The organism is Enterococcus durans NBRC 100479 = LMG 10746 (genome assembly GCF_001544215.1).
GTDB classification, from domain to species: Bacteria; Bacillota; Bacilli; order Lactobacillales; family Enterococcaceae; genus Enterococcus_B; species Enterococcus_B durans.
The window spans coordinates 1-57,196 of sequence record NZ_BCQB01000016.1 but is presented as its reverse complement, the minus strand read 5'-3'; the positions used below and the strand labels follow the sequence as shown (position 1 = coordinate 57,196).

Here is a 57,196-nt window from a genome sequence, read left to right as displayed (position 1 = left end):
AAAAATTTCTAAGCCATGGTTTACCGCATTTTTTAGGAATATCTTTTCTCAAGAGGAAGTATTAAGCGTGTTGAGAGTAATAGTCCTCTTCCATTTTTTGCATCCGTTCACGTTCTTTTTGGTTATACCAAGGAGAAACAGTGAAAGCAAGTACATCATTCAATAAGTATACAGAACTATTGACGAACATTGCTAGACTTGCAGAACCATGGGTAAAAGAGATATACCATAGAACCATTTGAGCTAATCCAGAAGCCAACCACCAATAGTATTGATTGTTGTAACGTAAGAAGCTAATGACACCAGCGGATAAACTGATTGAAAAAGCAATTGCATCCACCCAAGGGCGTGGATCATCTGTGTATGTGCCAATCAAGAAACCAGAAACGAAATAAACGATGATGGTAGCGATGATTGCGATGAACCAAATTTTTCCTGTAAATTTCCGGATTTTTGATGCCATGTTATGATTCCATTCTTTACTTAGTAATACTGGGATGTCTAAAGTAATCATATAGGCTATCTGTTCGCCGATGCTTAAGTAATTTTTAGCGGAAAACCCGACAATAATAAAGCAAATCGCAGATAATATACCTAAAATACCATTAACAGATTTGGCTGCATTGATCGATAAAATACACAATACACCAAGATTTGTTCCAATAAAGGCAACAATGGATAGCCAAGTGATTGGTCTGTTGACTAGTGTCATGGTTTGACAACCAAGACTAAAAAAGAATAAATAATAATTTTGTTGTGGCCAGCCCTTTAACTGATGTGCTAAAAAACGAAAATATGATTTCATCTATATAAAACTCCTTTAGACACTAAATGTAGTGTTTGTTAATTTTTACAAGACAACCTATTGTATTCTTTTCTAAAAAAAAATCTAGTCTTTCAATTAAAAATAATCTGTGTTATGATTACGATTGCTTGTTTTCTTGAGAATATCAAGAACTTTACATTTAAAGAATGAAAAGACGAGGTCGGGACAGAAGTAGTTGCTTCTGCTTCCGCCGTTTTTTTGTTTTCTGAGAACAAAACGAGTAAAATGAAAGAATAACCAGTGAAAAGGAGAAGTAGTATGGAGCTTTCTGTTATTCATCATGTAGCAATAATTGTATCGGATTATCAAAAATCACGTGATTTTTATGTTAATAAATTAGGTTTTGCTATTATTCGGGAAAATTATCGGCCGGAACGCAACGATCATAAATTGGATTTGAAACTTGGCGAAGCAGAACTGGAAATTTTTGGAATGGCCGATGCGCCAAAACGCCCCAACTATCCAGAAGCATGTGGATTGAGGCATTTAGCCTTTAAAGTAGAGAATATCGAACAGACAATCAAGGAACTCCATGAAAAAGGGATCGAAACCGAACCCATAAGAAAGGATACGTTTACTGGCAAGAAAATGACTTTTTTCTTTGATCCAGATGGCTTGCCATTAGAATTACATGAGTGATGTAACAAAAATGTCACTTTTTTTTTAACTCATTCGATTTTTCTTTCGAAAAAATCCTGTTATCCTGAAAAAAAAGAAACAGGAGATAAGTGATGAAAAAAGTGATTTTTAGCTTAGCTATTATTGTAATTATCGGCATCACAGCGTCTTTAGGATTGTTGGATGCGACATTTAGCTATGATGATATCAGTGAACAGGATTATCGTATCTCATTGAAAAAGGCAACAACGATTTTTAAGGAGGAAGCGCATCAAGAAAAAGTAGATGCTATCCAATTTATTGCCAAAAAAGATGTAAAAAATCAAACAAATAACACCTTTGAATATCTATTCATCTATCAGGATCAAGTTGTAGTGATCGACCCAACAACGGGTAAAACAGAGATAAATCCAGTAGAAAAAACCGAAAAAAGTTCCTACGTTACCTTTGATATAGATGCAGTTTCTAGTGTTAAAACACCGCAAGCCGCGATGAAAGAAGCATTGAAGCAATGTGGGCAAAAAAGAGCGAAGGCAAAAGACTGGCAGCTTTTGATCAAAAATAGCAAGCTCTATTATGAAGTTGATTTGTTGGATAATGAACGGACACAACGGTTGTTGATTCAAGCGTAAAGAGAAGTGTTATCGCTTCTCTTTTTTTTGATATGAGAGTAAGCTATTTATGTGAAGGAATGAAAGGAAGTCGTTCAATTATGGAAAAAATGAAATGCCCAAATTGTGGAAAGAAATTTGCCTATGAAGAAGTCAATAATGTTGTCGAACATCAAGATAAAGAAATGCCTGTTGTTTGCCCGTATTGCCGTACAGAAGCTGCACGAATCGTTACACATGGCTATTTTGTGACACAAAAAATTGAAGATTATTTAAAATAACGACTTTGCTCTTTATTTTTCAGTATGATAAAATGAAAAAAAGGAGAGAAATAAATGATACGTTTTGCAAAAAAAGAAGATGCGCACGAAATCGCACCACTTATTTTAGTTATTTTGAATGATATGGAACTGCCATTTTTACAAAAATATGGGACAACAAAGACCCTCGAAATCCTAGAGGAAGCAATCACTGATCCTACCTATCGTTATAGTTATACAAGAGGGATCGTCGAAGAATTAGATGGGAAAGTAGCTGGAGTTGCTTATGGGTATACAGATGCAGATGAACCATTTATTGACAAGCCGCTAGAAAAAATCCTCAAAAAACATGGGATCGAAGAGACAGAACAACTCTTTATCGATCAAGAAACATTTCCCAATGAATGGTACTTAGACTCAATCTCTGTTTCTGAGAAGTTTAGAGGACATGGCATTGGTTCTAAATTGCTTTCTGCTTTACCAAAATTAGCAGAAAAAGAAAAAAGAAAAGTGATTGGTCTGAGTGTTGATGAACAAAATCCCAAGGCAAAAAAATTATATGAGCGTCACGGGTTTAAAGTAGTCGGTCAACGAATAATTAGCGGACATTTATATGATCACATGCAGAAAACTCTTGATTAAAGCGTTTTTTTATATTTATATAGTTATTTTTTAATCATCTAATTGAGAATGGAACGATTATCATATAATAAGTTTTTGAGCGGAAAAAGACAGTTTCCGCTCTTTTTTTATGTAAATATACTGAAAACAGCTGTTGAATTTTTTATTTTATTTATTATAAATCCCTATTTTATAGCCATTGACACCATATTTTAATAGTTAAAGAATTTATGAAAATTGTTTCTTTTTCATTTCAAAAATTTTGGATAACAGGAAATGTTTGCTTGTAGGAAGCAATCAACATGCAAAATAATAAAAAAAATTCAGATATTAGCAGTTTTTTTATGGCTCATGAAGAAAAGAAGAAACACTTAACTTTTAACTATACGCAAAAAAAAGCGTGGAAGAAATACTTTCCACGCTTTAAATATACAAAAAAACGATAGGATCAACTCCTGTGGAAAACAGGCTGGAATCCATAAAATTTGAAAAGCAATTTCTGTGAATCCTTTTTTCCTCGGGATGAAATACTTCTGTTTTGACCTCATGCGGTTATTAGTTCAATTTCTTAACAGAGCTTCTTTGGATCAAAGTGGGTTTATATAAATAGCTATCCGAGGTTGTTTCTTGGGAGATACCTTGGATCTGCTCCCATAATAAAGAAGCTGCTTTCAATGCGATCTTTTCGATTGGTTGTGCCAACGTCGTGATCTCAGGATCGAATAAACGTGCAAAGGAAACATCATCGATTCCAACAAGAGAAAAGTCATCTGGAATTTTTTTCTTTTCACGTTTGCTCCAAAATAGTGATTCTTCCAGTAACATATCATTACCCATGATCAACGCAGTAGGCTTGGGTGTATATTGGAATAGCTGATCGAGTCTATCTGCTAATTCCTCTAACTCGCAACAAACCACAAATTCATCTGGTCGAGTCAGTTTGTTTTTGACCAAAGTTTCCTCATAGCCTTCAATCCGTTCGATACGAGTAGTGATTCGATCTTTCACAGGAAAAGTAAACAGTGCAATTTTGGCATGCCCTTGATCGATCAACAGCTGAGTAGCCATGGCGCCCGCCAGTTTATTATCTAATAGAACACTGGGGACATCGACCCCAGATAATTGCCGATCGAGAAAAACTAAGGGAATTCTTTGTTCAGCTAATTTTTGATAATACTCTTTATTTTGTGATGTTGGAAAGACTAAGATCCCATCTACTTGCCGAGCTAAGAATGATTCTACTAGGCTTTTTTCTTTTTGGGAATCATCTTCGCTACTTGCAATGATGACAGAATACCCTTCTTTTTGAAAAAACTCTTCAATCGATCCAATCAAATTAAGAGAAAAACGAGAATGTAAAGTTGCACAAATCAATGCAACGATCTTTGTATTTTTTTGTTTCAAACTTTTGGCAATTTGATTTGGACGGTAATTGAGTTCCGCAATAGCTTCTTCGATTTTTTTACGAGTCGTTTCACTCATATATGAAAAACGACCATTTAAAAATTGAGAAACTGTACTTTTGGATACTCCAGCCAAAGTAGCGACATCTTTTATCGTTGCTTTCATAGGTTCCTCCAGAAATAAATAGTTATAGACAGTTTAACACAAGGATTTTGGTGTAACTATAAGGGTAGGTAGCAGGTTATTTCGGTACTAGGTCTATTCTTAACCATTGTCTTCTGTGAAATAGAGAAGAAATCAGAAAAAAGATAGGACCTTTAACTGATCGTTGTCTAATGATTTTTACATAATTTCGTTCAAAAATCGAAACGATAAGAAAGAGGCGTATCTTTTCCATTATTCTTGCGATAGAGCCAGTAATCTAATACAGCAGCGATACAGATACAGATTGGTGCATCTTCTTCGATTGGAATATCAAGAACATAATAATCGCCTGTAAAAAGTGTTGCTTTATCCATTTTCATGATTCGCTGATTAAAATGATGGATTTCATACTGATGGTTGTAAATATCTCCTTGTACAGTCCAATGCAAGCGGCGAATGTAATAAAAATCACCCGGCCAATTAAAAATTTTTTGCATCGTACCAACTTTTTCAAACTCTTTATAGATTTCAAACCGATTCCCAAAAGTAAGACTGATTTGTTTGATATGAGCGACAAGATTTCCGTTCATTGCATAAAGAGACAAAGCATCACCTTTGGTTCCCCAACGTCCGACCATCAAAAAAAGCGATTTTCCTGCTTCATTTTTGACTACAGTACGCATGGCACGGCTAAGCTGCTTTTCTTGAATGAAAAATTCTGACATCCTTATCCCTCTTTTCTCGGAAATTATAGGTTTTCTGATATAGCTCTTAAAATCGCTTTGCCGACTCCTGCTTCAAGGTTCGTGTCTGTGATATATTTGGCATATTCTTTCACTTCGATCTCAGCATTTCCCATTGCAAAACTAACACCAGCAGTTTGCAGCATACTGACATCGTTGAAATTATCGCCGATCGTCATCACGTCTTCTAATGGTATTCCTCTTTCATGTGCGACATGTGCCACCGCGATCCCTTTTTGGGCATTTTTATGATTGACTTCAATATTGTTTTGACCAGAGGAGGTCACCGCAAGATCACCAAGCTGGCTGATTTCTTTACCAACAGGTCCTAAAACTTGTGGGCCTTCTGTATGGAAACAGATGATTTTCAATACTTCTAATTTTTCATCTGCAAGTAAGTCGCGGATACTGTCTACATAATTGATATGCAATAATTCAAGATTAGCCGAAGCCATCGCAATGGCCATTTTATACGTTAAATGGGGGAGATGAGACGCCACCATTGAAGCAAAGCTTTCAATTCTTTTTGCCTGGTTTTCCGAATAAAGTCCTTGGTTGGTCGAGACTTCATAGTAGATACCGTTTGCATCTAAAATATCCAAAACAGTAGTTGCTTGTAGGGTTGGTATTGGAACAGTAAACAATGAGTGTCCGTCCTTATCAAATACTTGTGCGCCATTCAGTGTGATCATGGCACAATCAATACCCGCTTCATCTAAGGCAGCACGAGCTTCTTGGAAGTTGCGACCCGTTGCAACCATAAATTCGATACCTGCTTCGTTTGCAAAGCGGATTGCTTCAGCGTTTTCCTCTGAAATACTCATATGCGCGTCTAATAATGTACCATCCATATCTGATGCAATTAATTTGATCATAAGTCGAATCTTTCCTTTCTGCTTCTTGTACTTAGTTTACCATATTAGGGGGCAACTGAGGGCGAAGATTACCACTTGTTAAGAAAGAATTTGTGGGTTATCCTGAGTGTTGGAGGTGAAGTATTTTGAAAGAAATCATTCATAATAGTTGGCAAGATGTTCTGGCAGATGAATTTGAAAAGCCGTATTATCACTCTTTAAGAGACTTTCTAAAAAAGGAATATAGGACACAAAAAATCCATCCAGATATGTATCATATCTTTGAAGCACTGGAATTGACTCCTTATGAAAAGGTAAAGGTAGTTATTTTAGGACAAGATCCGTATCATGGGGCCAACCAAGCACATGGTTTGTCTTTTTCGGTACAGCCAGGTGTGAAAATCCCACCATCATTAAATAATATCTATAAAGAGCTACAGAGTGATCTAGGTATCAAACCTGTAAATCATGGAAATTTAGTTTCATGGGCCAAACAAGGTGTCTTATTGTTGAATACAGTTTTAACCGTTAGAGAAGGGCGAGCCTATTCTCATAGAGGACAAGGGTGGGAGAGACTAACGGATACGATCATTGAGAAGTTAAATGAACGAGAACAACCAGTCGTATTTATTTTATGGGGTAAACCTGCTCAGGAAAAAATGAAGATGATCGATAAAAGTAAACATATCATTCTTACTTCTTCCCATCCAAGCCCCTTATCCGCACATCGTGGGTTTTTAGGTTCAAAACCTTTCTCAAAAACAAATGATGCTTTGTTGGCACTTGGGGAACAACCGATCGATTGGCAACTACCTGAAACAGTGTAATAAAACAGCGCTTTCCTGTTATAGCCCAGTTTTTATGTTATGTGAAATTCTTCATTTTTATTGTGTTTTTGACTGATACAGATAAAATAAACTGTTCTTTTTTTTCTGAATAGTGTATGATGAATACATAAAAAATATCTGGAGGTCATCTTGTGGAATTGTTTGATAGTTTGAGATTCAAAATCGTACGTCGGAGTATTAAAATCGTTTTCCCTGAAGCAACAGATGCAAGAATTTTAGGAGCAGCTGCTCGTCTGAAAGCAGAAGAATTGGTTGAACCTATTTTGATTGGTAGTGAAGAAGAAATTAAAGATGCAGCCCATGCACGTGGTATCAAGACATCTAGTTTTACGATCATTGATCCGAATAATTACGAAAAGTGGGATGAAATGGTTGCAGCTTTTGTTGAACGTAGAAATGGAAAGGCATCCAAAGAACAAGCAGAGAGCATCTTGAAAGATGTCAACTACTTTGGAACGATGCTGACTTATATGGGCGTTGCTGATGGCATGGTATCCGGTGCGATCCATTCAACAGGTGATACAGTTCGCCCAGCTTTACAGATCATCAAGACAAAACCTGGAGTAAGCCGTACAAGTGGCGCAATGATCATGGTACGTGGGCGCGACCAAGAGAAATATGTTTTCTCTGATTGTGCAATCAATGTAAACCCGAATGCGCAAGAATTAGCAGAAATCGCAGTAGAATCTGCTAAAACAGCAGAATTATTCGATATCGATCCAAAAGTTGCGCTTATGAGTTTTTCAACGAAGGGTTCTGCAAAAGCCCCAGAAGTAGATAAAGTAGTGGAAGCAACAAAAATTGCGAAAAAATTAGCACCACAATATACGATTGATGGTGAGCTTCAATTCGATGCTTCTTATGTGCCTGGTGTAGCTCAACTGAAAGCGCCTAATTCAGAAGTAGCTGGACAAGCAACTGTCTTTGTATTCCCTGAGTTGCAATCTGGGAATATTGGCTACAAAATTGCTCAACGTTTTGGTAATTTTGAAGCAATCGGACCTATTTTACAAGGTCTGAACAAACCAGTTTCTGATTTGTCTCGTGGAGCCAATGAAGAAGATGTATACAAACTAGCAATCATCACTGCAGCTCAAACATTGCTTGACTAAGAGTGATAGTTCGTTTATTCATCTATTAAAATAGGTAAAATGATAAGTGAAACATTTATGAATAGCTAGTTAAGAAAAGGTTTATTGTTAGTTGAGATATTGGTTATTGGATAGTAGAGAGTTGGGACGAATGTTCCAACCTCTTTTTTTACTTTAAAAATTTTGCTGTACACGATATACTGACAAAAAAGCAGACTAAGGGAGTAATTTAGGAAATGATTGAATTGAATGGATTAGAACAGACAGAAAAATTTGCTGGAGTGATCGGGAAAGTTGCGATGGCCGGGGATAATTTAGTATTAACTGGAGATTTAGGCGCAGGTAAAACGACTTTGACAAAAGGAATTGCGCAAGGTCTAGGAATTGACCAAATGATCAAAAGTCCAACGTATACGATCATTCGTGAATACAATCAGGGAAGACTTCCTTTGTACCATATGGATATTTATCGTGTAGCAGCTAGTGGTGCTGATCTTGGCTTAGATGAGTATTTTGAAGGGGAAGGTTTATCCGTAGTCGAGTGGGGCAATCTATTAGAGGAAGCTTTGCCTGAAGATTACTTGGAACTGGTTTTAGAAAAAAGTGATACAGATTTAGAAAAACGCTATGTGAAATTGCACGCATACGGTAAGCAGGGATCAGATTTTAAAGAGCGGATCATGGAGCAGTGGGGGAAAATGAATGACTGAAGAAATCGCATTGATCATCCGAGAAGCAGTTCCAGAAGATGCGCAAAATGTGTTGGCATTGATGCAAAAGGTGGGGCAAGAAACAGATTTTCTAGTCATGGATGAAAAAGGGTCAAGTCTAACACCAGCAGCCTTAGCTATTGAAATCGACTACCTCAGAGACAGTATAAATAATCTACTGCTTGTAGCCATTCTAGATGAAACAATCGTTGGAACGATTTCTGTTAGAGCAGCGGAACAATATCGGATTTCCCATGTCGGTGAAATAGGGATAAGTATTTTGAAGGAGTATTGGGGAATGGGACTAGGAACGATGATGCTTGAGGAAGTTTTATTTTGGGCGAAAGAAAATGGTGTCCTTTTCAGACTAGAATTAGATGTCCAGACACGAAATGAGCGGGCAGTCCATCTTTATAAGAAATTAGGCTTTCAAATCGAAGCTACAATGAAAAGAGGAGCAAGGAAAGATAACGGAGAATTTCTCGATGTTTATCGAATGAGCTTACTGATTTAGTCTGGGATAGATAGGGCTATTGAAAAGCCAAGCGAATTTTAGGCTTGATGCAGCCCAGCCTTTTCACAACCTTACTCTCAGTGTTCAAAGAGCTGACCTTCGGCAATAAGTCAAAAAATCTCAAAACATGGAAAGCTGTTTCGAGATTTTCTTCCTTATTGCTCAGGTCAAAGCGTTCTTTTCACAACCTTATTCACGGTGTTCAAAGAGCTGACCTTCGGCAATAAGTCAAAAAATCTCAAAACATGGAAAGCTGTTTCGAGATTTTCCTTCTTATTGCTCAGGTCAAAGCGCTCTTTTCACAACCTTATTCACGGTGTTCAAGAAGCAACTCCTCAGCAATAAGCGCTAGATTTCCAAAATATGAGAAGCTATTTTAGAAATCTAGTTCTTATTTGCTCGGAGCTGGACGCTTCTTTCACAACCTTATTTCAAAGTAACCAATTTCTTCAATGGGTCTGTTCCAAAGTGTTTTTCTTGGTAGAGTAAGATTTCTGCACAGGCACGGCTGTCTTCTAGCGCATCGTGGTGGTTGTTTAGAGTAATGTTTAAATTCTCACACACTGTATTCAATCGATGATTGGGCATTTCTGGGAATAAGCGACGGCTGGTTTTTACTGTACATAACGATAAATAATTAGGTTGTGCTAATCCATAGTAATCTAAACAACCAGCTAAAATTTTTGTATCAAAAGCGGCATTATGCGCCACGACTAAACGGTTCTGTTGGAAATATTTTTGGATTCCTTGCCAGACATCAGGAAACTTGGGCGCATTTCTGACATCTTCCTGGTGGATACCATGGATCTGGACGTTTCGCCAGAAGAATGGTGTTTCTGGTTGGATCAACGTATAATACTCATCGACGATCTGACTGTTTTGAACCATCACTAAGGCTAAAGAACAAGCACTGTGAGCTTGATGATTCGCTGTTTCAAAGTCCATTGCGACAAAATTCATATTCATAAAACCTCCTTAAAATAGCAAGACTAACATATATAATCAATAAATGAAATGGTTAGTTGAAAGTATGTAGGAATGATCGAAAATAAGATAAAAAACGGTCTTTTCCTAAGTACAAAGATGAAAGATCAGTAGACTAAATTCTCCCAGAAAACAGTTCGCTAGAGAGACTAGCATTTTGCTGTTTTTTGAGAGAACTTATTTTAACAAGGGCTCAAGTTAAATCTAATTCAACTGGGCAATGGTCGCTCCCCATGATCGTTGTGTGGATTTTTGCATCTGCTAAACGTGGTGTGAGATCATCACTTGTCAAAAAGTAATCGATGCGCCACCCGGCATTATTTTTTCTGGCATTGAAGCGATAACTCCACCATGAATAAACGCCTTCCTGATCAGGATAGAAGTGTCGGAAGGTATCAACGAATCCATTCGCTAATAGATGAGAGAATGCTTCACGTTCTTCCATCGTGAATCCAGCATTTTTTTGATTGGTTTTCCAATTTTTCAAATCAATATTCTTATGGGCAACATTCAGATCCCCGCAGATGATTACAGGTTTTTGTTTTTTCAATTCTTCTAAATAAAGATAAAATGCTTTTTCCCATTCTAGACGATAGTCTAAACGTTTCAATTCACTTTGAGAATTAGGCGTGTAGCAAGTAACCAAGAAAAATTCAGGATATTCTAAAGTGATCAACCGGCCTTCTTGATCGTGAACATCGATACCCATACCATATGAAACATTCAAAGCAGGTTCTTTGGCAAAAATTGCAGTACCAGAGTATCCCTTTTTTTCAGCATAGTTCCAGTATTGATGATAACCTGGTAGATCTAATTCAATTTGTCCAGCTTGCAATTTTGTTTCTTGCAAGCAGAAAAAATCTGCATCTAATTCATTAAAGACTTCAAGAAAATTTTTATTGACGATAGCTCGAAGTCCATTAACATTCCATGAGATAAATTTCAAATCAATACGCTCCTTTACTTTTATCTTGTGGCTCTATTGTACCTCATTTTCTTTAAAAATAGTGTAAGATAAGAGTAACTAAATTTTGGCTGGAGGAAAAGAAAATGAATATTGGAGTAGTCGGTGTAGGAAATATCGCAGAGAAAGCATATCTACCAACTTATGCAAAAAATCAGGGTGAAATCGATTTTTATTTTGCTACTAGAAATAAAGAAACCAAAAAAAGAATCCATGATCGATATGGATTTGAACATCTTTATGACACGATCGATGAATTGATTGAGCATAATATTGAAGCTTGCATGATCCATGCAGCGACAAGTGTCCATTATGAACTGGCAAAAAAATGTCTTGAAAACAAAATCCATGTCTACATCGACAAACCTTTGAGTGTCAATTTGGAAGAAGTGCAGGAATTACAAAAGTTAGCAGAAAAAAACAAAGTGATTTTGATGGTGGGCTTCAACCGCCGTTTCGCACCGATGGTAGAAAAACTGAAAGCAATCCCTGATAAAAGGATCATCCAATTACAGAAAAATCGCATAGCCGCTCAAGAGACAACAGAATATGTCATTTATGATTTATTTTTGCACTTAGTTGATACTGCTGTTTATTTGTTGGATGAACCCGTCGTGCAAATGAAGTGCCAGATCAAAGAAACACAAGAATTTTTGGATCATGCGATTTTACAGTTAGAAACAGCAAACCAAACAGCTATTTTGGTCATGGATCTAGTTAGTGGTGCAAATACGGAACGCTACCAAGTGACTAGTCCTAGTGGTACGTATGAAGTCAATGATTTAACAGAGATGGTCATCCAGACAGCGAATGGCGTGGAACTAGAAAAATTTGGTGATTGGGAAAATACGTTGGTCAAACGTGGGTTTGAGCCCATGGTCCAGTCATTTTTTGCACAAATAAAAACAGGTGCAATAAGAAGCGAAGGGTTACGGCAAGAAAACATCTACCAAAGTCATGCTTTTTGTGAAGAAATGTTACGGAAACAAATCAGACACCAGATGTGAGGTAGACTGGTAAGTTTGTTTTAAGCGTGATAAAATGATGAGGACGTTTGAAAAGAAAGGAAAATCCTCAGTGAATAAAGAAGACTTAGTTAAAAACTTACCAGAGATTGATCTGTTGTTTGATGAACCGTTGATGAATTATACCTTTACAAAAACAGGTGGACCAGCGGATGTGCTTGTTTTTCCGAAAACAAAAAATGAAGTAAAAGAAGTTGTTGATTATTGCAGAATCCACGATTTACCTTGGTTGGTGCTAGGTAATGCCAGTAATTTGATCGTTCAAGATGGTGGAATTCGCGGTGTAGTCTTGATGCTGACGGAAATGAAGGCAATACGAGTGGAAGGTTCAATGGTCGTTGCAGAAGCAGGGGCCAAATTGATCGATACGACATATGCAGCGCTTGATGCTTCTTTAACAGGGTTTGAATTTGCTTGTGGGATACCAGGAAGCATTGGCGGAGCCGTTTACATGAATGCAGGTGCTTATGGTGGCGAAATCAAAGATGTCTTTGCAGAAGTAGATGTCTTGTTGGCTGATGGTTCCATGAAAACATTGTCGAGTGAAGAGATGGCCTTTTCTTATCGTCATAGCGCTATCCAAGAGTTGAATGGGATCGTCTTAGAAGCAAGATTTCAATTGACAGCTGGTGATTTTGAAACGATCAAAGGCCGAATGGTGGAGTTGACAGAATTGCGTCAATCAAAACAGCCGTTAGAATATCCATCTTGTGGCAGTGTGTTCAAGCGTCCAGTAGGGCATTATACCGGACAATTGATCCAACAAGCTGGTTTGCAAGGATTAAAATGGGGCGGCGCTCAAATTTCTGAGAAACATGCAGGGTTTATTGTCAATATCGATCATGCCACAGCTACTGATTATACTGAGTTGATTGCGCATATCCAAGAAGTGATCAAGGAAAAATTCGATGTGACTTTGGAAACAGAAGTACGCATCATTGGTGAAAAAAAGAGTATAACAACACGCGGGTAATTATAAGTAAGAGCAGCTAGTAATCAAAGTTGCTCTTTTTTATTACAAAAAAGAAGAAACGAATGACAAATGAAAGGGAGTGAAGGGATGTTAGACAAACAAGTACCTTACGCAGAAATTTGGATGGTCCGTTCTATCGATACAGAAGTACCTTCTGTTCCATTAGCAGACGGATATCATTTTGAGTATTATCAGCCAGGAGATGAAAGCGATTGGGTAAGAATCGAATGTGCAGTCGGAGAGTTTGAGAATGAGAAAGAGGGTCATATTTATTTTCAACGTTCATTTGCGCCATATCCGGAAGAGCTTAAGAAGCGAATGTTGTTCGTTGTGAATGATCTGGGAGAGAAAGTTGGGACTTGTACCGCATGGTTCAAAGAGCGTTTTGACGGAACTTACCCACTTTTCCACTGGTTGGCTGTTATCCCTGAGCATCAGGGGAAAGGGTTGGCAAAAGCTTTGACAGTAGAAATACTTACTCTTTTCCAAAAAGCAGAACTACAACGGCCTATTTACCTACATACGCAAACTTGGAGTCATCCAGCAATCAAGTTGTATCAAAAATTAGGATTTTCACTTCTTTCTGAAAATTTTGATGGTAGTGAGAATCCAGATTATCCATTAGCAATGGAAGTTTTGAGACGTCTAGAAAAGTAAAAAGGAATTATAATGAACGGAAATTATTTTGTGGAAGAAAAAAGGCTGGAAGAAAAATGTAATCTCAAGGAATGAGAAAAAGATGCAAGAAAATTATTTTTCCACTTTTCTCATAATATCGGCTGTTTTTTTCGAATAGTTTATAAATGTTTCTGTGATTTACTTCAACAAAGAGGGCAAGACAATTTCACTTTTATCTTACCCTCTTTGTGTAGTATTCAAAAATATGTGTAATCACTGATGTATCAAAGCACTTTGCGAGTGTATCACTTGGCTTTTCTAGGAATAAAGTTCCTGATAAAGGTGAATTTTCGATAATCATTACGACTGTAAAGATAGCCGAAGATACTAAAGGTCAAAGCGCCAATAAAATTGACAAATAGATCCTTCATCGTATCCATGATACCGATATCTAAATAGCCACCAGAAATGGTATATGTTTCAGATTTTCCATCATCGGTCTTATACTCAACCTCGGTTTTTTCAATATTGGGGATGGTGTGAACAGTATTTCCATCTTTACTGAGTTCTACGCTATTTATTTGTTGAACAAGTGTGTCCTTTTGCATATCTAATTGGAATAAATGATCGGCTGAGAATTCAACAAATTCCCAAGCGACACCAACGGTCATTGAAAAACAAAAAGAAACAATAGCAAGAAGCAAAGGGGTCAAATTCATTGTTTTTGTATTTTTGTTGAGTAAATAGACCAATGAAAAGCCTACTCCACCAGCTAAAAAGCCGCTTAATGCATGAAGAAATGTGTCCCACATAGAAAAATACCCATAAAAATCGCTCAATTCGCCTAAGACTGTCGAACTAAAAATAAAAGAAATTAAAATGATTTCTAACATATTAGGGATCTGGATCTTAAGTATTTTTTCTAAGAGATAAGGTATTTCAAATAAAACTAAAGTGAGTAATAACAGAAATGTATTGCCCATGTTTTGTTGGATCAATTGATCGACTAACATGATTGTGACGATGGCACGTAAGAGGATATAGATCCCGTGAGTGACTCTGCCAGCAGTTTTTGTACCATTCATAAAAAATCGTTTAATATAATTCATCATTTAACTCCTTCACGTATATTAGAGATTATACTAGTTATCAAGAACGAACCACAACTTTTTGAACTGGATACAGCAAATAATTAGTTGAAAGAGAGTCAAGTGACAAATTTTTTCGAAAGGAAAAACGAACGCAAAATGGTCGATAAGAAAGCTTTTTATTCACATTAATTGTTTTTTTAGCCTGATTATCAAGAAAGATTAAAAACATAGTTGATATTGTGAAAAATTTCACTTATTATAAGGGGGAAGAATTACTTTAGGAGGGAAAAAATGAAAAAAGTAGTAAAAAGTTTAGTGGTTTTGACATCCGTGTTGGCAATGGGAGCATGTAGCCCTGATAAAAAGGAAACCGCGACTTCATCAAGTACGAAAGCAACAGAGAAAACAGAAGCTACATCAGGGGCATCGGAACAATCCTATACAGACCCAACAGAAATGAAAAAAGCGTACGATATCGTTATCGTTGGTGCTGGTGGTGCGGGGATGTCGGCAGCAATCGAAGCGAAAGATGCTGGATTAAATCCTGTTATTTTTGAAAAAATGCCAGTTGCTGGTGGAAATACATCTAAATCATCAAGTGGTATGAATGCGTCAGAAACAAAATTCCAAAAAGAAAATGGAATCAATGATTCAAATGATGCTTTTTATGAAGAAACATTAAAGGGAGGCGGGGGAACAAATGACAAAGAACTTCTTCGTTATTTTGTTGATCACTCAGCCGATGCAATCAACTGGTTAGATCAAAATGATATCAAGTTAGATAATTTAACGATCACAGGTGGAATGAGTGAAAAAAGAACGCATCGCCCATCTGATGGCTCAGCAATCGGTGGCTACCTTGTTGAAGGATTACTAAAAAATGTCCATGAAAGAAACATTCCGATTTTTGTAAATACAGATGTCACTGACATCAAAGAAAACGATGGAAAAGTCAATGAAGTGATTGTCCAAGTCCAAGGGGAAAAACCTAAAGATATTACTGGTAAAGCCATTATCGTAACCACAGGCGGATTCGGTGCTAATGGAGAATTTATCAAAAAATATCGTCCTGATCTAGAGGGCTACGTTACCACCAACCAATCTGGCTCAACCGGTGACGGAATCACAATGATCGAAAAATTAGGCGGACAAACTGTTGATATGGATAAAATTCAGATCCATCCGACGGTTCAACAAGATGAAGGTGTCTTGATCGGAGAAGCGGTTCGTGGCGAAGGGGCAATCTTAGTCGATCAAACAGGAAAACGGTTTGTCAATGAGTTGGATACAAGAGATAAAGTATCTGCTGCTATCACAGCGTTACCAGAAAAATCGGCATATCTGATCTTTGATCAAGGTGTGAGAGACCGCGCGAAAGCAATTGATTTTTATGAGAAAAAAGGCTATGTGACTTCTGGAGAAAGTATCGAAGAATTAGCAGAAAAAATGAATCTTCCAAAAGAGGATTTGTCTCAGACGATAGAAACTTGGAATACAGCTGTTGCGGCGAAAAAGGATGAACAATTTGATCGGACAACAGCGATGGATCATGATCTGTCACAACCTAACTACTATGCAATCAAAATTGCTCCAGGAATCCATTACACGATGGGAGGAATAAAAATCAATACGAATACGGAAGTATTGAATAAAGAAGAACAACCAATCACAGGGTTATACGCTGCGGGTGAAGTAAACGGCGGACTACATGGAAATAACCGTATTGGCGGTAATTCAGTCGCTGAGATCATTATTTTCGGTCGTCAAGCTGGGATACAAGCAGCAAAATATGCAGCTGAAAATTGAGATAAAAGTTTTAACTTGCTCGTTGAGGAAGAGGAAATTTAAGTGCCTATATAAAGAATCAACTGTAAACGAACGAGCTAATTGATTTCTTTATTATTGCAAGATAGCAAGCCGTAAATCACGAATCTGGTTTTAGCCGTTTTTGTGATTTACGGCTTATTTTAATACCTTAATTCAGGATATGAAGAAAGCAGACTAGCACTAAACAAGTCGCTATGCTTCATCCGGTTCGAAAAATATGAAAGTTTAAAATTTATTGTTGAAAGTTCCTTTTGTCTAAAAAAAGTTTTTCGTTTTTTTAATAATTTCCTATCGGTTTACTAGAAAATTTTATATAATCAATTAAGAAAGCGTTTTCTTTTTTGTCGATGTTTTTTGCAAGGTAGTTTGACTTATAGAATAGGAGGGAAAAAATGAATAAAATGCAGCTTTATACGTTCCTTTTACTGACTGTAATGGGTACATTGGTTTTTTCTACAAAAGTATCAGCGCAAGTCCAGAGTGGTTCTCCCAAGATGATGGTCTATTATCGTGCTTGGCGAGATAAAGAAATGAAAGGCGTTAATACTAGTTTGACAGATGAAAATTGGTTATCGATGGAAGATATTCCTTATGGTATTGATATTGTGAATATTTTCAGTTACGTTCCTGAAGGACAAGAAGTTGCGGCGGCACCGTTTTTCAAAAAATTAAAAGAAAGCTACGTACCAACTCTTCATGCCCGTGGTGTGAAATTAACGAAAGCAATCGATTATTCTGTGCTATTGAAAATACCATATAGTGGTACTTTTCCGACGGAACAAGAATTTGACGCATATGCGAATCAACTATTAGATGAATATGTCCGTGCCTATGGTATAGATGGTTTAGATATTGATATGGAGACATTCCCTAGTCAAGCTGATATTGCTTTGTCTGATGGAGTGATTCGAGCATTAGCACGCTATATCGGACCATCAGCGAATAATAATACCGTTTTTGTTTACGACACGAATGGTTCAAATACAGGTCCATTACAAAATGTCGCCGAACATTTTACCTATTTAGGGTATCAGCAATATGGCTCTGATGCAGGTAGAACAGCAAAGGCAATCAATGACTATGAAAAATTGATTCCCAAAGAACGATTCATGCCTGGACTGTCTTTTCCTGAAGAACAAGATCATAATCGTTGGTATGATACAGGAGAACCTTACGAACAAAGTAATTTATACAAAGTAGCGAAGTATACGGCAGACAATCATCTCTACGGGCTGTTCCTTTACGCATTGGATCGGGATGGCCGTACGTACAATGAGCATGACTTGAATCATGTCATTCCTTCTAATTTTTTATGGACGAAGACAGCAATTCTAGAAGCGAAAGGCTTTACCTTGGAGCAAGCGAAAAAGATAGCGAACCACCACTGGAAGCGTATAGGGAACAACGATTTGAATCAAGCAGTTGTGGAAGAAAAGATCAACCAAGCAAAATCAATCTATGAAGTAAATAAAGTATTACTAGGATCAAGTGGACACTTTGGAACGGATGGGGTGAGTACTGAGTATGATCCAATTTACGAATGGTCATTGATGAATTGATCGATTGGCACTAAACAAAACCAGCAAGTAGCGACCTGATAGGTAACTGCTTGCTGGTTTTTGTATTTTTTTATGATTGAATCGTTAAAATGATTTTTCCAATGTTTTTATTGGCTTCCATATATTCATGTGCTTCTTTTACTTGTTCAAGAGGAAAAGTACTATCTATGATCGGCTTTACTTGACCATCTGCAAGATAAGGGCCTACATTGTCCATGAATTCTTGGGTCAATTGTGCTTTATAGGAATCGCTACGGGGAGTTAACAAAGTGCCTATCAGCTGCACCCGTTTTGAGATCAATATGCCCAAATCTATTTCTGGAACGATGGTGCCGCCTAGCATGCCAATCAAGACCCATCGGCCATCAACTGCGATCGAAGCGAGATTTTTTTGCCAATAAGAAGCACCAATAAAATCTAAAATGACATCCACGCCTCGACCGTTCGTTATTTTTTGAACTTCTTTTTCAAAGTCTTGAGTTTTATAGTTGATCAGTTCATCTGCGCCCAGTTCTTGACAAAAAGCAAGCTTTTCGGTTGAACCAGCGGTAACGATCACTTTTGCCTTCGACAATCGTTTAGCTAATTGAATGGCTGCTGTACCAACACCACTAGCGCCTGCATGGATCAATACGGTTTCATGTTCTTGCAGTTTTCCTAACCAATAAAGGGTCTGGTAAGCAGTAAGAAACACTTCGGAGATTCCAGCAGCAGCCACGTAATCTAAAGAGTCGGGAAGCAAAATTGCTCGATCAGCAGGCATGACAGCATATTCGGCATAGCCACCTAAATTAACTAAGCCGCAAACCCTTGCTCCAGGAGTGAATTTGCTGTCTTCACTCTTGTTCTCAATGACCTCACCTGCAACTTCTACGCCTAAAATGGGATAAGGCGGTTCTTGATCCGTTGATTCCCGGCGCATGATATCGGTCCGATTCACTGCTGCAGTGTGGACTTTGATCAAAAGCTGTCCTTTTTCAGGGCGTGGTTTGGGTGCATCGATTTCTTGAAGGACATCAACTGCTCCCGGTTGTTTGAACGTTATTGCCCGCATAAAATTATTCCCCCTGATGCCAGTTTTTAAGAGTACTTGAAAGGTCATCTTTGCCTTCAGATACTACGATCGTTGTTTTTTTGATTTCTGGTTGGTCGACCAAAGCAGTCAAAACGGCTGCGACAGTTTTACGGCTAATAGTTTTGGCAGTTTCTTCCGTTGGTTTGGCTAATTGAACGGGTGTCACTTCCTCGTCATTTGTCAATGAAACGGGTTGGATAATGACATAATCTAAAGAAGTACGATTCTTGAGCCATTCGTCTGCATAATGTTTCGTGATGTAGTAGTCGATCATCGATTCTGGCCATTTGCTTCGATCATCTGCAAAGACAGCACTGATCATCAAATAGCGGGATACATTGGCAATTTCTGCTCCGATCATTGTTTTGATTGCACCATCTAGATCAACTTGTAAAAGATTTTTCCCTTGAGAACCAGCGGTGAAAATCAACACATCACTCCCTTTAAATGACTGTGCCATTTCTTCAGGAGTCCATGTTAAATCGAAAGAAACATAGCTGACATTCGAATCCTTTACAAAAGATTGAGTTGCGACATCTCTGACACCAGCAACGACTTGATGTTCAGAGGTTGCAAGTTCTTTTATTAAGTGGCGGCCAATTTGTCCATTGGCACCTACGACAAAAATTTTCATTTTAATCTTCCTTTCTTGTAGCAATCAAAACAATGATAACACTAATTTGAAATTTTGTTAGATTTGAACTCTTAAAATATCGGTGGTTTTTTAGTAGATTTGGCAGCTGATTTTAATTATAAAATAAAAAGCTTGTTCATCCGTAAAGAGCGTGGGACAAAAGTAAGAAATACTTTTGTCTCAACCTCATAAAGATAAACAAGCTTTTGTATGCGACTAGATCTTTGGTTGTGGATTCGTACGGATCAAACGGAGCAATACGCTGCAAACACCTGCAGTTGCGAGTCCTGCAACGATGGCTTCTGGGACTCCACTGGTGAAAATAACCGCTAGAACAGCGGAATAAACAGCGTTGATATTTTTGCCGATCACTTGAGCATAGTCTTGCTGGAATAAGAAATAAATCATGTTCATCACTAGGATCGTATTCACAAGTGATCCTGCTAGACCAGCAATAAAGAGAGAAACAGTATTGGCTTTGTTTTTGATCAGTTTTTGCATTCCTTTAAAGACGAAGTAAGGAACGATTCCAATAAGGATCCGTGGGATAAAAGCAATCAGCAATGCTTTTAAACTGCCATGATCTGTGCCGATCACTGGAATGAACGGCGAAAAAACAAAAGATAAAGTTGTTTGTACTACCGTGCTACGAATCATACTGATCAAGCCGAAAGTCCCGCCTAAAAAAGCACCTAAACGAGGTCCAAGAACGATAGAAGCAATGATCACAGGAATATGCATCGTCGTGGCATTGATGGGCCCTATGGGAATAAAGCCAAGTGGCGTTACAGCTAGTAAAATCAAAATTGCTAGAAACATAGCAGTCAATGTAAAGTTCTTTGTATTTTTCATGATTACTCCTTTTGATTTAAATCGTTCTGTTGTTGATTGTCGTAACGACTTGATCGATGATCACTTGGATATCCGCAAGTGCACCTTTACCAAAATCACCACAAGCCAGTAACGATTCTCTAGGTTCGATCTCTTGATAGCCCACCGATTTTAGAGTAGCTAGATTCTTTTGATTGATCGGATTTTGATACATATTGGTATTCATAGCTGGTGCAATCAACTTTGGTGTTTTAACAGGTAGTGCCATTGCGACAGTTGAGAGCAGGTCATCTGCGACTCCATTGGCTAGTTTTCCTAGGATATTCGTAGTTGCAGGAGCAATCAATAATAAATCTGCATGTTTTGCTAACTCGATATGATTGATGACACTCGGTTCTTTTTCTTGCATAACATCAGTATGTACTGCACGTTTTGATAAGGATTGTAAGGTAAGCGGAGTGATAAAGTGCGTACTGCTTTCTGTCATGATCACATCAACTTGATAACCAAGTTTTACGAGTTGGTTCGTAATATCTGCACTTTTATATGCGGAGATACTACCAGTAATGCCTAAAAGTATTTTTTTCATGGTTCATTCTCCTTTTTTGTGAATCAAGATGTCTTCTATTTTAACAAGCGTGCAAAAGGTGTCAACAAGTTGATTTTTTCTGAGGACCCAACATATCTTTTTAGAAAACTAATGAAATAAAAAGAATGTAGGTCCTTTTTACTGAAAATATCTAGCTTGATCCATCAGAGATATTCGTTTGGCTGATCGTCTGTACGATCAATTCAGCGATTTCTTGTTTTGTCTGAGCTTCTTTGACTTCGCCATTTGCTGAAAGCAAATAACCGTGGTGAGATTGCGCCGTGATTTCAGTGAGATCATTTGCCAATATATAGTCTGTGCGATTCTTTAGGATACTTTCTTGAGCGACTGCTAACAATTGTTCTTTTGAAACATCAACTAATAGCTTGAAGCCGATGATTTTAGCTGTTGGCTGCCACTCACGTAGACAACTGATGATTTTTGGCGTTTTTTTCAATACGATCACTAAATGTTCTGTATTAGAAGAAATCTTTTCATCTTGCTGAGGTACTTTTTCTTGTGTCATAAACCACTCAGAAAGAGTGTCAGGTGATAGTGGCTCTTTCGTTATCGATGTAGCCAATTGTTCTTCTGAAAGGCTAAAAGCTGGAGTGAAATCACTAACTGCCATGCTATGGATGATTGCATCATAGGTATTATTTTTCAATAATTCCTTTAGAACTGTAAAGAGTTCTAGTGTAGATTCAATCAAGTGCAACGTGATTTTTTCATGTGTTTCTGGCTTCACAGCATTTGCGGTTGTAACATAGTCGATCCTCGCAGAAGAAGAATGTACAAAAGTTTCGGCAATCGTTTTTCCAAGGCGACCAGTGGAATGATTCGTGATCGATCGGACTTGGTCGATTTTTTCGCTAGTGCCACCAGCAGTGATCAATATCTTCATTTTTGCCCACCTACATTTACTAAAGTTCGTCCTTGATGTGTACCAGACAAAAGCTGTTGAGTGATTTCTGGCAGCTCTTCAAGGGAAATCTCTTTGACACGTAGGACATCTGTAATGGTCAAATCTGCTAATTGTTGCCAAACTCGGCTACGATCAGCGTGGGGAACATTTACCGAATCGATCCCAATCAATTGGATATTCCGCAAGATAAACGGTAAAACAGTTGTTTCAAGTTTTATACCACCGGCATTCCCACATAAAGCGGCTGCCCCATTATAGGAAATCAGAGGAAGAAGTTTCGCCAATTGAGTTCCGCCTACTGTATCGATCAGATAGTCGATCTGCTGTGTGCCCAAAGGTTTTGTTTTTTCTGGTAAGAACTCTTCTGGAGAAACAACCTCTGTTGCACCTAGATCAGTTAACCAATCTGTCGTTTGTTTTTTCCGTGTCAAAGCAATAACAGAAGTAAAGCCAAGTTGATGTAATAGAGCAATAGCCACACTGCCAACGCCACCAGTAGCACCGCTTACAACGATTTTGTCTGTTTTATTCATCCCTTGATCGATTAGTGCATTGACACATAAAGCAGCTGTGAAACCGGCCGTGCCTAAGATCATTGCTTGGCGGGAAGTCAAATTAGCTGGCAATGGAACGATCCAGTCTCCTGGTACCTTCTGATATTGACTGTACCCACCTGGATGAGAAACTCCAAGTCCATAGCCTGTGACAAGTACAGGGTCACCTGACTGATAGCGTTCATCTTGACTTTCTACAACGATGCCCGCCAAATCGATGCCTGGCGTCATAGGGTAAGAGCGGATCACACCACCTGCTTCACTACTTGCTAGTGCGTCTTTGTAATTGACGTCTGAGTATTCTACTTTAATAAAGACTTCACCATCTTCTAAGAGCGGCTTTTCTTGTTCAACGATAGCGGAATGGAAGGTAGGCACATTCTCTATTTGAAGCGTTTTAAATTTATTCATGTATGCGACTGTTCCTTTCAAAATTTTCTTTTATCATACCATAAAGTTCTCCTTTTTATGGGGATTCGCTGTGCTTTTATTACCAAAAAAAAAGAAATTTAGTAACTAGGAAAATGTTGGACTTTTTTGAAGAATTTTTTTGTAAAAAGGGTTGTCTTTTTAACTAAAATTTGTATACTAGTACGAGTGATAGTAAACTCCGTGTTTACTATTAGAAAACTTCAATGAGGAGGAATGAGATGGAGATTGGTGATAAGCTAAGGAATCTACGGATCCAAAAAAATTTGACTCAGGAAGAATTAGGCGAACGGACAGATTTGTCCAAAGGCTATATTTCTCAGCTGGAACGAGATTTAAGTTCCCCATCAATGGAAACTTTTTTTTCTATTCTTGAAGTACTCGGTGTGACACCTGAAGAATTTTTCCATCAAGATACTGTGAATCAGCAAGTGGTTTATTCAAAAGAAGACCACACGATTTATCAAGATGAGGAAAATGGCTACGAATTAGAATGGCTTGTATCAGATTCAAATGAAAAAGAAATGGAACCTGTCTTATTGATTTTTGAAAAGGCAGGAGAATATAAAACATTCGAACCTTCACGATCAGAAACGTTTATTTTTGTGTTGGAAGGGGAATTAGAGTTAAGCTTAGGAGAGAAAAAATACGTAGCGCAAGCAGGACAATCAATTTATTATCAGGCAACAAAGCACCATCAGTTACGGAATCATCAAATGAAACGGACCAAAGCATTGATTGTTGCTACACAATCGTATTTGTAATTTAGGAGGTTAAATAGTGGGAAAACCAATTATTTCATTTGATCAAGTAGTGAAACGCTACGACGATGAATCAATTTTAAAAAATGTAAGTTTCGAGATCGAACAAGGAAAATTTTACACATTGCTTGGTCCTTCTGGCTGTGGTAAAACAACGATTTTAAGAATCATTGCAGGCTTCACGGAAGCGACAGAAGGCGATATTTATTTTGAAGGAAAAAGACTAAATGACTTGCCAGCCAACAAGCGCCAAGTAAATACGGTTTTCCAAGATTATGCGTTGTTTCCACATATGAATGTCTTCGATAACGTTGCCTTTGGTTTGAAAATCAAGAAAATGAATAAAGCCGAAATCGAAAAAAAAGTAAAAGATGCGTTGCGGATGGTCCAACTGCCAGGATATGAAACCCGTGAAATCAGTGAAATGTCCGGTGGCCAAAGACAAAGAGTTGCGATTGCCAGAGCCATCGTGAATGAACCTAAAGTCTTATTGCTAGATGAACCACTGTCTGCATTGGATCTAAAGTTGCGTACAGCGATGCAGTATGAATTAAGAGAATTACAACAACGATTAGGAATCACCTTTATTTTTGTAACTCACGACCAAGAAGAAGCACTAGCGATGAGTGATGAAATCTTCGTCATGAATAAAGGGAAAATCGTGCAAAGTGGAACCCCAGTCGATATCTACGATGAACCAATCAGTCATTTTGTTGCGGATTTTGTTGGAGAAAGCAATATCGTCAATGGGGTGATGATCGAAGACAATTTGGTGGAGTTTGTTGGTAAACAATTTGAGTGTGTAGATGGTGGGATGCGGCCTAATGAACCAGTAGAAGTGGTATTGCGCCCAGAGGATCTGACAATCACTACTCCAGACAAAGGAAAACTAGTCGTGACTGTTGATACACAACTCTTCCGCGGCGTCCATTACGAGATCATTTGTTACGATGAACAGCAAAATGAGTGGATGGTCCACTCCACAAAGAAAGCCAAAGAAGGTAGTCAAGTTGGCTTAGCCTTTGAACCAGAAGATATCCATGTGATGCGTTTCAACGAGACGGAAGAAGAATTCGATGCTCGTTTGGAGAGCTATGAAGAGTAAGGAGGGACAATAATGAAAACAATGCGTAGAATCTATTCAGTCCCTTATATCTTATGGTTAGGATTGTTTGTTATTGCGCCAGTTTTGCTGATCATTTATCAATCTTTCTTTGATATGAACGGTCAGTTCACTTTGAGCAACTATGCCGCATATTTTACGTCAGGTACTTATTTATCAATGACACTTAATTCAGTTTGGTATGCTTTTTTGATCACTTTTTTTACTCTTATCATCAGTTACCCAACTGCCTATTTTTTAACTAAACTAAAACATAAGCAGCTGTGGTTGATGTTGATCATCTTACCGACATGGGTCAATTTATTATTAAAAGCGTATGCCTTTATTGGAATCTTTAGTATTCATGGAAGTGTCAACCACTTTTTTGACTTTTTAGGAATCGGCCCAAGGCAGATTTTGTTTACAGACTTTAGTTTTTTATTTGTAGCTACTTATATAGAAATTCCTTTTATGATCATGCCAATCTTCAATGCGCTAGAAGAGATGAATCCTTCGTTGATCAGTGCTAGTCGTGATCTAGGAGCAAATAATTTTGAAACATTCCGTCGAGTCATTTTTCCATTATCTTTAAATGGTGTGAAGAGTGGTGTGCAAGCTGTGTTTATCCCATCCTTGTCATTATTCATGCTGACGCGTTTGATTGGCGGAAATCGAGTGATCACACTAGGTACAGCAATCGAACAGCATTTCTTGGTAACTCAAAACTGGGGAATGGGCTCAACAATCGGCGTTATTCTGATCATTGCCATGTTTATCGTTATGTTACTCACGGGTGAGAAGAAGAAGGGAGGCCGTTCACGATGAAAAAAATCAAATGGTCTTATCTTTACCTAGCAATTGTTTTTCTTTTGTTATATCTGCCGATTTTTTATTTGATTTTTTATTCCTTCAATGCTGGTGGCACGATGAACAGTTTCACTGGTTTTACGTGGGAAAATTACCAAGCAGTCTTTGACGATACGCGGTTGATCATCATTGTACTGAACACGTTTATGTTGGCTTTCTTATCAGCTTTGATTGCGACGATCATTGGAACATTTGGAGCAATGGGCATCTATTACACGAAAAAAAGGCAAGCAAGAACGGCTCTGCTAAGTATGAACAATATTTTACTCGTTTCACCCGATGTCATCATTGGTGCTAGTTTCTTGATCTTCTTTACTTTATTAGGATTTGGCCTAGGATTTCAAAGTGTTTTACTCTCACATATTGCCTTTAGTATTCCTATCGTCGTTCTGATGGTATTGCCGAAGCTACAGGAAATGAATGATTCGATGGTTGATGCTGCAAGAGATTTGGGTGCCAATAATCTGCAAGTTGTAAAAAATATCATCTTGCCGTTTCTTTCGCCTGGGATCATTGCAGGCTATTTCATGGCGTTTACGTATTCACTAGATGATTTTGCAGTAACCTTCTTTGTTACTGGGAATGGCTTCACGACCTTATCCGTAGAAATCTACTCACGCGCGCGCCAAGGAATCAGTCTGGAAATCAACGCATTAAGCGCACTTGTTTTCCTATTTTCAATGATTCTTGTAATTGGCTACTATTTCATTAGCAAAGAAAATCGTCCGAAAAAATTAAGAAAGAACCGTCGCGGACGTGAGGAGGTGGCACGTTTACGATGAAAAAATTACAATCATTATTCATTGGTATCCTAGTCATCATCGTGGTTTTGCTTTTTGGCGTTCGTCAACTAGAGAAAGCCAGCGGGATGAGTGGTGCTAAGATCGTCACGATCTACAACTGGGGGGACTACGTTGATCCTAGCTTGATCACTAAATTTGAACAAGAAACTGGCTACAAAGTTAACTATGAAACGTTTGATTCAAATGAAGCAATGTTCACGAAGATCCAACAAGGGGGAACGAATTATGATATCGCCATCCCTAGTGAATATATGATCCAAAAAATGATCAAAGAAAAACTTGTGCTACCGTTAGATCATACAAAAATCAAAGGATTAGCAAACATTGATGATCGCTTTTTGAATCAGGATTTTGATCCAAACAACACCTATTCCGTCCCTTATTTTTGGGGAACATTAGGTATCGTTTACAATGATAAAATGTTCAAGGAAAATGAGATCAAACATTGGGATGACTTGTGGAAACCAGAATTGAGAGATAGCTTGATGCTGATCGATGGCGCACGAGAAGTAATGGGACTTTCATTAAATAGTCTTGGCTACTCATTGAACAGCAAAAACAGAGATCAGTTAAATGAAGCGGCCAACAAGTTGAACCAGATGACCCCTAATATCAAAGCAATCGTTGCAGATGAGATCAAAATGTATATGATCAATGAAGAAGCCTCTGTGGCAGTCACTTTTTCCGGTGAAGCAGCAGATATGATGTCTGAAAATGAACATTTGCATTACGTGATCCCCTCAGAAGGCTCAAATCTATGGTTCGATAATATCGTTATGCCGAAAACAGCTAAAAATAAAGAAGGCGCCTATGACTTTATCAACTTCATGTTAGAACCAGAAAATGCAGCGCAAAATGCCGAATACATCGGTTATTCAACACCAAATAAAAAAGCAAAAGCATTATTGCCAAAGGAGATTTCTGAAGATGAACAATTTTATCCTTCAGACGACACGATCTCCCACCTAGAAGTTTATGAAGACCTCGGACCAAAATATCTAGGCATCTATAATGACTTGTTCTTGGAATTCAAGATGTATCGGAAATGATGGCAAAACTCAATAAAACAGGAAGAATTTGAAGGACTGGAACAATAAGGAGATTCTGAATTCTTTCAACTGAAAATACGGTGTTCACGAGCTAACTCCTTCGACATTAATTCAAAATTTCTCTTTAATGCTCGGAGCTAAACAGCTCGCTTACAACCTCTGTTTTCCAATTTTCTACCAAAAGCGTCTTTTTAGGCGCTTTTTTTGTGTTATTTTATCTTTTATACTAGTGATTTTCTACCAGAGTAAAATTAAATAAAATACTGATTTTGTACCAACTTTAACTCTTTTTCTTCTTTGTTTTTTGGTGATTGGGTCGATGCCCAGACTAATATCTAATAAATAGCCATTATCAACTTTTTAATCATACTCCTACCTCTGTTAATAAAAATATCTCTTATTCATTATAGAACGTTCGTTCTGTATCGTGTAGGCTAATTTTAGTTATAATACTTCTCTAAAATTTAATAGGTTACTTCAAACTGAAACGATTATGCTCCTAATACCACTTTTTATGAAAAAAACAGGGATATTAAATCATATATGTTATTATTTTCACATAATTTTTGATATTTTAATTAATTTTATTAGGAGGGTAATTTTTGAATCAGTATAGCTATTTTATCTTAATAATAGCAGTATTATTGCTTCTAAATATTTGGATTTTTGATAAGAGTAGAAATGCAGGAATAGGATTTAGAACGAAACGGAGTATGTCTTCTAACAAAAACTGGGTATATTCACAAACTATTTTTTATGGAGGAATCATTGTAATTAGTTTATTTTCTTTAATTCTTTATTTTTTCAATATAATAAATGTTTCTGTGTCAAATTTTATATCTATTATTGGAATCGTTATTTCTGCAATTATTACACAACTATTTCTAGTATATGGAGACAAGTCTGAAAATGGGAAAAAATAAACAAGAAAAAGCTATTATGCCGAGCAGTGCAGGAATTATTACTACTTATAAATGTACAGCAGAATGTGAAGATTGCTGTTTTAATTGCTCTAGAAAAAAAACTTCCATAATGAATACACAACAGTTGATTCATATTATTGAGGAATTAATCTCTCTAGAGTCTGTGAAGGTTATTGTTTTTACTGGTGGTGAAGCAACGTTACTAGGTAATACGCTAATAGAAGGAATAAATTATGCAACTAAAAATGGATTAGCAACTAGGCTTGTTACAAATGGTCATTGGGCATCTAATCCAGTTAGAGCAGAGAAATATGTTAAAAAACTAAAAGATGCAGGATTAAAAGAAATTAATTTTTCAACAGGTGATCAACACCAAAAGTATGTGCGAGTAGACAAGGTACTGTTAGGTTCATTAATGGCTATAGAGCAAGATATACCAGTTTCTATATCGTTAGAAACGCACAGGTTTGCAAAATTCCGTGAAAATGATTTGAAATCAAATCCAATATTTAAAAAAATTATGGATTCAAAAAATAAAGATTTATTTACTTATATTTGTTCTTCTTAGATATCTATAAAAAACATAGATAAATACGGCCATAATAACCATGAAATAAATTTAAGTGAACTGGATTATGGATGTGATAATCTCTACTCAAATATTTCTGTTGATTCTAATAATAATATCTATAGCTGTTGCGGATTAACGATTCATTCAATTAGAGAGATGTCGTTGGGAAATATAGAAAAGATACCGCTAGAAAAGGCGATAAATAAACAACTAGATGATTTAATAAAAAAATGGATTTTTTTAGTTGGGCCTTATCACATAATTAAAAAAGCTAAAGAGTGGAACGAAAAAATTAAAATCCCTAAACTTGGTCACCGATGCTTATATTGTGCATATATATATAATAATCCATTAGTAATGGAAACGATTAGAAATAATATAAGAATAATAAGTGATGAAATAGAGTCGAATTTTATTGAAAAAACGATTTTCTATAAAAATTTTAATTAAACGATATGGAGTAATAATTATGGATATGAATTTATTTAAAAAACTAAATCGATTAAGCAATGATCCGGAATTTAAACTTGCGTGTGAAAATGAAGACATGGATATAATACAACAATTACTTATACAAGCTCAAATAATTGTTCCTTTAGAACCTGTGGGACCATCTATTTCTAGAGCTGGTTGGTACTATACAAATCTTTATATAGTTGCTGAAGCTGTGGCAGCAGGTGTAGTGGCTGCTGTAGCAAATTTTGTAGTAGTGATGCCCTCAGTTCATTCTTCTGAATATACCTTACATTCACCAGTTTTACAGAATGTATTAAAGGTTATTAGTAGATATAGTAACCAAAATTTCACACAAAGAATGATGGAATGTTTTAATGAAATTGAAAGTAACTCATTTGCTTAATTTAGCTAAATATATCATGAAGTAAAAGGATTATGTTTTGTACAAAGTCATGATAAATCTATTTTTATTGAATTTTTAAACAAGTTGTATCGGAAATAAGCGCAAAGTCCTATAAAAAATCAGATACCTCTAAGGAATCAAAAACTTTCGTCTACAGGAACTAGTCGTATTATAATCGGCACATGTAACTGTACCTTTAGCCATTCTCTTTCCTTGCAAAGGTGACTAAAAAATGTTCTTTTATGATTTTTTAGTTGTTAGTGTCCTCTATCATGCTATACTTGTCCTATATATTTACAGCGAAAAGAGGATGAAAAATGAAAAAGATGGCAATGAAAGGTTTGGTATTGGGTGCAATGATGGTTGGTAGTTTTGTCATCGGTCAAGCAACTTTTGCGGATAGCTCTATTCCGATGTACCGTGTGTACAATCCTTATAGTGGCGAACATTTGTATACGCGCAGTACTGGCGAACGGGATAACTTGAAACGTTATGGTTGGCGGTATGAAGGTGTGGCATGGCAAGCACCAGAAAATGGGTCTCCGGTGTATCGTTTGTACAATCGTTCGAACGGCGAACATTTTTATACAACTAACGCTGGTGAGCGGGATCAAATCAGTCATACAGGTTGGACATATGAAGGAATTGCTTTTTATTCTTACAATGGAGCAAATGGTGTTCCTGTCACTCGTTTATATAACCGTCAAGTGAATTGGCACCATTATACGTTGGATCAAAATGAAAAGAATGTGATTTCTCGACAAGGCTGGAACATTGAAGGGACTGGTTGGTATGCAATGCCGAATAGCCAGGCAAATCCAACACCAGCACCAACAAATAATAAAGTATTAAATGTACCAGTAGTTTGGCAAGGAGATACGATGTTATGTGAAGGAGCATCACTATTGGAAGGATTGCACTATAAGGGAGTCGCAACCAATCAATCCTTAACAAGTTTCGTTAATTCGATGCCTAAAGCTTCAGATGGTAATCCAAATCATGGGTATTCAGGTGAATGGCGCTACAATGTAAATGGTACGTATCAAGGTATGATGGATGATCCAGTTGTGCAATGGGCGAAAAACGTAGGCGGAAATGCTGTGAATATCACAGGTTCTGGCACAAATGGCATCAAGAATGAAATCCGTAATGGCAACCCAGTTGTTACTTGGATCACGTATAACTACGCTTCTCCACAATTTAAGCAAATGCCTTGGGGACGTGCAGTCTGGAACGGACATGTGGTTCTAGTTGACGGCTTTAGAGATGGCGCATATCACGTGGTCGATCCTGTTTTTGGGGCAAAATGGATCAATGCTTCTACTTATGAGAACGCATTTAATGTTACAGGTATGGCAGTAGCTGTGAGATAAAAAATAATAAAGAAGGATACTGGAGCAAAAGAGCGCTGATTCAAGAAACAACAGAAAATAGTCAAAGTTTATTTTATAAAAAATTGACATTTTTCTGAAAAATGTTATCCTGATATCAATCAAATAACATCCGTTGAGAAGGAAAGTAAGTAATCAAGTTATTTTAAGAGAGGCTTCGTTTGGTGGGAGAAGCTAAATAAAAGATTAGTGAAAATGACCTTTTAGGATTTTTGCCGATATGTAGGCAAAAACGAAGAAGTCTCCCGTTAACGAGACCACTGATCAAATGGTCAGGTGAAGGGAAAGAGAAATCTTTCTAAATAAAGGTGGTACCACGAGCATAATCGTCCTTTTACTAGTATTTATTACTAGTAAAAGGGCTTTTTTTTATAAAATTCAAAGGAGTGTCGAATATGAATCAAACAATTCCATTTACAGTCGATCACGTAGGTAGTTTTCTACGTCCTAAATCAATCAAAGAAGCAAGACAAAGAGTGAAGGAAGGAACAACTACCAAAGAAGAACTTCGTGAAATCGAAAATGAAGAAATAAAAAAATTAGTAGCGAGCCAAAAGGCAGTTGGATTAAAGGGAATCACCGATGGAGAGTTTCGTCGAGGTTTTTGGCATATTGATTTTCTAGAAGGCTTGAATGGTATCGAAGGCTATGTACCAGAAACAGGCTATAATCAAAAATTCCACGGGAAAGCAGCGCCTTCGTACAATATCCGTGTAGCAGATAAAATCTCTTTTGATCCGAACCATCCTTTCTTAGATGATTTTACCTTTTTAAAAGAAGTTGTAGAAACAGATGGTACATCTGTAGCAAAAGCAACGATTCCTAGTCCAACAATGATTTTACGTCAAGAACTTTTATCAAATGATGGTACTTCTAAAATCAAAGAAGTCTATCCTGACTTAACAGAATTTTACGCTGATTTATCTAAAACTTATCAGGATGCTGTCCAAGCATTTTATGATAGAGGTTGTCGCTATTTACAATTTGATGACACGAATTGGGCCTTTTTAGCGGATAAAACAAAACGTGACTCACTTGAAGCAAAAGGGATCGATCCTGAGGAAGTTGCTGAAATCTGTACAACGATCATCAATGGGGCATTGGCGGATAAACCAGAAGATTTGACAGTGACAACACATATTTGTCGAGGAAATCATGCTTCATCATGGCTTTTTTCTGGTGGCTATGAACCGATTGCTAAAAATTTATTTGCAACAAATTATGATGGCTTCTTTTTGGAATATGACTCTGACCGAGCTGGTGATTTTTCTCCACTACGTTATTGGACGGATAAGAAGAGTAAAGTTGTGTTGGGACTGGTCACTTCTAAATTTCCAGAATTAGAAGATCCTAGTGAAATCAAGAAGCGTATTGAAGAGGCACAACAGTATGTGCCGTTAGAGAATTTAAGTATTAGCCCGCAATGTGGCTTTGCATCCACAGAAGAAGGAAATCGTTTAACGGAAGAAGAACAGTGGAAAAAAATCGAATTATTACAAAAAATCGCGACCGAAGTTTGGCAAGACAAGTAATAATTCAAGTGTTAGAAGAAGAGGTTGGGACAGAAGTGTTTAACTCCGAGAAATAAGAAGAAATTAACGAAAATTGCTTTTCAAATTTTTGTGAATTTCGGCTTATTTCCGAAGGAGTTACTTCTGCTCCCACCGTTTATTCGGAGTTAGAGTCTGTGGCAAAACTGATTTTTAGTTTTGTCCCACGCTCTATTTTTATGTTGTTTTTCATTTTCTGAGGGTAAATAAGGATAAATCGACCTGTACAAAAGTAAGATGGTTCGTATAATTTATGTATCTTATTGAAGTGAGGATGTGATTCGTATAGGTGTCAAAGAATGGTTTAGAAAAAAATTTAGTATTAAGCAGCATGAGGGAAAGAAGTCATTACAAATACTTGAAACGAATGACCAAATAAAAAAATTTCATTTAGAACAGGAAGTCGTTAAAAATCTTGGACGTTTAGAGCAGACCTATTTTGCTGAAACAGGAAAATCTAACGTACTATTTACTCCAGAAGAAGTGATAAGTCGTTTAAACCAAAATAGTCAATATGCCGATCGCTTAGGAGAAGATTTCTCCAAAGTTGCGCCAGAAGAATTTCGTAACAAAATGAAAGAGTATTGCCGTGGCATTCTTTCATTAGCTGAGTATGAATATTACTGGATCGCTATTGAAAAAGAGGCTATCAAGAAAATTGGAAACAAGGAAGTCATCGAAGCATTAGAGCAAACACTAACGGTCAGAGAAAGAATTTTCCAGATGTGTATGGCAAATGAAATTGCAAACCCATTACTAAATGAAAAAGCATTTGATGAAGTCATTGGACGAATTGCTTATCGACACTATCAAATAGATACAGCTATCTTGAGAGATGAAAAAAATGTTGTAAAATTCGCTAACAAGCATGAGACAGCAGAAAAATGGGAGACTTGTTCAGAGGGTATCCTAGATGGGCGACCAACTATGACGACTAGCAATAGTCAGCCTGTATCAAAAAGTACAGCAATTTTGAATAAGGATAAAACAAGGATAAATTTTGCTAATATACATGAAACGATAAAGAAATGGGAGGCTTATTCAGAGAATGTACAGGGTGTATCTCCATTAGACGAAACCAGCCAGCCATTACCACCAATCGTTACGGCTAGATTAAAAAATAAAATACCACAAAATGATTTGAAGGAAATACATAAAAAAGATGCTGGAGAGAGTCAAGAGAAAAAGATCATTCAGCTTATACAAAATAAAGCAAAAAACGAAACAAAAGTGCGCCAAAAGAACATCCAGAAAGCAAGAAAATGGTATGTTTTTTCTCGATGATGATAAAGAGAGGTAAATGAATCAACGAAATGTTTTTTTCACTATCGAAGTATGATCGATGAATTCAAGTTTAAAATTGATTTTGTAAGGAGATGAGAGGCACTTTATGCTAGGTGTAACGTTTCTCTATACAACAACATACGGTGAACTAGCTATAAATAACCCCTTGGTCAAAAAACTACTTTTTTGACCAAGGGGTTATATAAAGAACGTTACATAATTTTTTGTATCAGTGTTTATATTTTCTTAAGTTTTATGCCAAGAAAAAGGCAAAGATTCATTGATAATTCTTCACTTTTTTACTATATTCTACAGACATACCAACAAGTAACCCTATAGAGCTTTTTCATTTTTACTCCTCAAGTAAAAATAAACTCCTAGGCCGCGGCTATCCCACCGCGGTTCTTTTTTTATTCCTCGATCAAGACAGCATGGATACCGAAGCCAGCTAAGATTCTGGCAGAAGTATAGGTATTCAATCCTTTGCGGAACGTGATATAAACTGGTCGGTCTTTAGGAATCTCAGCAATTCGATCACGTAGTTCGTTCATTGGGATGTTTTTAGTAGCAGGAATACTTCCAGAAGGAGCTTTGTTTGGTTCACGAATATCTAAGAAGAAAGCATGGGCTAAATCTTCTTCTGAAATATCTTCTACCTTGATCGTGTCAATGACATTCGTCAATTGATTGATGGCCACATAACCAGCAATGTTTAGTGGATCTCTAGTTGTTGAGTATGGGGGTGAGTAGGGTAGTTCTAGATCAGGTAAATCAAAGACTGTTAGGTTACCGGTAATTGCGACCGATAATTCTCCCATTCGTTTATCAACGCCTTTTTCACCAACCGCTTGTCCGCCAAGTATTTTTCCGGAATCAGCATCAAAAATGATTTTTAGATTAAGGCGAGTCGCTCCGGGATAAAAATAGGCATGATCAAATGGAGTAATAAAAATTGATTTATAGTTAGTGATTCCTGCATTTTTTAAGGCATGTTCAGTCATTCCTGTATAGCTTGCGGTATAATCAAAAATTTTTGCAACCCCTGCGCCAACATAGCCGCGATAACGCATTGGTGTACCATTCAAGATGTCAGCTAATAAATGTCCTTGGCGGTTTGCAGCACTGGAGAGCATGCTTGCTATTGGTTGACCAGTCACAACGCTTGTTGTTTCGATGATGTCACCAATCGCATAAATATCAGAAATATTGGTTTCCAATTGATCGTTCACAATAATCTGTCCTGTATCAGATAACGAAATACCAGCAGTTTTGATTACTTCGTTATTTGGTGTCACACCGACTGCAAATACGATCATATCCGTTTCCAACGTTGAACCGTCAGAAAGTAATACTTCTTGGCCATTTCGGCGGATTTCTTTGATTTCAGTATTTAACTGAACCTTCAAGTTATTTTCCACCAACTTGTCATAGATCAAATCAGCAATTTCTTCATCATAGGGATACGCTACTTGAGGCAAATGATCAACTAATGTTACGTCCATTCCTAAATGATGGAAATTTTCTGCTAATTCTAGTCCCATGACGCCAGCACCTAGAACCAAAACATTTTTAGGGTCATGTGTTTGGATAAATGTTTTGATGCGATCGGCATCAGTGACACTTCGTAACACAAAACTATTTGTTGCCTCTGCCACACCTGTGATATCAGGAAAATAGGGACGAGCACCTGCAGAAATGATCAATTTATCATAATTAGTTACAGACTCTTGATCCGTTTGCAAATCTTTTACGGTTAATTATTTCTTTTCAGGATCGATTGCGGTTATTTCATGTTCTGTCAAAACGTCGATATTATTCTTGACCTTTAAGATTTCTGGAGTACGTTCGATCAATGTATCGCGGTTTTCAATGATATTTCCCAGATAATAGGGTAATGCACAACTTGCATAGGAAATATGTTTTCCCCGTTCATAGATTACGATTTCATGTTCTTCATTTAAGCGGCGTAAACGAGTAGCAAAAGAAGGTCCGCCGGCCACTCCGCCAATTACTACAAATTTCATCAACATCCTCTCCTTTTCTATACTGATAGTACTATTTTATAAGTGAAACAGCAAAAAATTGTGCCGGATACACTTAGTAGTAGCTCATTATGTTAAAAAGAGAGAAAATAAAAAGTAAGAAAGTCATTATTGTTCTTTTCTAAAGGTGAAATGAGAGCAAAACGAAAAAAGAAAAAACAAAAAAACTACACAAGCCGCTAACAGCGATCTGTGTAGTTTCGCTCACTCATTTTCATATTCTTCCAGTTCGATGCTTAGATCTTCCCATTCTGAAAGTTTTGCTTCTTGTGTTTTTCTTGCTTCTTCTAATGCCTGGTTCAATTCATTCAGTCGTACATGATCATCCAAATTTTCCGGTAAAATCATTTGTTTTTCGAGATCAGCTAGTTCCTCATCTAATTTAGTCAACTGTTCTTCTACCTGAGTGACTTTCCGTTGCAAGCTACGAATCAGTTTTTGCTGTTCTTTGCTTTGGAAATAATTTTTTTTGTTTGAATTGACCTCGACGGCTGCTGGTGTTTTTTCTGCTAATAATTCCGCAATTTCTTCTTCCTCTTGTTTCTTTTCTAAGTAATAATCGTAATCACCTAAATACATTTTACTGCCATTCTCAGAAAGTTCGATGACTTTTGTGGCGATACGATTAATGAAATAGCGGTCATGTGAAACGAATAATAGTGTGCCATCATAATCGATCAGTGCATTTTCCAGAACTTCTTTGTTATCGATATCTAAATGGTTGGTTGGTTCATCTAAGATCAAAAAGTTTTCTTGATTCATGGCTAGTTTTGCTAATGCTACTCTGGCTTTTTCTCCACCACTTAAAAGAGGGATTGTTTTTTCGACATCTTCCCCAGAGAACAAGAATGCGCCTAATACACTGCGGATCTCTTTTTCTGGAGTTGTTGGATGTTCATCCCATAACTCAGCTAGGATCGTTTTATTGGTATGAAGTTCCGCTTGTCCTTGATCATAGTAACCGATTGTGACATTTGTTCCTAAATGTTCTTTTCCTCGGATAAATGGTAGTTGATGGATGATCGATTTTAACAACGTTGATTTCCCGATTCCATTCGGTCCGACTAACGCAATCGCTTCTTGTCGACGAATATCTAAATTGATTGGTTCAGATAAGATTTCGCCATCGTAACCGATTGCGGCATCTTCAACTTGTAAAACAACATTTCCAGAAGGTTTAGCGGCACTAAAAAGAAAATGTGCTTGTTTTTCGTCTCCTTGTGGGCGATCCAAGCGATCCATCTTTTCTAATGCTTTTCTACGACTTTGCGCGCGTTTAGTGGTAGAAGCACGGACTAAGTTACGTGCAACAAAGTCTTCGAGTTTTTGGATCTCGGTTTGTTGTTTCTCATAAGCTTTCCATTCCGTAGCTAGTTGTTCTGCTTTTACATCAAGGTATTTGGAATAATTGCCTTTATAATGCCGCATTTTTTTGCGACTTAGTTCATAGACTTCTGTGACGACTTTGTCCAAGAAATAGCGGTCATGGGAAACAATTAGCAGTGCCCCAGTATAACTTTGCAGATAACTTTCCAACCAAGAAAGTGTTTCAATATCTAAATGGTTGGTTGGTTCATCCAGAATCAAAATATCTGGGTGTTGTAATAGCATTCTGGCTAATGCAAGCCGAGTACGTTGACCACCGGATAAGGTATCGATTGTTTGATCATAAAAAGAGGGATCAAATTTAAAGCCGTGTAAGACTGAGCGTATCTCGTTTTCATAACCATACCCATTTTTATCCGAAAAATCATGCTGTAATTTGTCATACTCTTTCAAAAATGATTCGTAAGCAGGGGTATCAGGCGTACCTTCGCTGATGAAAAGTTCTAGTTCACGCATTCTGTTTTCCATTTTACAAACACTGTCGAAGGCTTTTAGCATCTCATTCCAGACAGTTTCTGTGGAATCTAAACCGGTATCTTGGGCAAGATAGCCTAGAGTAGCGGCTTTATTTTTAGCAATTGTTCCTTCATCTGGGCTTTCTATACCAGCAAGGATTTTTAACAAGGTCGATTTTCCAGCACCATTTCTACCAACTAAGGCAATTCTAGCGTTTGTGCTGATTTCAAGATGGATATTTTCAAATAAAATCTCCGCACCAAAATGGCGAGCAATCTGATTGGCTTGTAATAGTATCATGGAATCCTCTTTTCTACTTTGTGAATTCACTAAGAATGAAATCTCGTTTTCATCTAGTAGTCTACCACAAATTCTTTTATACTGCGAGGTTCCAAGAAATGATAAGAAAATGAACAAAGAATAAAATTTCACAATATGTAAGCAATGGAATTGATTTTTTCCTATATATACTGCTATGATGGATAAATCAAAGTAAACTTAAAAAATAGTGGGGGTAATTAAGTGAAAGATCATATCATCCCAAAGGCAACAGCTAAGCGCTTGCCTTTGTATTACCGGTATTTAAGAATTCTAAATAACGCTGGTAAGAAAAAAGTGTCATCAACTGAATTAAGCGAGGCCGTACAAGTCGACAGCGCAACGATTCGTCGCGACTTTTCCTATTTTGGGGAATTGGGAAAACGCGGGTATGGCTACGATGTTGAAGATTTAATGCATTTCTTTGCAAAGACCTTAAATGACGATCAGTTAACGAATGTTGCATTGATCGGAGTCGGTAACTTAGGAAGTGCACTTTTGAAATATAAATTCCATCAAAGTAATAGTATCCGTGTGAGCTGTGCTTTTGACGTCAATGAAGATATCGTTGGACGAATCGTAGATGGCATCCCAGTTTATCCAATGGAAGATATGTCAGAACAAATCAAGATCCAACAAATAGAAGTAGCTATCTTGACGATTCCCGCTGAAAGAGCTCAAGATGTGGTCAATCGTTTAACGGAGGCTGGAATCAAAGGGATTTTGAACTTTACATCAGCACGGTTGAATGCACCAACTGATGTTTTGATCCAAAACGTTGATCTGACAAATGAATTACAAACATTGATCTATTTTCTCCATTCGGATGCTTCTTTACATGGGACAGAAGAGAGCGAGTAACCGTGTTTGTTGCATGAAAAATCAATGATGGTATCAATAAGAAAGAAGTTTTTGAAACAGACGATGTTTCAAAAATCTCTTTCTTATTTTTATGAAGTTGGTAAGACAGGTATAATATATATTATGAAATAAGTAGAGTACTTTAGAACATTTCTTTTTCTTGTAACCGAACAAAAGTTCTTATATACTATTCATAGGGGTGAGAGCGATGGAATTACAATTTCCTTTACATAATGATACATCAAGAAAAATCATTCATATCGACATGGATGCTTTTTTTGCCTCCGTCGAAGAACGTGACCATCCTGAGTTTCGCGGACATCCCTTAGTAATTGCTCGACACCCCAGTGATACAGGAGGAAGAGGGGTGGTGACAACGGCAAACTATGAGGCGAGAAAGTATGGTATCCATTCAGCGATGAGTGCGCAAAAAGCATATGAATTATGCCCACAAGCAATTTTTAAACCAGGTGATCATCATAAATACAGTGAAATCTCTAAGATCGTACGTGAAATCTTCTATCGTTACACAGATGTTGTGGAGCCAGTCAGTATCGATGAAGCATACTTAGATGTAACGAATAACAAAATCAACTGTAAATCTGCAATCAAAATTGCTCGTTTGATTCAAAAAGATATTTGGAAAGCTGTCCATCTAACTTGTTCTGCCGGGGTAAGCTATAATAAATTTTTAGCAAAATTAGCCTCCGATTTTCAAAAACCAAGAGGCATTACAGTAGTTGCACCACAAGATGCTGTTTTATTTTTAAAAGCATTACCAATTGAAAAGTTTCATGGTGTGGGAAAAAAGACTGTACCAAAAATGCATGAATTAGGTATTTTTACGGGAGCAGATCTTTATGAATGTACAGAAATGATGTTGATCAGAAACTTTGGTAAGATGGGATATTCACTTTATCGAAAGGTTAGGGGGATACACGATTCTCCTGTCAATGTGACAAGAGAGAGAAAATCAGTCGGGAAAGAGCATACGTATGGGCAGCCTTTGCAGACAGAAGAAGCAGTTTTAGCTCAACTTCGACAATTATCTGAGAACGTGGAAGAAGCGTTGAAACGGGTTCAAAAGCACGGAAAAACAGTTGTGTTAAAAGTACGCTATACAGATTATTCTACTACTACGAAACGAGTGACATTGCCTGAATATATTTACAAAAAAGAAGCACTTTTTTACCAAGCTAGTCTCATCTGGGAAGAAATTCTTGGTGTAGAGAAGGGGATTCGTTTATTAGGGATCACCTTGACTAATTTAGATCCGATGACTTATGAAAACATTGTCTTACCATTATGGGAGACAAAGGAATAAACAAAAGCATTTTTTCTAGTTATGACTTTAAGCTAGGTGAAAATTGAAATGGCTTTAAGGAATTAGGATATGATATACTTCAGAGGTAGAAAAGTGAAAAGATGGTGGCTAGTCTCTTGAAAAAGGGGTGATGCCTATGGTTCATCGCTTTATCCCTAGAAGGGAGTAAGCAAGTGTCAACTTTTGAAGCAATTCAACTGATGATCGCTTTTGCGACATTGGTTTTGCTGATCATTGACTCTAAAGACCAAAAAAAATAACCATCTAACACTTTGACCAGTTATAGATGGTTAAAACCTTATATGACAGTCACCGTCTTTTTAACGGTTCTGCATTGGGGCTATGTTCGCGCATAGCTCCTTTTCTTTATATTAGCTGATATTATTCATTAGTGCAAGTATAGTATCCATATGAACAGAATGATTTGTATGGTTTGAGGTACAAAAATTGTTGCTAGGTGATGTTTGAACAGGGGTTCTTATGCTGTTAAGGCTATTTTACAGGTTTAATTCAATTTTTCTTCTGGTTGTAACTTAAGCTAAGTAGAATTTGAATGGCTTTGGAAAATTAGGATATGGTATACTTCAGAGGTAGAAAAGTGAAAAGATGGTGGCTAGTCTCTTGAAAAAGGGGTGATGCCTATGGTTCATCGCTTTATCCCTAGAAGGGAGTAAGTAAGTGTCAACTTTTGAAGCAATTCAACTGATGATCGCTTTTGCGACATTGGTTTTGCTGATCATTGACTCTAAAGACCAAAAAAAATAACCATCTAATTCGCTTTGGCAGGCTTTAGATGGTTAAAATCCTATTACTGTCACCGTCTTTTTAACGGTTCTGCATTGGGGCTATGTTCACGCATAGCTCCTTTATCGTCTTAAGTATAGCAAAATAAATTTAAATCTGCAAATACTGAAGAATCTTGAAGCCTTTTTCGATTGCCTAGCATAACACTTTACACTCACTATAGATATAATAATACGCCAAATTAAGGAAGTCTTTCCATTTAAGGTCTGTAACTAGAGGTTTTTAAACACAAAAAAACCATTCGTATGAACGAATGGTTACAATTGATAAGGCTAAATCAAGTCTTGTTTTTTGATTTGTTCGTAGGTTTCAGTTGCATCAGTACATTTTTCCCAAATAACTACCTGATTCTCAGCTAAAGAGCGTTGAACATCGATGATACGTTGGTTACTGCTTCCACGAAATTGTAATTTTAAATCTCGTTTGCTGATCTCAAAACGACCATCCACTAAAATATCGATTTTTGACAAGAGCTCCAACTTGTCATCTGAATCTTGCAATAGTTCATCAAAAGTATAGCCAGTCCATGACCAGATATCTTTTGTATGGCCAAATTCCTGACGGATACGATCAACGACTTGCAGGCATACATCCGTGTTTAAAAATGGTTCGCCACCTAATAAGGTCAGTCCTTGAACATAATCGTGACGTAAATCGTCCATGATTTGCTCTTCAAGTTCTTTAGTGAAGGGAGTGCCATAGCGGAAATTTTGGGCGGCTTTATTGAAGCAACCTTCACAAGCAAATAAACATCCACTAACATAAAGGCTATTTCTTACGCCCTCACCATCCACAAAATTAAATGGTTTGTAATCTGCAATATAGTTCTGGCTGTAATCTTGTGCCAGCCATTCTTTAGGTTTAGGATTTCGCATATAAATACTTCTTTCTAATATAAGGTTATGAAAGCCCCCGCTTTGCACCATTCAGATAAGAATAGACCGAGCAAAATAGCTTTTCATATTTTGATGAGGTATAGACTTATCTGAAAAGGTGTAGGGGATTGAATACCGTCAAATAAGGTTATGAAAGCCCCGCTTTGCACCATTCGGAAATAGACCGCGAAGTGTGTTGCTCAAGTTATCGGAAACAACGGATTGACGAGAGTCGTACGCATACAATAAGTAAGGCGAGGTTGGGGCAGAAGGTTTTACCCTGAGAAAGTAAGAAGAGATTCACGAAAATTTTTTTAAAACTTTTTATGCATTTCAGCTTATTTGCCAAAGGCGTTGTTTCTGCACTCGCCGCTTATTCATGTTTAGAGCGTGAGACAAAATTATTTCTTTTGACCCACGCTCTTTCTTTACAAATATAAACTGCTTATTTCATATGTTTTACGCGAGAAGAAATTTCCTTGTGACGTCCATGAACCATTGGACGTGCTTGAGGATTTCCTAAATAACCACATGTTCTTTTTACAACATCACATGTTTTAGGATCATGATTCCCACACTCAGGACATTCAAAGCCGCGTTCTGTTGGTTTAAAGTCACCTTCGAAACCACAGTTGTAACAATGATCGATTGGTGTATTTGTTCCTAGATAGCCGATTTTGTCATAAGCATAGTCCCAGACAGCTTCCAAGGCTTTAGGATTTTGCTGAAGCATTGGATATTCGCAATAATGGATGAAACCACCTGAACAATATTGAGGATAATCTTTTTCAAAATCAAGTTTTTCAAAAGGTGTTGGATTCTTTCTAACGTCATAATGGAAACTATTTGTGTAATATTCTTTGTCAGTAATATTTTCGACCAAACCGAATTTTTCTGTATCTAAACGGCAGAAGCGGTCAGTCAAACTTTCACTTGGAGTAGAATAGACACTAAAATGATAACCGTATTCATCGCCCCATGAATCAGCTTTTGCTTTCAATTCTTTGACGATGTCAAGAGTGAAGTTTTTTGCTTCTGGATTTGTTTCCCATTCGCCACCATAGAATGCAGAGGCAACTTCGTACAATCCGATATAGCCTAATGAAACAGTAGCACGACGATTTTTGAATAACTCATCAACTGCATCTGTTCTTGAAAGGCGTTTGCCAAAGGCTCCATACATGTAAAGGATAGGGGCGTTTGCAGGGATTGCTTCTTTACAACGATCTACGCGGTAAACTAAGGCATCTTTCATAATTGCCAAACGATCGGCCAAAATCTGCCAGAACTTTTCTTGATCTCCTTTTGCTTCCATCGCAATACGAGGTAAGTTTAAAGTAACCACGCCTAAATTCATTCTTCCTACATTGACTTCTTGACCATTTTCATCTTTCCATCCTTGTAAAAATGAGCGACAACCCATGGGTACTTTGAAGCTGCCAGTTAATTCAACGATTTTATCGTAGTTCAAAATATCAGGATACATCCGTTTTGTCGCACATTCTAATGCTAACTGTTTGATGTCATAATTAGGATCAGTTGGGTTTAGATTGATGCCATCTTTTAAAGTAAAAATCAATTTAGGGAAGATTGCTGTTCGTTTTTCGCTACCTAATCCATTGATTCTAATTTGTAAGATTGCTTTTTGGATTTCTCGTTCAAACCAATTTTTACCTAAACCAAAACCAAGAGAAGTAAATGGTGTTTGACCATTTGATGTAAACAGTGTATTGATTTCATATTCCAAGCTTTGCATTGCATCAAAAATGTCTTTTTTGGTTTTTGCTTTTGCGTATTCTTTTTGACGTTCGGGTGATTCGATCCATTCTTCGGCATCTTTTAAATGTTTGCTGTAATTTAGTTCAGCGAATGGAGCAAGCAATTCGTCTATTCGGTCAGCAGAACAACCACCGTATTGGCTAGAAGCAACATTTGCAATGATTTGTGAAATTTGTGCTGTAGCAGTTTGAATCGATTTTGGTGATTCTACTTCGGCATTACCGATCTTGAATCCATTGTTCAACATCCCTTTAAAGTCGATCAAGCAACAGTTTGTCATAGGCGTATATGGATGATAATCTAAATCGTGGTAATGGATATCTCCTTTTTGATGCGCATTTGCAATGTGAGGAGGTAACATTTTTAGTCCGATTGATTTTCCTACGATCCCTGCCGTTAGATCACGTTGCGTATTGAACACGTTACTATCTTTATTGGCATTTTCATTGACCACAGTTTGGTCTTTATTGATCAATTTTTCGATTGAAAAGTTGATATCAGTAGCTTTGCTTCTTGCAAAGTCACGTTTTGTACGATAATTGATATATTCTTCAGCTAACTCATATTCGTTCTTTTCTAATAAGATATGTTCAACGATATTTTGAATTTCATATATTTTAACATTGTCAGTGAAGCGATTTTTGATTTCTTGAACAACAAGATCAACGATTGTTTGGATTTTTTCATAAGTCAGTGGAGATAAGGAGCCGTGAATTTTCTTTTCTGCTTTGATTAAAGCTTCATTGATTTTTTTGTCATCGAAATCCACACGTCGGCCATCTCGCTTGATGATCGTGATATTCATGGACTCAGTGGTACCCGAATTTGTGTTTTTCTCTTTGTATTCTACGTTCATATTCTTCAACTCCTGCTAAATTCTTCTTGTCTATCATAAAACAAAATTCAGCTGTGAGCAACTAAATACTTGCTACATATAGTATGCAAATGGTTGTATATTTGAATGTCTATACTATATATTGTGTATATTTCTTTGTGAAAAGAAGTGAAAACGTAAAGTTATAGCATTTTAAAATCAAAGATCAGCGTGCAGTGAATAAAATAAATGAATAAAAAAATTTTAAATTTTTGTTTTCTGCGTATGAAGTGACAAAAACTAAAGAGAAAAAAAACTGAGGGTGTGCTACTATGCAAGTAAGACAAGTGCAGGGGGAAATACAATGGATAAGATGATCGAAGTTAGACACTTAAGTAAAAGTTATGGAAATAAACTTTCATCTGTAAAAGTTCTTGATAATATCTCCTTTTCAGTTGAAGAAGGAGAATTTGTCGGTATCATGGGACCAAGTGGTGCAGGCAAAACAACTCTATTGAATATTTTAGCGACTATCAGTTTGCCAACGATGGGAAGTGTTAAGATACAAGGAAATGAGATCACTAAAATGAAAAGCAACGAATTAAGTGATTTTCGCCGAAAAAAATTAGGCTTTATTTTCCAAGAATTCAATCTTGTGGATACTTTGAATGCAAAGGACAATATTTTACTTCCTTTAGCTGTGGAACGGATATCGAAAGTAGAAATGGAACGTAGAGTCTTGCATGCAGCACAGCTATTAAATATTGAAGAAATACTGAAACGTTATCCTGATGAATTGTCGGTTGGCCAGCGTCAAAGAATTGCTGCTGCAAGAGCACTTGTCGTTCATCCTCAGGTTATTTTTGCCGATGAACCAACAGGCTCACTAGATTCTAAGTCAGCCACTGAGCTATTGAACTATCTTAATACGATCAATCAAGTCGAAAAATCAACGATTCTATTAGTGACGCATGACCCGTACACCGCAAGCTATTGTAACCGAATTTTGTTTATCAAAGATGGAGTTATTTTCTCAGAAGTTGTTCGCAGAGGTTCAAGAAATGAATTTTTTGAACGTGTCATTGATATGCAAGCAACGATTGGAGGGGGTGGTAAGGTAAATGCTTTATAAGTTGGCTGCTAAAAGCTTTATGCGACAGTCACGAGGATATCTGGTTTATTTTTTCAGTTTAGTCTTAGCAACGATGATCTATTATTCTTTTAGCGCGATGACTTATGATAAATCATTGATTAGACGGACAAGCCAAGATTTTTCAATCGATGCTTTTTTTAATATTGGAAGCTGGATCATCATCATTGTTTTGTTCTTTTTTGTCATTAGTGCCAATCGTTTTTTTCTCAATCGAAGGCAAAAAGAATTTGGCATCTATCAATTATTTGGTATCAAAAAACGCCAAGTTGCAGTTATCTATGTTCTAGAAACAATGACAATGGGGTTGTTTGCTTGTATAACAGGTGTTGGTTTAGGTATCGTTTTTTCTAAATTATTCTCTATGATCTTGATACGAATGATGAAAATGACGATCAAAAGTCTCTTTTTTGTTTCATTTCCATCAATCGTTGAAACTGTTCTGATCCTTTTGTTACTGTTATCGTCCGTTTCACTCTATTCCTTATGGAAAATATGGCGTTACCCCCGTTTCCGCTCATTCGGTAAAAAAGAGCACACAGAGAGTTCAAAATTACGAATCCGTACACGGCATCGGCTGCTGGGCTTTCTTGGTCTACTGCTTATTTCTAGTGGCTATTTTTTTGCAGTCCATTATCGAGAGTTTATTACCAAAAATTTAGCTGCAACAGGAACTTTTCATTTTGCGATTTTTTTGACACTTTTGATTATTTCTTTTTGCGTGGTCGGTACCTATCTCTTTTTCTGTTATTCTTTTCGCCTGATCTTGAATTTATTCAATCGTTCTGCTGTCAAATATAAAGGAATCAACTTTTTGCTGATTGGAAATACGCAGATCCATTTGCAAAAAAGTTGGCGGATCAATTCACTGATTACATTGGTTATAGCTATTTCACTATCAATGATTGGCGCGATCATGAGTATTTCCACGATCACTGCACGAACGGTCGATATTGCTAATCCAGTTTCTTATCAATTAGAGCCTGAGCTGGCGGAAAAAATCCGGCCGATATTATCTGATGGAAAGCAAAAGATCACAGATGAAATCACTTTGAACTATAAAGTGATCGGGGGCATCAATAATATTGATGATTTAGGTGACGTTGAGGAGTCAAAGGTATTTAAATTAGTGAATTTGATTTCAGAAAAAGAGTATAATGCCTTTCGCAGAATCAATCCTAAAATGCCTAAGGTTTCGTTGACTTCTGATGAGAGCACTGTCTTACTGGATAGTACACTAGATTTATTTAAAAACTTTTCACTGTATGGTTCCACGATCTATCTCCCTGAGGTGAAGTTAGACATCCAGGCAAAAATGGTTAATTTCTTAGGTGATAGTGATGTGAATTATTTAGGCCCCACCTTGGTCGTGAGTGACAAAGTATTTACAGAAGCAAAAGGGGTCCATTATCAGCTCCTTAATTGGAATGTTCAAGGTGGAGATAATGAGCAAATCACAGAACGGTTAACGAAAGAAGTTACTACTACGTGGGACAAAACTGTTTACTACGATTATGATATAAAAGGAGACCAATTAGTCGGTCATATTGAGTCAAAGAAAATCCCTGAAAATATGGATAAAAATAAAGAAAATAATTATTTTTCGGAGGGTAGCCGTCTGAATTTTGTGGCACGTTATCCTGCCGTACGCTGGGCAGATCGAATTATCGGGATCATCACGTTTTTGGCTATTTTTCTCGGAATGATCGTGATCGTGACAACCGGCAGTATGCTGATGGTGCGATTATTAGCTGAAGCAGAAGAAGAGAAAAGTAATTATCAGTTGTTGACGAAAATTGGAATTGCTCAAAAAAGAACAAATCGGATGATTTTTAAGCAAAATGCCATCATGTTTTTCCCGCCAATGATTTTGGGAATCATGCACACGATATTTGCTGTCAATGTGTTTTCTCAGTTTATAGCGACCGCTAGTTATTGGCTGCCATATCTCATCTGTGGTTTTCTGATCATCATTTATCTACTATTTTATTACATTACGAGTCGACTATATTGTCGAATCATTGAAGAATAATAAGTAGAAGCTGGTATTCCAGTTGAATAAAAAAACAAGTAACCACGAAAATCATGTCCATGATTCGTGGTTGCTTGTTTTTTTTGTGAGTGGCTGAAGCAAGTTTGATGAATAGGAAAGTGTGATAGTTTCATTAGATTGATTATTTTTTAATCGTGTATCTAACTTGTGACAAAACTGTTAGCGAGAAAACGCTTTCTGTTAGCGGAACAAATGTTGCTTTTTTCCAAAAGTGGGTAAACTTGTTTTGAGGTTTTAATTGGAGGGAAACAGGAGGGATTTCAAATGAAGAAATGGCGGAGTAATCCTCGGTTCAGGTATTGGGGTACCTTTGTTCTGCGAACACTTTTTTATAGCGCGATACTCTTTGTATTGATTTACTTATACCATTATAAAAATATTCAAGGTGGATCGTTTATTTATAACGAATTTTAGGAGGAAGACGATGAAAAGTAAAACGGTTGTTGAATCCATCGATTGGTTTGGACGTGAAGAACCCGATCGAGTCGCATATCAATCTGATGACGCAAGATATACTTTTGGTGAACTAAAGAAAAAATCAGATGCATTAGCAAATTATTTAGTGAAGAATGTAGTTGGCAATGATCCAATCGTTGTATTTGGAAATTTAGAGTTCGAGATGATTGTTTCATTTATCGGTGCTGTGAAAGCCGGACACGCATATCTTCCTATTGAAGAGCACACGCCGAAAGAACGCATAGAAACGATTCTTCGGGTGGCTCAGCCTTCTATGATCATCAGTGTTGGGGATTGGAAAATCGATTCTACAGATATCCCTGTTATTTCTAAAACTGAACTGAATTCAATCACTAAAGAAGATGTGGCTATTGAACCAAACTTGATGGTAAAAGGGGATGAAACTTTCTACATTATTTTCACTTCTGGAACGACCGGTGAACCTAAAGGGGTACAAATAAGCCAAGATAATTTATATAGTTTTGTTCAATGGACGTTAGACGATTTTCAAATCAGTGAAGGAATGCGTTTTTTAGCACAGGCACCTTTTTCATTTGATTTATCAGTTTTTTCGATCTATCCCGCACTTGTTTCAGGTGGGGCTTTGAAGCCGCTAGAAAAAGCAGTCATTAAAGATTTCAAGCAATTATTTTCAACTTTAGCTCATTTAGCTATCGATGTGTGGGTCTCTACTCCTTCGTTTATGGATATTTGTTTGATGGAACCAACTTTCGATGAGCAGCATGTACCAGATTTATCGGTTTTCTTATTCTGTGGAGAAGAATTAACCAAAAAAACGGCACAAGAATTACTCACTCGCTTTCCTCATGCGTATATCTACAATACGTATGGACCAACAGAAGCCACTGTAGCCATCTCAGGTGTGCAGATCACTCAAGAGGTACTAGATCAATATGAACGATTGCCAATAGGATACATCAAATCGGACACTCGTGTTCTGATTGCTAGTGAAGGAGAATACGTTTCTGATGATCAAACGGGCGAGATCATTATTTCAGGACCTAGTGTTTCAAAAGGATATCTAAATAATCCGAAAAAAACAGAAGCTGCTTTTTTCAACTATGACGGTCAACCAAGCTATCACACAGGAGATGCGGGAAGATTGACGAAGGAAGGTCTACTCTTTTATGAAGGACGAATTGATCAACAGGTCAAGCTCCATGGCTATCGGATCGAATTAGGTGATATCGAGCATTACCTATTAAAGGATCAACGTGTCAAACAAGCAGTTGTCGTCCCTAAATATCAAGGAACAAAAGTACAGCAACTTGTTGCATTTGTGGTGTTGGAAAAAACAGCAGGACAACCAAACTTTCAATTAACAAAAGCAATCAAAGCGGAGTTAGCAAAAACATTGATGGATTATATGATTCCCCAAAGAATGAATTATGTTGATCTGTTGCCGCAAACAGTCAATGGGAAAATCGATCGAAAAAGACTGATTGCTGAGGTGAATCCGCAATGAATTTTCCACATATGATCCCGTATGCTGAACCGTATTATTTCTTATTTTTAGTCATTGGACTAATACCGATTGTTTTATCATTGCTGATTCGTGGTAAACGTTTATCCATTTATCAAACACTTATTACGCTGGTTTTTCTATTTATCAGTTTTGGTGGTGTTTATTGGCAACAAGGTGTAGCGTTGATTGCTTATGTCATCTGGCAAACATTTCTTGTCTGGGCATATTTTTCTTATCGTCAAAGAAAGAATCAAGGTGGCTGGTTTTATCTAGCCGTATTACTGGCTATTTTTCCTTTGTTTTTGACAAAAGTTACACCATTTGTTGAACATGGTAAGTCATCATTATTTGCTTTTTTAGGGATTTCTTATCTGACATTCAAATCTGTACAAATGATCATGGAAATGAGAGATGGAGCAATCAAAAGCTATCACCCTTTACGCTATATCCAGTTTCTCCTCTTTTTACCAACGATTTCTTCTGGACCAATCGATCGTTACAGAAGATTTGAAAAAGATCAATTGGAGCCACCTGTACCAGATAAATATGTCGATATGTTGGGAAAAGGTGTTCAAAATATTTTTGTAGGCTTCTTATATAAATTTATTATCGGACACTATTTTGGACAAGTACTCTTACCAATTGTATCAAAAGTAGCATTGCATGATGGTGGCATTTCGTGGGCACTTGTAGGCTATACTTATGTATACAGTATGTATCTGTTCTTTGACTTTGCCGGTTATAGTCTGTTTGCTGTCGGTACAAGTTACTTAATGGGTTATGACACACCGATAAACTTCAATAAGCCATTTTTATCTTGGAACATCAAAGAATTTTGGAATCGTTGGCATATGACATTGTCATTCTGGTTTAGAGACTATGTCTACATGCGATTGATGTTTTTCTTAATGAAGAAAAAATGGTTCAAAAGTAGAATCGTCACATCGAATATCGGCTACTTTGGACTGTTTTTATTGATGGGAGTCTGGCATGGATTGACGTGGTACTATATTGTCTATGGCATATACCATGCAGGGTTGATTTGTGTAACAGATGCCTGGTTGAGGTTCAAGAAAAAACACAAACAAAAGATACCGTCAAATCGATTTACTCATGCATTCGCAGTCTTTATGACTTTCCAAGCTGTCTGCTTTAGCTTTTTGATTTTTTCAGGTTTCTTGGATCAGCTTTTCTTTAGATAACAGTAAAGTGAAATGATTGTGTTTATCAAAAAAAATATAGAAAAATATGAAGGAGCGATTTTATCATGGAAGAACAAGTTTTGACAATTTTAGAAGAAATAACAGGAACAGATGAAGTAAAAGAAAATAGAGATATCGATTTATTTGGGGAAGGCTTACTTGACTCTCTGGCTTCGGTCCAGCTGTTAGTAGAACTAGAAGGGCAATTAGATGTACAAGTACCTGTTTCAGAATTTGACCGCGACAATTGGGGGACACCAAATAAAATTATTGCGCAAGTGCAAGAATTGAAGGGATAATGATGAAGAAGAAACTATTCGCTATTTTCGGTCCGATCCTTTTGGCTTTTGGATTAATAGCACTCTTTTTCACTTCTTCTTATCGTGTGAATTTAAATGATCCTACCCTCATAAAAAAAGCATCTACGTCAATGGCTGAGAATGTTTTAAAAGGGGATGCCATTAAGAATGAGGCGTTATCGGAAAAACAATATGTTCCCTTTTTTGGATCAAGTGAATTAAGTAGGATTAGTCCATTCCATCCATCGGTATTAGCTGAAAAATACCAACGAAATTATCGGCCGTTTTTATTAGGGGCACCTGGTACACAATCCTTGAGTCAATATATGATGATGCGTTCAGCCGGGGATGACTTGAAACACAAAAAAGTAGTATTCATTATTTCACCTCAATGGTTCGTAAAAGAGGGTGTAAAAGACGACTATTTTAATACGTATTTCTCAGAACTCCAAACATTTGATTGGTTGTTCTCATTGAAAAAGATCACACCAACTGATCGCTATTTAGCAAGACGTCTGTTACATTTTTCTAAAGTAAAAGAGGATGAGGCACTGACAGAGGTGTTAAAAACGATTAAAGCAGGTGAGTTACCAGCGGAAGACAAAATCGATCAATTCCAAAATAAATGGAACTTGCTGAAAAGGGAAGATGAGCTTTTTAGTAATATTGGTTTGAGCAATCAACAAGCGAAGATAGATCATGAAACAAAGGCTCTGCCAAACTCTTACCAAGAAGATTCTTTGGCAAACTTAGCTGAAAAAATTGGAAGAGCGGATACGACGAATAATCCTTTTGAACTAAAAAATGATTTTTATACACATCGGATAAAAAAATATGTTGACCGACTAAAAGACTCACAAACGCATTGGGATTACCGCTTTTCTCCAGAATTTTCAGATTTCCAATTAGTTTTGCAGCAGTTAGCGGAAGATCATGCGGAAGTTTTATTCATTATCCCTCCTGTTAACCAAAAGTGGAGTGATTACACAGGATTATCACAACAGATGATCCAAAAATTTGCCAAAAAAATCAAATTTCAGTTGAATACTCAAGGGTTTCATCGAATTGCTGACTTCACTCACCAAGCGAACCAACCTTATTTTATGGAAGATACGATCCATTTAGGTTGGAAAGGCTGGTTAGCAGCAGATCAGCACATCCAGCCATTTTTAGAAAATGACCAGTCAACAAGCCATTATCAGTTAGACGATTCATTTTATAGTAAGGCGTGGCAAAAGCAATCCCCAGATCAACTGAAGGATGTACAAGTAAAACAGCAGTAAGTTGCGCTGTCTGAAACAATAAGAATGAACTACAAAAAGTAATGCTTGTTGTCTCGGTCTAAAGGAATTGAAAAAAATAGTAAATCCTTTCTCTCAACTGTGGAATAGAACTAAACGACGGGAACAGAAATAACTTCTTTGAACGAAACAAAAATCCTCAAAATTTGAAATTTTTTCGTGGATTTTTGTTTATTCCTTGAAGTTGAATATTTCTGTTCCGGTCGTGTTTCTCTGTTTTTCTTTATAGAAAAACAGAGAAACTAAAAAGTCCACATAATAAATGGTATAATCTTGATATCAATAGTTGAAATGGGGGAAATTGATTTTGGACAAAAAAGAAGAGAAATTACTGATTGATCTAACTTCAGCCAAAGGAGTACCTGGAAATGAAGAAGAGGTCAGAAAAGTTTATAAAAACTATGCCAAAGAATTTGCAGATGATATTTTTTATGATGGATTAGGAAGTATTATTGCCAAACATGGCGCTGGTGGAGGTCCCAAGGTATTCATCTCTGGTCACATGGATGAAGTCGGATTCATGGTCACAAAAATCACGTATAAAGGATTTTTAGAATTTCAAACATTAGGGGGCTGGTGGGGGCAAGTCATGCTGGCTCAACAAGTAGAAATCAAAACGCAAGAAGGAAAAGTCATCCATGGCGTGATTGGTTCAAAACCACCTCATGTCTTGACTCCAGAAGTTCGGAACAAGCCTTATGATATCAAAGACATGTTCATTGATATTGGTGCAACTAGCGCAGCAGAGGCAAAAGAATGGGGAATCCGCCCGGGAGACATGGTTACTCCTTACATTGAATATAAACGTTTGAATGGTGGGAAATTTCTGTTAGCCAAAGCTTGGGACAATCGGATCGGAACGGCTGTTTCGTTACGCGTTCTTGAAAATTTGGCAAAAGAAAATCATCCGAATGTGTTGTTTGCCGGTAGTGACGTACAAGAAGAAGTTGGATTGCGTGGCGCTCGTACAAGCACGCATTTAGTAAATCCTGATATTGCCTTTGCTTTAGACACAGGGACAGCTGGTGATACTCCAGGAATGACACCGAAAGAAGCAGATTCTATCTTAGGAAAAGGACCACAGATTCTGATCTTTGATGCTTCAATGATCCCACATAAAAAATTACTGAACTTTGTAATTGGTGTAGCTGAAGAAATGGACATACCTTTCCAATATACTGTGATCACAGGTGGAGGAACGGATGCTGGGCAAATGCATTTAACGAGAGATGGGGTACCATCTGTTGCAATCACTGTCCCTGTTCGATACTTACACTCACATACATCGGTTATCCATGAAGATGATTATCTAAATACAGTGAAGCTAGTCACAGAAGTGGTCAAACGATTGGATAGCGAAACTGTTGAAAAAATTCGGAGTTATGAATAATGAAAGATAGCTTAACTATTTCAGAATATCGCAAAAAAGCGCGCATCTCACTTGAACATCAATGGGGGATGAATGCGTGGCTGATTTTTCTTTCCATGTTTCTCGTAGGATTAATCCAAGCATTTTTTGAAGGAGCTTTCTCAATAAATGATTCGCAGCATCAAATACTTCGTTTTTTACTTGAAAATCTCCTTCTGTTTGCTTTCTCATACGCTTTGTACTATATTGCTTTAGTCGTTGTACGTGGAGGTAGAGCAAAGTCTAATCTGTTATTCGTTGTCTTCCAAAAAGAATATTTTGGACCGATTTTAGTCATCAATCTGATCAATGTAGCCATTAACTGGCTGATCAATGCGTTGGTTTTATTACCTGGTCTATTGGTTGGTGGAGTCAGTTCATATACAAAGTTACTTTTCAATGCAAATTCTGTTGCTCCAAGTATTGTGTCAGGCGACTTATTTGATGTCAGTTTTGTTTTGTTGACTGTGATCATGGTCTTTGTTTCTTTAGTTGTCATGAGTATCATTGGTGGTCTATTTCAATTTGCTGCTTGGACAAAATTCGATTATCCAGAGCTTTCGATCATCCAATGTCTTAAATATGCCTGGTATCTATTAAAAGATCGCTTGGTCAAGTATATTTTATTGCAGCTTTCATTTATTGGCTGGTATATCTTGGGTGCTTTAGCCTTATTCATTGGATTACTATGGGTAATTGCTTACGTCAATGTAACGATTGCTGGATTTTATGAACAAGCGAGAATCGAGAAGAAAGATCCAACCGACTATTTTTCACTAGAAGCTAGAATATAGCCCAAAAAGTTTTGGTTATGTTAGGATAAAAAGTTGAGGGGGAATCACTCATGAAATTAACAGTTTTAGGGTGTTTAGGCGCCTATCCATATAAGAATCAGGGAACAACAAGTTATCTGCTGCAATCAGACGGCTTCAATCTTTTGATCGATGCAGGAAGTGCAACACTGGTCAAGTTGGAAGAACAGCTTGATCCGTTAGCATTAGATGCAGTGATTTTGAGTCATTATCATCATGATCACATTGCAGATTTAGGTGTGCTGCAATATTATTGGCAATTGCATCCAGAAAAAGATCCTGAGGCAATTTTGCCAATCTATGGTCATACAAAAGATACGACTCATTTCGAGGAATTGACATTACCAAATGTGACTGAAGGACGACCTTATTTTGAAGCAGAAGAATTAAAAGTAGGACCATTTACGATTACTTTTATGGAAACGATCCATCCAGTCGTATGCTACGCGATGCGAATCGTAGAGGAAAAAACCGGCAAGATATTTGTGTTTACAGGAGATTCTGGTTATTTAGAAAGCTTTGCTGAATTTGCGAAAGACGCGGATCTTTTTTTAGCGGACACGTATCTATTTGCAGGAAATGAACGTCATAAAGCACACTTTACTTCAAAAGAGGCAGGCGAATTGTCTAGAGCAGCTGAGGTCAAAAAACTAGTTTTGACTCATTTGCCACAATTTGGTGATTTGGCACAGTTGAAAAATGAGGCACAAGAGGCCGCTGGAGCTAAGATCGAAGTGGAACTTGCCGCAGTAGATAAAGTATTTAACATCTAGGAGGAAAATGAAAATGATTTTTGTACCTAATGAGAACCACGACCCACGGATCAATTTAGCGATTGAACAGTTTTTATTACAAGAAATGCCTATAGATGAACCAATTTTACTTTTTTATATTAATGAACCCTCGATCATCATTGGAAGAAATCAAAATACGATCGAAGAAATCAACCGAGAGTACGTAGATGAACATGGGATACATGTCGTTCGTCGACTTAGTGGTGGCGGTGCGGTGTATCATGACTTTGGTAATTTGAATTTTAGTTTTATCATGCCGGATGATGGCGATTCTTTTCGTGATTTTGCCAAAGTAACCAAACCGATTATTCAAGCTTTGCATGAACTAGGTGTAGCAGGAGCTGAATTAAAGGGACGGAATGACTTGGTGATCGATGGTATGAAATTCTCTGGTAATGCAATGTATGCAACGAATGGACGAATGTTCGCCCATGGAACGATCATGTTTGATTCTGATATCAACGAAGTAGTCAATGCGTTGAAAGTCAAGAAAGATAAGATCGAATCAAAAGGGATAAAATCTATTCGTTCCCGTGTGACGAACATCAAACCATTTCTTCCAAAAGAAAAACAAGAGATGACTACAGAAGAATTCCGTGAAGAAATTTTATTGAAGATCTTTGGTGTTCCATCAGTGGATCAAGTGAAAACTTATCAACTGACAGAAGAAGACTGGACAAAAATCAATGAAATCTCTGACCAGTATTATCGTAATTGGGATTGGAATTATGGAAAATCACCCGATTTCAATTTCTCTCGGCAACATCGTTTTCCAATTGGCTCTATCGAAGTCCATTTGAATGTCTCCAATGGTTTGATCCATGATGTTAAGATTTTTGGTGATTTCTTTGGATTAGGGGATATCAAGGATGTCGAGCAAATGCTAGTAGGCCAACGCTATGAAAAAGAAACATTGAAAAAAGTAGTAGAACAGATTGATATCAAAAAATATTTTGGCGCAATCGAACCAGAAGATTTACTTTCACTTTTGTATTGATCAAGTGAAACAACCAGGTTCTATTATTTTCTAGAACTACATCAAAGAGGTCTAGATAAAAGTCGTTTAGATTTGAGAAATTGGATAGAAAAACGGG

The 57,196-nt window shown here is 37.2% G+C and carries 56 protein-coding genes, 1 pseudogene and 1 other annotated feature; of the genes and pseudogenes, 40 read left to right on the top strand and 17 right to left on the bottom strand.

The window, feature by feature from the left end:
• Positions 1-61 precede the first annotated feature (61 nt).
• Positions 62-805: a nicotinamide riboside transporter PnuC gene (gene pnuC, locus ED2_RS06405; protein ID WP_016177028.1), complete on the bottom strand. Its 744-nt coding sequence runs from the start codon at positions 803-805 to the stop codon at positions 62-64.
• Positions 806-1,084: 279 nt separating this feature from the next.
• Here pnuC and gloA2 point away from each other — a divergent pair, with 279 nt between their 5' ends.
• The 4 genes from gloA2 (at position 1,085) to ED2_RS06385 (ending at position 2,957) form a co-directional block, all read left to right on the top strand.
• Positions 1,085-1,465 carry an SMU1112c/YaeR family gloxylase I-like metalloprotein gene (gene gloA2, locus ED2_RS06400; protein WP_005878026.1) on the top strand — a complete coding sequence of 127 codons (381 nt, stop codon included), beginning with the start codon at positions 1,085-1,087 and terminating at the stop codon, positions 1,463-1,465.
• Between the two features lie 92 nt (positions 1,466-1,557).
• The gene (locus ED2_RS06395) at positions 1,558-2,076 is read left to right on the top strand and encodes a hypothetical protein (protein ID WP_005878028.1); all 519 of its coding nucleotides are present in this window, start codon (positions 1,558-1,560) and stop codon (positions 2,074-2,076) included.
• 80 nt (positions 2,077-2,156) lie between these two features.
• Positions 2,157-2,336, top strand: a complete 180-nt coding sequence (locus ED2_RS06390) for a hypothetical protein (protein WP_005878029.1) — start codon at positions 2,157-2,159, stop codon at positions 2,334-2,336.
• Positions 2,337-2,390: 54 nt separating this feature from the next.
• The gene (locus tag ED2_RS06385; RefSeq protein ID WP_016177029.1) at positions 2,391-2,957 is read left to right on the top strand and encodes a GNAT family N-acetyltransferase; all 567 of its coding nucleotides are present in this window, start codon (positions 2,391-2,393) and stop codon (positions 2,955-2,957) included.
• Between the two features lie 534 nt (positions 2,958-3,491).
• On the opposite strand, the gene ED2_RS06380 is transcribed toward ED2_RS06385, so the two are convergent.
• The 3 genes from ED2_RS06380 to ED2_RS06370 form a co-directional block, all read right to left on the bottom strand.
• Positions 3,492-4,505, bottom strand: a complete 1,014-nt coding sequence (locus ED2_RS06380) for a LacI family DNA-binding transcriptional regulator (protein ID WP_005878031.1) — start codon at positions 4,503-4,505, stop codon at positions 3,492-3,494.
• 191 nt (positions 4,506-4,696) lie between these two features.
• Positions 4,697-5,209: an LURP-one-related/scramblase family protein gene (locus ED2_RS06375; RefSeq protein ID WP_016177031.1), complete on the bottom strand. Its 513-nt coding sequence runs from the start codon at positions 5,207-5,209 to the stop codon at positions 4,697-4,699.
• A gap of 23 nt (positions 5,210-5,232) precedes the next feature.
• Complete coding sequence (locus ED2_RS06370; protein ID WP_005878033.1) at positions 5,233-6,102, bottom strand: Cof-type HAD-IIB family hydrolase; 870 nt, start codon at positions 6,100-6,102, stop codon at positions 5,233-5,235.
• A 125-nt stretch (positions 6,103-6,227) separates the two neighbouring features.
• On the opposite strand from ED2_RS06370, the gene ED2_RS06365 reads away from it, so the two are divergent.
• The 4 genes from ED2_RS06365 to ED2_RS06350 all read left to right on the top strand — a co-directional run bounded on the left by ED2_RS06365 (position 6,228) and on the right by ED2_RS06350 (position 9,244).
• Positions 6,228-6,908: a uracil-DNA glycosylase gene (locus ED2_RS06365; RefSeq protein ID WP_016177032.1), complete on the top strand. Its 681-nt coding sequence runs from the start codon at positions 6,228-6,230 to the stop codon at positions 6,906-6,908.
• 152 nt (positions 6,909-7,060) lie between these two features.
• Positions 7,061-8,041 (top strand): phosphate acetyltransferase, encoded by a 981-nt coding sequence (gene pta, locus ED2_RS06360; protein WP_005878037.1) that lies wholly within the window; start codon positions 7,061-7,063, stop codon positions 8,039-8,041.
• A gap of 215 nt (positions 8,042-8,256) precedes the next feature.
• Positions 8,257-8,730 carry a tRNA (adenosine(37)-N6)-threonylcarbamoyltransferase complex ATPase subunit type 1 TsaE gene (gene tsaE, locus ED2_RS06355; RefSeq protein ID WP_016177033.1) on the top strand — a complete coding sequence of 158 codons (474 nt, stop codon included), beginning with the start codon at positions 8,257-8,259 and terminating at the stop codon, positions 8,728-8,730.
• Positions 8,723-9,244 carry a GNAT family N-acetyltransferase gene (locus ED2_RS06350; protein ID WP_005878041.1) on the top strand — a complete coding sequence of 174 codons (522 nt, stop codon included), beginning with the start codon at positions 8,723-8,725 and terminating at the stop codon, positions 9,242-9,244. Before tsaE ends, ED2_RS06350 begins: the two co-directional genes overlap by 8 nt.
• A 426-nt stretch (positions 9,245-9,670) precedes the next feature.
• Here ED2_RS06350 and ED2_RS06345 read toward each other — a convergent pair whose 3' ends face one another.
• Positions 9,671-10,204, bottom strand: a complete 534-nt coding sequence (locus tag ED2_RS06345; RefSeq protein WP_016177034.1) for a 3'-5' exonuclease — start codon at positions 10,202-10,204, stop codon at positions 9,671-9,673.
• A 217-nt stretch (positions 10,205-10,421) separates the two neighbouring features.
• The gene (locus ED2_RS06340; RefSeq protein WP_016177035.1) at positions 10,422-11,174 is read right to left on the bottom strand and encodes an exodeoxyribonuclease III; all 753 of its coding nucleotides are present in this window, start codon (positions 11,172-11,174) and stop codon (positions 10,422-10,424) included.
• Positions 11,175-11,278: 104 nt separating this feature from the next.
• Here ED2_RS06340 and ED2_RS06335 point away from each other — a divergent pair, with 104 nt between their 5' ends.
• The 3 genes from ED2_RS06335 to ED2_RS06325 all read left to right on the top strand — a co-directional run bounded on the left by ED2_RS06335 (position 11,279) and on the right by ED2_RS06325 (position 13,847).
• Positions 11,279-12,199, top strand: a complete 921-nt coding sequence (locus tag ED2_RS06335) for a Gfo/Idh/MocA family protein (protein ID WP_016177036.1) — start codon at positions 11,279-11,281, stop codon at positions 12,197-12,199.
• Positions 12,200-12,269: 70 nt separating this feature from the next.
• Positions 12,270-13,190, top strand: a complete 921-nt coding sequence (gene murB, locus ED2_RS06330) for a UDP-N-acetylmuramate dehydrogenase (protein WP_016177037.1) — start codon at positions 12,270-12,272, stop codon at positions 13,188-13,190.
• An 87-nt stretch (positions 13,191-13,277) separates the two neighbouring features.
• Positions 13,278-13,847 (top strand): GNAT family N-acetyltransferase, encoded by a 570-nt coding sequence (locus ED2_RS06325; RefSeq protein ID WP_016177038.1) that lies wholly within the window; start codon positions 13,278-13,280, stop codon positions 13,845-13,847.
• A gap of 266 nt (positions 13,848-14,113) precedes the next feature.
• Here the strand turns inward: ED2_RS06325 and ED2_RS06320 are convergent, their stop codons facing one another.
• Complete coding sequence (locus ED2_RS06320; protein WP_005878052.1) at positions 14,114-14,917, bottom strand: DUF2238 domain-containing protein; 804 nt, start codon at positions 14,915-14,917, stop codon at positions 14,114-14,116.
• A gap of 273 nt (positions 14,918-15,190) precedes the next feature.
• On the opposite strand from ED2_RS06320, the gene ED2_RS06315 reads away from it, so the two are divergent.
• Positions 15,191-16,705 carry a flavocytochrome c gene (locus tag ED2_RS06315; RefSeq protein ID WP_060789726.1) on the top strand — a complete coding sequence of 505 codons (1,515 nt, stop codon included), beginning with the start codon at positions 15,191-15,193 and terminating at the stop codon, positions 16,703-16,705.
• Between the two features lie 413 nt (positions 16,706-17,118).
• Positions 17,119-18,285, top strand: a complete 1,167-nt coding sequence (locus ED2_RS06310; protein ID WP_016177040.1) for an EndoS/ChiA family endoglycosidase — start codon at positions 17,119-17,121, stop codon at positions 18,283-18,285.
• Between the two features lie 70 nt (positions 18,286-18,355).
• Here ED2_RS06310 and ED2_RS06305 read toward each other — a convergent pair whose 3' ends face one another.
• The 6 genes from ED2_RS06305 to ED2_RS06280 all read right to left on the bottom strand — a co-directional run bounded on the left by ED2_RS06305 (position 18,356) and on the right by ED2_RS06280 (position 23,304).
• The gene (locus ED2_RS06305) at positions 18,356-19,339 is read right to left on the bottom strand and encodes an NAD(P)H-quinone oxidoreductase (RefSeq protein WP_016177041.1); all 984 of its coding nucleotides are present in this window, start codon (positions 19,337-19,339) and stop codon (positions 18,356-18,358) included.
• Between the two features lie 4 nt (positions 19,340-19,343).
• The gene (locus ED2_RS06300) at positions 19,344-19,994 is read right to left on the bottom strand and encodes an SDR family oxidoreductase (RefSeq protein WP_016177042.1); all 651 of its coding nucleotides are present in this window, start codon (positions 19,992-19,994) and stop codon (positions 19,344-19,346) included.
• 216 nt (positions 19,995-20,210) lie between these two features.
• Positions 20,211-20,846, bottom strand: a complete 636-nt coding sequence (locus ED2_RS06295) for an ECF transporter S component (protein WP_016177043.1) — start codon at positions 20,844-20,846, stop codon at positions 20,211-20,213.
• A gap of 16 nt (positions 20,847-20,862) precedes the next feature.
• Entirely contained in the window at positions 20,863-21,414 is a 552-nt protein-coding gene (gene coaC, locus ED2_RS06290; RefSeq protein WP_016177044.1) for a phosphopantothenoylcysteine decarboxylase, read from the bottom strand.
• A gap of 151 nt (positions 21,415-21,565) precedes the next feature.
• Positions 21,566-22,318 carry a phosphopantothenate--cysteine ligase gene (locus tag ED2_RS06285; RefSeq protein WP_016177045.1) on the bottom strand — a complete coding sequence of 251 codons (753 nt, stop codon included), beginning with the start codon at positions 22,316-22,318 and terminating at the stop codon, positions 21,566-21,568.
• Positions 22,315-23,304, bottom strand: coding sequence for an acrylyl-CoA reductase family protein (locus tag ED2_RS06280; RefSeq protein WP_016177046.1), 990 nt, complete (start codon positions 23,302-23,304; stop codon positions 22,315-22,317). Before ED2_RS06280 ends, ED2_RS06285 begins: the two co-directional genes overlap by 4 nt.
• A gap of 239 nt (positions 23,305-23,543) precedes the next feature.
• On the opposite strand from ED2_RS06280, the gene ED2_RS06275 reads away from it, so the two are divergent.
• From ED2_RS06275 to ED2_RS06220, 12 genes are all read left to right on the top strand, one after another.
• Positions 23,544-24,086: a helix-turn-helix domain-containing protein gene (locus tag ED2_RS06275; RefSeq protein ID WP_005878066.1), complete on the top strand. Its 543-nt coding sequence runs from the start codon at positions 23,544-23,546 to the stop codon at positions 24,084-24,086.
• Positions 24,087-24,102: 16 nt separating this feature from the next.
• A complete protein-coding gene (locus ED2_RS06270) occupies positions 24,103-25,188 on the top strand; it encodes an ABC transporter ATP-binding protein (protein ID WP_005878067.1) in 1,086 nt (361 codons plus the stop codon).
• A 12-nt stretch (positions 25,189-25,200) separates the two neighbouring features.
• A complete protein-coding gene (locus ED2_RS06265; RefSeq protein WP_005878068.1) occupies positions 25,201-26,010 on the top strand; it encodes an ABC transporter permease in 810 nt (269 codons plus the stop codon).
• On the top strand, positions 26,007-26,834 hold the full coding sequence (locus ED2_RS06260; RefSeq protein WP_005878070.1) for an ABC transporter permease: 828 nt from the start codon (positions 26,007-26,009) through the stop codon (positions 26,832-26,834). Before ED2_RS06265 ends, ED2_RS06260 begins: the two co-directional genes overlap by 4 nt.
• Positions 26,831-27,904, top strand: coding sequence for an ABC transporter substrate-binding protein (locus ED2_RS06255; protein ID WP_016177047.1), 1,074 nt, complete (start codon positions 26,831-26,833; stop codon positions 27,902-27,904). The genes ED2_RS06260 and ED2_RS06255 overlap by 4 nt, the downstream gene beginning before the upstream one ends.
• Positions 27,905-28,506: 602 nt before the next feature.
• Positions 28,507-28,827 carry an SdpI family protein gene (locus ED2_RS06250; RefSeq protein WP_005878074.1) on the top strand — a complete coding sequence of 107 codons (321 nt, stop codon included), beginning with the start codon at positions 28,507-28,509 and terminating at the stop codon, positions 28,825-28,827.
• Positions 28,814-29,395, top strand: coding sequence for a radical SAM protein (locus ED2_RS06245; protein WP_016177048.1), 582 nt, complete (start codon positions 28,814-28,816; stop codon positions 29,393-29,395). Before ED2_RS06250 ends, ED2_RS06245 begins: the two co-directional genes overlap by 14 nt.
• A gap of 165 nt (positions 29,396-29,560) precedes the next feature.
• On the top strand, positions 29,561-29,848 hold the full coding sequence (locus ED2_RS06240; RefSeq protein WP_025481364.1) for a hypothetical protein: 288 nt from the start codon (positions 29,561-29,563) through the stop codon (positions 29,846-29,848).
• 19 nt (positions 29,849-29,867) lie between these two features.
• Complete coding sequence (locus ED2_RS06235) at positions 29,868-30,257, top strand: hypothetical protein (RefSeq protein WP_016177049.1); 390 nt, start codon at positions 29,868-29,870, stop codon at positions 30,255-30,257.
• A gap of 317 nt (positions 30,258-30,574) precedes the next feature.
• Complete coding sequence (locus ED2_RS06230; RefSeq protein ID WP_005878080.1) at positions 30,575-31,630, top strand: C39 family peptidase; 1,056 nt, start codon at positions 30,575-30,577, stop codon at positions 31,628-31,630.
• Positions 31,631-31,754: 124 nt separating this feature from the next.
• Positions 31,755-31,985, top strand: a binding site (T-box leader).
• A 58-nt stretch (positions 31,986-32,043) separates the two neighbouring features.
• Positions 32,044-33,180, top strand: coding sequence for a 5-methyltetrahydropteroyltriglutamate--homocysteine S-methyltransferase (locus ED2_RS06225; RefSeq protein ID WP_005878081.1), 1,137 nt, complete (start codon positions 32,044-32,046; stop codon positions 33,178-33,180).
• Between the two features lie 294 nt (positions 33,181-33,474).
• Positions 33,475-34,482, top strand: a complete 1,008-nt coding sequence (locus ED2_RS06220; protein ID WP_016177050.1) for a hypothetical protein — start codon at positions 33,475-33,477, stop codon at positions 34,480-34,482.
• Positions 34,483-34,892: 410 nt separating this feature from the next.
• Here ED2_RS06220 and ED2_RS06215 read toward each other — a convergent pair.
• A pseudogene (locus ED2_RS06215) lies at positions 34,893-36,506 on the bottom strand (FAD-dependent oxidoreductase).
• A 222-nt stretch (positions 36,507-36,728) separates the two neighbouring features.
• The gene (locus ED2_RS06205) at positions 36,729-38,666 is read right to left on the bottom strand and encodes an ABC-F family ATP-binding cassette domain-containing protein (protein WP_016177053.1); all 1,938 of its coding nucleotides are present in this window, start codon (positions 38,664-38,666) and stop codon (positions 36,729-36,731) included.
• Between the two features lie 222 nt (positions 38,667-38,888).
• On the opposite strand from ED2_RS06205, the gene ED2_RS06200 reads away from it, so the two are divergent.
• The 4 genes from ED2_RS06200 to ED2_RS16350 all read left to right on the top strand — a co-directional run bounded on the left by ED2_RS06200 (position 38,889) and on the right by ED2_RS16350 (position 41,634).
• Positions 38,889-39,545, top strand: a complete 657-nt coding sequence (locus tag ED2_RS06200; RefSeq protein ID WP_005878084.1) for a redox-sensing transcriptional repressor Rex — start codon at positions 38,889-38,891, stop codon at positions 39,543-39,545.
• A 208-nt stretch (positions 39,546-39,753) separates the two neighbouring features.
• Positions 39,754-40,869 carry a DNA polymerase IV gene (gene dinB / locus ED2_RS06195; RefSeq protein ID WP_016177054.1) on the top strand — a complete coding sequence of 372 codons (1,116 nt, stop codon included), beginning with the start codon at positions 39,754-39,756 and terminating at the stop codon, positions 40,867-40,869.
• 173 nt (positions 40,870-41,042) lie between these two features.
• Positions 41,043-41,129: a putative holin-like toxin gene (locus ED2_RS16355; RefSeq protein WP_016177055.1), complete on the top strand. Its 87-nt coding sequence runs from the start codon at positions 41,043-41,045 to the stop codon at positions 41,127-41,129.
• A gap of 418 nt (positions 41,130-41,547) precedes the next feature.
• Positions 41,548-41,634: a putative holin-like toxin gene (locus tag ED2_RS16350; RefSeq protein WP_016177055.1), complete on the top strand. Its 87-nt coding sequence runs from the start codon at positions 41,548-41,550 to the stop codon at positions 41,632-41,634.
• A gap of 311 nt (positions 41,635-41,945) precedes the next feature.
• Here ED2_RS16350 and nrdG read toward each other — a convergent pair whose 3' ends face one another.
• Together nrdG and nrdD are read right to left on the bottom strand one after the other, a co-directional pair.
• Positions 41,946-42,548 carry an anaerobic ribonucleoside-triphosphate reductase activating protein gene (gene nrdG / locus ED2_RS06190; RefSeq protein WP_005878087.1) on the bottom strand — a complete coding sequence of 201 codons (603 nt, stop codon included), beginning with the start codon at positions 42,546-42,548 and terminating at the stop codon, positions 41,946-41,948.
• A 445-nt stretch (positions 42,549-42,993) separates the two neighbouring features.
• Positions 42,994-45,183: an anaerobic ribonucleoside-triphosphate reductase gene (gene nrdD, locus ED2_RS06185; RefSeq protein WP_005878089.1), complete on the bottom strand. Its 2,190-nt coding sequence runs from the start codon at positions 45,181-45,183 to the stop codon at positions 42,994-42,996.
• Between the two features lie 322 nt (positions 45,184-45,505).
• Between nrdD and ED2_RS06180 the strand changes: the two genes are divergently transcribed.
• The 11 genes from ED2_RS06180 to lplA all read left to right on the top strand — a co-directional run bounded on the left by ED2_RS06180 (position 45,506) and on the right by lplA (position 57,099).
• Positions 45,506-46,273 carry an ABC transporter ATP-binding protein gene (locus tag ED2_RS06180; protein WP_005878090.1) on the top strand — a complete coding sequence of 256 codons (768 nt, stop codon included), beginning with the start codon at positions 45,506-45,508 and terminating at the stop codon, positions 46,271-46,273.
• Positions 46,263-48,323, top strand: a complete 2,061-nt coding sequence (locus ED2_RS06175; protein WP_016177056.1) for an FtsX-like permease family protein — start codon at positions 46,263-46,265, stop codon at positions 48,321-48,323. Before ED2_RS06180 ends, ED2_RS06175 begins: the two co-directional genes overlap by 11 nt.
• A gap of 285 nt (positions 48,324-48,608) precedes the next feature.
• A complete protein-coding gene (locus tag ED2_RS06170; protein WP_005881136.1) occupies positions 48,609-48,758 on the top strand; it encodes a teichoic acid D-Ala incorporation-associated protein DltX in 150 nt (49 codons plus the stop codon).
• Positions 48,759-48,768: 10 nt separating this feature from the next.
• On the top strand, positions 48,769-50,286 hold the full coding sequence (gene dltA, locus ED2_RS06165; protein ID WP_060789725.1) for a D-alanine--poly(phosphoribitol) ligase subunit DltA: 1,518 nt from the start codon (positions 48,769-48,771) through the stop codon (positions 50,284-50,286).
• Positions 50,283-51,488, top strand: coding sequence for a D-alanyl-lipoteichoic acid biosynthesis protein DltB (gene dltB, locus ED2_RS06160; protein ID WP_016177058.1), 1,206 nt, complete (start codon positions 50,283-50,285; stop codon positions 51,486-51,488). The genes dltA and dltB overlap by 4 nt, the downstream gene beginning before the upstream one ends.
• 65 nt (positions 51,489-51,553) lie before the next feature.
• Positions 51,554-51,787, top strand: a complete 234-nt coding sequence (dltC, locus tag ED2_RS06155) for a D-alanine--poly(phosphoribitol) ligase subunit DltC (RefSeq protein WP_005881129.1) — start codon at positions 51,554-51,556, stop codon at positions 51,785-51,787.
• A gap of 2 nt (positions 51,788-51,789) precedes the next feature.
• On the top strand, positions 51,790-53,070 hold the full coding sequence (gene dltD, locus ED2_RS06150) for a D-alanyl-lipoteichoic acid biosynthesis protein DltD (protein ID WP_025481365.1): 1,281 nt from the start codon (positions 51,790-51,792) through the stop codon (positions 53,068-53,070).
• A 325-nt stretch (positions 53,071-53,395) separates the two neighbouring features.
• Positions 53,396-54,478: a M42 family metallopeptidase gene (locus tag ED2_RS06145; protein ID WP_060789724.1), complete on the top strand. Its 1,083-nt coding sequence runs from the start codon at positions 53,396-53,398 to the stop codon at positions 54,476-54,478.
• Entirely contained in the window at positions 54,478-55,290 is an 813-nt protein-coding gene (locus tag ED2_RS06140; protein ID WP_005881123.1) for a DUF975 family protein, read from the top strand. The genes ED2_RS06145 and ED2_RS06140 overlap by 1 nt, the downstream gene beginning before the upstream one ends.
• A 50-nt stretch (positions 55,291-55,340) precedes the next feature.
• Positions 55,341-56,081: an MBL fold metallo-hydrolase gene (locus ED2_RS06135; RefSeq protein WP_005881120.1), complete on the top strand. Its 741-nt coding sequence runs from the start codon at positions 55,341-55,343 to the stop codon at positions 56,079-56,081.
• Between the two features lie 13 nt (positions 56,082-56,094).
• Positions 56,095-57,099, top strand: a complete 1,005-nt coding sequence (gene lplA / locus ED2_RS06130; protein WP_005881118.1) for a lipoate--protein ligase — start codon at positions 56,095-56,097, stop codon at positions 57,097-57,099.
• Positions 57,100-57,196 lie beyond the last annotated feature (97 nt).

What these genes read in the sequence shown, in the direction of transcription:
- ED2_RS06325 (WP_016177038.1), top strand. Translation starts at nt 13,278, where the DNA reads ATGTTAGACAAACAAGTACCTTACGCAGAAATTTGGATGGTCCGTTCT.
- tsaE (WP_016177033.1), top strand. Translation starts at nt 8,257, where the DNA reads ATGATTGAATTGAATGGATTAGAACAGACAGAAAAATTTGCTGGAGTG.
- ED2_RS06295 (WP_016177043.1), bottom strand. Translation starts at nt 20,846, where the DNA reads ATGAAAAATACAAAGAACTTTACATTGACTGCTATGTTTCTAGCAATT.
- dltD (WP_025481365.1), top strand. Translation starts at nt 51,790, where the DNA reads ATGAAGAAGAAACTATTCGCTATTTTCGGTCCGATCCTTTTGGCTTTT.
- lplA (WP_005881118.1), top strand. Translation starts at nt 56,095, where the DNA reads ATGATTTTTGTACCTAATGAGAACCACGACCCACGGATCAATTTAGCG.
- ED2_RS06245 (WP_016177048.1), top strand. Translation starts at nt 28,814, where the DNA reads ATGGGAAAAAATAAACAAGAAAAAGCTATTATGCCGAGCAGTGCAGGA.
- ED2_RS06275 (WP_005878066.1), top strand. Translation starts at nt 23,544, where the DNA reads ATGGAGATTGGTGATAAGCTAAGGAATCTACGGATCCAAAAAAATTTG.
- ED2_RS06140 (WP_005881123.1), top strand. Translation starts at nt 54,478, where the DNA reads ATGAAAGATAGCTTAACTATTTCAGAATATCGCAAAAAAGCGCGCATC.
- ED2_RS06260 (WP_005878070.1), top strand. Translation starts at nt 26,007, where the DNA reads ATGAAAAAAATCAAATGGTCTTATCTTTACCTAGCAATTGTTTTTCTT.
- pnuC (WP_016177028.1), bottom strand. Translation starts at nt 805, where the DNA reads ATGAAATCATATTTTCGTTTTTTAGCACATCAGTTAAAGGGCTGGCCA.
- ED2_RS06170 (WP_005881136.1), top strand. Translation starts at nt 48,609, where the DNA reads ATGAAGAAATGGCGGAGTAATCCTCGGTTCAGGTATTGGGGTACCTTT.
- ED2_RS06235 (WP_016177049.1), top strand. Translation starts at nt 29,868, where the DNA reads ATGGATATGAATTTATTTAAAAAACTAAATCGATTAAGCAATGATCCG.
- ED2_RS06300 (WP_016177042.1), bottom strand. Translation starts at nt 19,994, where the DNA reads ATGAAAATTTTTGTCGTAGGTGCCAATGGACAAATTGGCCGCCACTTA.
- ED2_RS06395 (WP_005878028.1), top strand. Translation starts at nt 1,558, where the DNA reads ATGAAAAAAGTGATTTTTAGCTTAGCTATTATTGTAATTATCGGCATC.
- ED2_RS06285 (WP_016177045.1), bottom strand. Translation starts at nt 22,318, where the DNA reads ATGAAGATATTGATCACTGCTGGTGGCACTAGCGAAAAAATCGACCAA.
- ED2_RS06345 (WP_016177034.1), bottom strand. Translation starts at nt 10,204, where the DNA reads ATGAATTTTGTCGCAATGGACTTTGAAACAGCGAATCATCAAGCTCAC.
- ED2_RS06335 (WP_016177036.1), top strand. Translation starts at nt 11,279, where the DNA reads ATGAATATTGGAGTAGTCGGTGTAGGAAATATCGCAGAGAAAGCATAT.
- ED2_RS06315 (WP_060789726.1), top strand. Translation starts at nt 15,191, where the DNA reads ATGAAAAAAGTAGTAAAAAGTTTAGTGGTTTTGACATCCGTGTTGGCA.
- nrdD (WP_005878089.1), bottom strand. Translation starts at nt 45,183, where the DNA reads ATGAACGTAGAATACAAAGAGAAAAACACAAATTCGGGTACCACTGAG.
- ED2_RS06230 (WP_005878080.1), top strand. Translation starts at nt 30,575, where the DNA reads ATGAAAAAGATGGCAATGAAAGGTTTGGTATTGGGTGCAATGATGGTT.
- ED2_RS06135 (WP_005881120.1), top strand. Translation starts at nt 55,341, where the DNA reads ATGAAATTAACAGTTTTAGGGTGTTTAGGCGCCTATCCATATAAGAAT.
- ED2_RS06180 (WP_005878090.1), top strand. Translation starts at nt 45,506, where the DNA reads ATGGATAAGATGATCGAAGTTAGACACTTAAGTAAAAGTTATGGAAAT.
- coaC (WP_016177044.1), bottom strand. Translation starts at nt 21,414, where the DNA reads ATGAAAAAAATACTTTTAGGCATTACTGGTAGTATCTCCGCATATAAA.
- ED2_RS06385 (WP_016177029.1), top strand. Translation starts at nt 2,391, where the DNA reads ATGATACGTTTTGCAAAAAAAGAAGATGCGCACGAAATCGCACCACTT.
- ED2_RS06310 (WP_016177040.1), top strand. Translation starts at nt 17,119, where the DNA reads ATGAATAAAATGCAGCTTTATACGTTCCTTTTACTGACTGTAATGGGT.
- ED2_RS06305 (WP_016177041.1), bottom strand. Translation starts at nt 19,339, where the DNA reads ATGCGGGCAATAACGTTCAAACAACCGGGAGCAGTTGATGTCCTTCAA.
- ED2_RS06320 (WP_005878052.1), bottom strand. Translation starts at nt 14,917, where the DNA reads ATGAATTATATTAAACGATTTTTTATGAATGGTACAAAAACTGCTGGC.
- ED2_RS06350 (WP_005878041.1), top strand. Translation starts at nt 8,723, where the DNA reads ATGACTGAAGAAATCGCATTGATCATCCGAGAAGCAGTTCCAGAAGAT.
- ED2_RS06225 (WP_005878081.1), top strand. Translation starts at nt 32,044, where the DNA reads ATGAATCAAACAATTCCATTTACAGTCGATCACGTAGGTAGTTTTCTA.
- dltA (WP_060789725.1), top strand. Translation starts at nt 48,769, where the DNA reads ATGAAAAGTAAAACGGTTGTTGAATCCATCGATTGGTTTGGACGTGAA.
- dltB (WP_016177058.1), top strand. Translation starts at nt 50,283, where the DNA reads ATGAATTTTCCACATATGATCCCGTATGCTGAACCGTATTATTTCTTA.
- ED2_RS06375 (WP_016177031.1), bottom strand. Translation starts at nt 5,209, where the DNA reads ATGTCAGAATTTTTCATTCAAGAAAAGCAGCTTAGCCGTGCCATGCGT.
- gloA2 (WP_005878026.1), top strand. Translation starts at nt 1,085, where the DNA reads ATGGAGCTTTCTGTTATTCATCATGTAGCAATAATTGTATCGGATTAT.
- dltC (WP_005881129.1), top strand. Translation starts at nt 51,554, where the DNA reads ATGGAAGAACAAGTTTTGACAATTTTAGAAGAAATAACAGGAACAGAT.
- ED2_RS06380 (WP_005878031.1), bottom strand. Translation starts at nt 4,505, where the DNA reads ATGAAAGCAACGATAAAAGATGTCGCTACTTTGGCTGGAGTATCCAAA.
- ED2_RS06390 (WP_005878029.1), top strand. Translation starts at nt 2,157, where the DNA reads ATGGAAAAAATGAAATGCCCAAATTGTGGAAAGAAATTTGCCTATGAA.
- ED2_RS06280 (WP_016177046.1), bottom strand. Translation starts at nt 23,304, where the DNA reads ATGAATAAATTTAAAACGCTTCAAATAGAGAATGTGCCTACCTTCCAT.
- dinB (WP_016177054.1), top strand. Translation starts at nt 39,754, where the DNA reads ATGGAATTACAATTTCCTTTACATAATGATACATCAAGAAAAATCATT.
- ED2_RS06255 (WP_016177047.1), top strand. Translation starts at nt 26,831, where the DNA reads ATGAAAAAATTACAATCATTATTCATTGGTATCCTAGTCATCATCGTG.
- ED2_RS06265 (WP_005878068.1), top strand. Translation starts at nt 25,201, where the DNA reads ATGAAAACAATGCGTAGAATCTATTCAGTCCCTTATATCTTATGGTTA.
- nrdG (WP_005878087.1), bottom strand. Translation starts at nt 42,548, where the DNA reads ATGCGAAATCCTAAACCTAAAGAATGGCTGGCACAAGATTACAGCCAG.
- ED2_RS06370 (WP_005878033.1), bottom strand. Translation starts at nt 6,102, where the DNA reads ATGATCAAATTAATTGCATCAGATATGGATGGTACATTATTAGACGCG.
- ED2_RS06205 (WP_016177053.1), bottom strand. Translation starts at nt 38,666, where the DNA reads ATGATACTATTACAAGCCAATCAGATTGCTCGCCATTTTGGTGCGGAG.
- ED2_RS06175 (WP_016177056.1), top strand. Translation starts at nt 46,263, where the DNA reads ATGCTTTATAAGTTGGCTGCTAAAAGCTTTATGCGACAGTCACGAGGA.